27 protein-coding genes are annotated in these 42,200 nt (G+C 50.7%); 16 read left to right on the top strand and 11 right to left on the bottom strand.

Features of this window, described 5'->3' with window-relative positions; all coding sequences use genetic code 11:
• Nucleotides 1-618: 618 nt before the first annotated feature.
• The gene (locus H6G21_RS23130) at nucleotides 619-1,368 is read left to right on the top strand and encodes a hypothetical protein (protein WP_190576521.1); all 750 of its coding nucleotides are present in this window, start codon (nucleotides 619-621) and stop codon (nucleotides 1,366-1,368) included.
• A gap of 873 nt (nucleotides 1,369-2,241) precedes the next feature.
• Here H6G21_RS23130 and H6G21_RS23125 read toward each other — a convergent pair.
• Nucleotides 2,242-4,710: a response regulator gene (locus H6G21_RS23125; protein WP_190576519.1), complete on the bottom strand. Its 2,469-nt coding sequence runs from the start codon at nucleotides 4,708-4,710 to the stop codon at nucleotides 2,242-2,244.
• 651 nt (nucleotides 4,711-5,361) lie between these two features.
• On the opposite strand from H6G21_RS23125, the gene H6G21_RS23120 reads away from it, so the two are divergent.
• Nucleotides 5,362-6,624 (top strand): histidine kinase dimerization/phosphoacceptor domain -containing protein, encoded by a 1,263-nt coding sequence (locus H6G21_RS23120; RefSeq protein WP_190576516.1) that lies wholly within the window; start codon nucleotides 5,362-5,364, stop codon nucleotides 6,622-6,624.
• Nucleotides 6,625-6,779: 155 nt separating this feature from the next.
• Nucleotides 6,780-7,997, top strand: coding sequence for an ATP-binding protein (locus H6G21_RS23115; RefSeq protein ID WP_190576514.1), 1,218 nt, complete (start codon nucleotides 6,780-6,782; stop codon nucleotides 7,995-7,997).
• A gap of 39 nt (nucleotides 7,998-8,036) precedes the next feature.
• On the opposite strand, the gene H6G21_RS23110 is transcribed toward H6G21_RS23115, so the two are convergent.
• Entirely contained in the window at nucleotides 8,037-9,644 is a 1,608-nt protein-coding gene (locus H6G21_RS23110; RefSeq protein ID WP_190576512.1) for an Hsp70 family protein, read from the bottom strand.
• A 163-nt stretch (nucleotides 9,645-9,807) separates the two neighbouring features.
• Between H6G21_RS23110 and H6G21_RS23105 the strand changes: the two genes are divergently transcribed.
• Complete coding sequence (locus H6G21_RS23105; protein ID WP_190576510.1) at nucleotides 9,808-10,578, top strand: fatty acid desaturase; 771 nt, start codon at nucleotides 9,808-9,810, stop codon at nucleotides 10,576-10,578.
• Nucleotides 10,579-10,720: 142 nt separating this feature from the next.
• Here the strand turns inward: H6G21_RS23105 and H6G21_RS23100 are convergent, their stop codons facing one another.
• The 4 genes from H6G21_RS23100 to smc form a co-directional block, all read right to left on the bottom strand.
• On the bottom strand, nucleotides 10,721-12,949 hold the full coding sequence (locus H6G21_RS23100) for a tyrosine-protein kinase domain-containing protein (protein WP_190576507.1): 2,229 nt from the start codon (nucleotides 12,947-12,949) through the stop codon (nucleotides 10,721-10,723).
• An 82-nt stretch (nucleotides 12,950-13,031) separates the two neighbouring features.
• Nucleotides 13,032-14,570, bottom strand: coding sequence for an SLBB domain-containing protein (locus tag H6G21_RS23095; RefSeq protein ID WP_190576505.1), 1,539 nt, complete (start codon nucleotides 14,568-14,570; stop codon nucleotides 13,032-13,034).
• A 790-nt stretch (nucleotides 14,571-15,360) separates the two neighbouring features.
• Complete coding sequence (gene lhgO, locus H6G21_RS23090; protein WP_190576503.1) at nucleotides 15,361-16,569, bottom strand: L-2-hydroxyglutarate oxidase; 1,209 nt, start codon at nucleotides 16,567-16,569, stop codon at nucleotides 15,361-15,363.
• 91 nt (nucleotides 16,570-16,660) lie between these two features.
• Nucleotides 16,661-20,293, bottom strand: coding sequence for a chromosome segregation protein SMC (gene smc, locus H6G21_RS23085; RefSeq protein WP_190576501.1), 3,633 nt, complete (start codon nucleotides 20,291-20,293; stop codon nucleotides 16,661-16,663).
• Nucleotides 20,294-20,667: 374 nt separating this feature from the next.
• On the opposite strand from smc, the gene cofG reads away from it, so the two are divergent.
• Complete coding sequence (gene cofG / locus H6G21_RS23080; protein WP_190576499.1) at nucleotides 20,668-21,699, top strand: 7,8-didemethyl-8-hydroxy-5-deazariboflavin synthase subunit CofG; 1,032 nt, start codon at nucleotides 20,668-20,670, stop codon at nucleotides 21,697-21,699.
• Here cofG and H6G21_RS23075 read toward each other — a convergent pair.
• The gene (locus tag H6G21_RS23075; protein WP_190576527.1) at nucleotides 21,649-22,644 is read right to left on the bottom strand and encodes a PleD family two-component system response regulator; all 996 of its coding nucleotides are present in this window, start codon (nucleotides 22,642-22,644) and stop codon (nucleotides 21,649-21,651) included. The genes cofG and H6G21_RS23075 overlap by 51 nt on opposite strands.
• A gap of 362 nt (nucleotides 22,645-23,006) precedes the next feature.
• Here H6G21_RS23075 and yidD point away from each other — a divergent pair, with 362 nt between their 5' ends.
• Complete coding sequence (gene yidD, locus H6G21_RS23070) at nucleotides 23,007-23,228, top strand: membrane protein insertion efficiency factor YidD (protein ID WP_190576497.1); 222 nt, start codon at nucleotides 23,007-23,009, stop codon at nucleotides 23,226-23,228.
• A 326-nt stretch (nucleotides 23,229-23,554) separates the two neighbouring features.
• Here yidD and H6G21_RS23065 read toward each other — a convergent pair whose 3' ends face one another.
• The gene (locus H6G21_RS23065; protein WP_190576495.1) at nucleotides 23,555-26,728 is read right to left on the bottom strand and encodes a VCBS repeat-containing protein; all 3,174 of its coding nucleotides are present in this window, start codon (nucleotides 26,726-26,728) and stop codon (nucleotides 23,555-23,557) included.
• A 701-nt stretch (nucleotides 26,729-27,429) separates the two neighbouring features.
• Here H6G21_RS23065 and H6G21_RS23060 point away from each other — a divergent pair.
• The 5 genes from H6G21_RS23060 (at nucleotide 27,430) to H6G21_RS23040 (ending at nucleotide 32,736) form a co-directional block, all read left to right on the top strand.
• Nucleotides 27,430-28,170, top strand: coding sequence for a M15 family metallopeptidase (locus tag H6G21_RS23060; protein WP_347278060.1), 741 nt, complete (start codon nucleotides 27,430-27,432; stop codon nucleotides 28,168-28,170).
• Nucleotides 28,171-28,474: 304 nt separating this feature from the next.
• Nucleotides 28,475-30,082, top strand: coding sequence for a family 10 glycosylhydrolase (locus H6G21_RS23055; RefSeq protein ID WP_190576493.1), 1,608 nt, complete (start codon nucleotides 28,475-28,477; stop codon nucleotides 30,080-30,082).
• Between the two features lie 206 nt (nucleotides 30,083-30,288).
• Entirely contained in the window at nucleotides 30,289-31,335 is a 1,047-nt protein-coding gene (obgE, locus tag H6G21_RS23050; protein ID WP_190576523.1) for a GTPase ObgE, read from the top strand.
• Nucleotides 31,336-31,496: 161 nt separating this feature from the next.
• Complete coding sequence (gene bcp, locus H6G21_RS23045; protein ID WP_190576491.1) at nucleotides 31,497-31,961, top strand: thioredoxin-dependent thiol peroxidase; 465 nt, start codon at nucleotides 31,497-31,499, stop codon at nucleotides 31,959-31,961.
• A gap of 319 nt (nucleotides 31,962-32,280) precedes the next feature.
• On the top strand, nucleotides 32,281-32,736 hold the full coding sequence (locus tag H6G21_RS23040) for an NUDIX hydrolase (RefSeq protein ID WP_190576489.1): 456 nt from the start codon (nucleotides 32,281-32,283) through the stop codon (nucleotides 32,734-32,736).
• A gap of 33 nt (nucleotides 32,737-32,769) precedes the next feature.
• On the opposite strand, the gene H6G21_RS23035 is transcribed toward H6G21_RS23040, so the two are convergent.
• Nucleotides 32,770-33,354: a ComEA family DNA-binding protein gene (locus H6G21_RS23035; protein ID WP_190576487.1), complete on the bottom strand. Its 585-nt coding sequence runs from the start codon at nucleotides 33,352-33,354 to the stop codon at nucleotides 32,770-32,772.
• Between the two features lie 39 nt (nucleotides 33,355-33,393).
• A complete protein-coding gene (locus tag H6G21_RS23030; protein WP_190576484.1) occupies nucleotides 33,394-33,819 on the bottom strand; it encodes an SHOCT domain-containing protein in 426 nt (141 codons plus the stop codon).
• 1,089 nt (nucleotides 33,820-34,908) lie between these two features.
• Here H6G21_RS23030 and H6G21_RS23025 point away from each other — a divergent pair.
• The 5 genes from H6G21_RS23025 (at nucleotide 34,909) to H6G21_RS23005 (ending at nucleotide 40,316) form a co-directional block, all read left to right on the top strand.
• The gene (locus H6G21_RS23025; protein ID WP_190576482.1) at nucleotides 34,909-35,826 is read left to right on the top strand and encodes a tetratricopeptide repeat protein; all 918 of its coding nucleotides are present in this window, start codon (nucleotides 34,909-34,911) and stop codon (nucleotides 35,824-35,826) included.
• A gap of 271 nt (nucleotides 35,827-36,097) precedes the next feature.
• Nucleotides 36,098-36,415, top strand: coding sequence for a DUF1825 family protein (locus H6G21_RS23020; RefSeq protein ID WP_190576480.1), 318 nt, complete (start codon nucleotides 36,098-36,100; stop codon nucleotides 36,413-36,415).
• Nucleotides 36,416-36,576: 161 nt separating this feature from the next.
• The gene (locus tag H6G21_RS23015) at nucleotides 36,577-38,064 is read left to right on the top strand and encodes a carotenoid oxygenase family protein (protein WP_190576478.1); all 1,488 of its coding nucleotides are present in this window, start codon (nucleotides 36,577-36,579) and stop codon (nucleotides 38,062-38,064) included.
• 198 nt (nucleotides 38,065-38,262) lie between these two features.
• Nucleotides 38,263-39,156 (top strand): polyamine aminopropyltransferase, encoded by an 894-nt coding sequence (gene speE / locus H6G21_RS23010; protein ID WP_190576476.1) that lies wholly within the window; start codon nucleotides 38,263-38,265, stop codon nucleotides 39,154-39,156.
• Between the two features lie 65 nt (nucleotides 39,157-39,221).
• Nucleotides 39,222-40,316, top strand: a complete 1,095-nt coding sequence (locus tag H6G21_RS23005) for an agmatinase family protein (RefSeq protein ID WP_190576475.1) — start codon at nucleotides 39,222-39,224, stop codon at nucleotides 40,314-40,316.
• Nucleotides 40,317-40,388: 72 nt separating this feature from the next.
• Here the strand turns inward: H6G21_RS23005 and alr are convergent, their stop codons facing one another.
• Nucleotides 40,389-41,585 (bottom strand): alanine racemase, encoded by a 1,197-nt coding sequence (alr, locus tag H6G21_RS23000; RefSeq protein WP_190576473.1) that lies wholly within the window; start codon nucleotides 41,583-41,585, stop codon nucleotides 40,389-40,391.
• Nucleotides 41,586-42,200: the final 615 nt, after the last annotated feature.

Here is a 42,200-nt window from a genome sequence, read left to right as displayed (position 1 = left end):
ACCCAATACTAGCTGAATTGCCATACTGAGAATTGCTGTGGTTTTTCATACCCAATTGATTGATCAATACTATAGATTTGATCCCCCAAGCCCCCGGGTTAACGTGAGTTCGACAAGCCAAATTGTTCCTCACAAATCTCCTGTGCTTGGACGGAGAACTCACTTTCGGGGGTGTCGGGGGAGTAGAGTCCCCTGATATTGCAGGGGGCAAGGCGGTTTCTCTGACGCAATGCCAGAGCAAACTGCCTTGAGGAGAGAAGTTCCCCGATCTTCGCTGCGGAGCAGCCCCGACGATCGCGCCTTACCACGAATTTATCGAACTCACGTCGGGTTACGAACCGCTACGCTAGAAAAAAGGTTGATTTGGATCAACCATAATATTGCTGATTGATTCTGGGCGAGACTGGCAAACGCGCAATCAGCTTGTGATCTAGACTTGTGATCCAGACCTGTGATCTAGGCTTGTGATCTGGCTCACATCATAGTTGCAGGTTGTGTCACAACTGAAATTTCTCAGGTTTTACACGATCTATTTCTAAAATCTTAGTTAACTTCGATCCACAGCTTTCGATTCACGGCTCACGTTTCCATTGCTACCTCATGCCAAGGAGTTGCTCTATGCGGGCCTTTAACACTTCCCCCATCATCACCGAATTACAAAAGAAAGAAATTCAGCAACTATCGCCCATTTCTCGCTATCGTCTGCGTAAATTGCTCAGTCAGTACCTGAGCGCGGCTCCCTTAATTCATCACTCCAGCGCAACAACAGCGACTTCGTTGGACACCAAGCCCCAGCTATCTGCACTGCCGGAGCGGCGATCGGCGAGACATCAACACTTAGAGACCCTCATTTCTCTATATCACGAACTATCGGAAACGGCGAGCAAATCTGAGCAAACGGACACCTCTGATCAACTCTATGCTGTTCAACAGCAACTCTTTCAGGCTCTGAACTTGCGGTGGCCTCTATCTGCCCAGCTTCCCATGGTGGCAGAAAACACACAATTTTCCCGATATGCCTTCTATTATGATGGTGCAGTTCGGGAAGGTTTATTGTATGACGGAACCTTGTATGGTCGAGTCTACCAAATTTCGAGTCACCAACGAGGTCATGCTTGTATTGTTGCTTGGGTGCTACAAGAACAGAAAGTTCCCGTGATTGTAACCCCTAGTCGAGATGGCTATGAATTCTGGGTCAGTTTACAGTCTTCTAGTTATGCTGTCTTAATCAAGCAGGATCAAGTGTTACTGAACTGGGTGAAAGCGTTATATCCCATACTGCGACGGTTTAGAGCTCAGTTCCCCATAGAGGATCCCTATGGATTCCCCTCCCATTCGGAAGTCTACCAAATGCCCGCGATCGCTTAATCCATGAGCGTGATCCGGGCATTTTTTCTATCCAGATTGATTGCAAAAAATACCCGATTTTTCCACTTTTCCTACCTACTATGGGGGAGTGTGCGAAAGATCTAATAAGGACAAATCCTTCCTCAGAGTTTCACTTAGCAAATTCCGTTCATAGTTGCAATACTTGATCGGAATTCCTAAGTTAATTCTGAGGTTTTTTGTATGCAACTTGTTTTTTGTATGCGACTCATTGTATGTGACTTATCATATGCGACTCATTGCATGTAACTTATCGTATGCGACTCAATTGTGAACCTGTGTGAGTATGTAACTCAATTGTGAACCTGTGGGAGACTGGGCAGTAGTTCACCCCTTCCCAGAGCTGGGCAGGGAAACTCCTGATCTGGCGGAACCTTTGAGGGTCGGGTCATCGAGGGGATATCCAAATTAAGGCCACCAGAGGATAGCAAATCTCGTTCATCTGGCTAAAGAATTCTTGTAGAGGATCTACCCTTTTTCTTCACAATTCCTATTTACTATAAATATTGTGCGAAAGATCAAAAGGACAAAACACCTGCCTCAGATATCTCACTTAGTGAATTTCGTAGAGTTGTAATTATTTCAACTTTTCGGAAGCGCTCAGAAGATACCTGAGGAGTTTTTTTGTTTTCAGAGCATCCATTCCCTAGACAATCAATTCCATCCACGAGACCGAAGCCAGCGTTATCTGCATACTCACCCCTTGGGCTCTCCCACTTACGTGGTCTCTCCCACCCCCTTGGGCTCTCCTACCCTCTGGGAACCTCCCAACCACCTGGGAAAGATTCTGGGAAGAATGCTAGGGGAGAGAACAGCCAGAGAGTAAAACAGCCAGAGAATAAAACAGCAAAATTGCTAAGACCGGGAATAATGCGGATCATGGCTGGCCTGTAACCGGGTAAAGGCTTGAAGAATAGCTGCAGATTCGTAGGGATAGAGGACATATTCCGCAGCGCCCAACTGAACAGCACGCTCAGCTTCTTGGGTGTCCTTCGCTAGCCAAATAACTCGCAATGTAGAAGTATTGTGGGGCTGCTTCATGAGCCATTTGAGAAATTTCAGGCCACTGTCTGGCGCGATATCCTCAGATAAAAATAAAATTTGGAGTCTACCCGTTTGAGCATTGGCGACTAAATCAGCCTGGGCTTGTTGGCTGCTGGACTGAAGGGTCACTTGATGGCCACGGGTCTGCAAGCTTTGGCTCAACCGTTGAGAACTGGTCGGATCCCCCTGTAAGACGGTAATCAAGGGCGCACGATCGGATAACTGACTTGTCGCAACCACTTGATTGCCCCCCCGATCGCGGGCGGTGTTTAAAGCAGCTTCAGCCGCCTGATAGAGCGCTTGTAAGGTCTGTCCATGGGTGGGATATTGGGTGACTCCTGCACTAAAGGTAATAGCCAAGTCTCCACCCTGGGGTAATGGGAGAGGCTGACTGCGCAAATGCTCTAAAACCAGGGCAATCTCTTCATTGCCTTCTTGTTCCGTTGCGCCATAGCCTCCAACAACGATGGTCGCGCCCCCCCACCGAGCCACAATATCCCCCGATCGGGTGTGCTGTAAGAGACATTGCCCGACTTGTTTTAAGACTTGATCGCCAACTTGATAGCCGTATCGTTCATTAATCATTTGCAAGTTATCGATCGACAAAATGCCAAAATAATTAACAATCTGAGACCGCTTAGCCAGTTGGATCAAGCGATTGAATTCTTGAATGGCCGCCGATCGCTGAGCCAGTCCAGTTAAGCGATCGATTTCTGGATGCAATCGCAACACTTGAGTTCTTTCCAAGCGATTCAAAATTCTGGTTACCATCTCTGAGCCAATAATTGGCAAACTCGCAAAATCATCCGCCCCTGAGGTAAACGCTTTTTGAATTTCCTCTGGGGTAGATGCCCCCAGCATCATAATCGGCAACCAGCCCCAGCGCCGATCCTGACGCAGGAGTTGACAGACTTCAAAGCTCGCCCCAGAAAAGGCTTGGCTGTCCAGGATTAACAAATTGGGGGGAGTGGTCTCTAGGCTTTGCCACAGCGCTTGGAGGTCGTAGAGGACATGCACCTGTAGCCCCCAAGGAGACAGCAAGGAGGTAATCAGTTGTCCCGTCGTTACACTATCGCTGACGACTAACAGGGTTGATGGATTGGCCGTGCTTGGGCATTCCAGCAGAGACTGCAACGTCTCTAAAATGATTTGGGCTGGGCTCGATCGATCGAGGAAACCTGCATACTGGTAGCCCATTACCGTTCGGCGATCGTTGAAGGAGTCTCCATCCGTCAGAATGAGCACGGGACTGTCCGGCATATTCTCGGACAAGCTCTGAAACATCGTCAGAAAGGTTTCACAACCGGATTCAAAGGAGAGTGATGCAATGACTAAATCTGGCCAATGGTTCGTCAATGCCTCTTGAACCCTGGCTAGGGAGGTAGCCACTTGCACCCGAAAATACTGAAAATTGGCGCTAGAGAAAACCGTATCGGCCCAAGTCGTTCGGTTATCGACGATTAAAATTGAGTAGCGCTTAAAGGAATTTTGCGTCCCTGCCTCAGGGACATCAGGGTTAGGCAACGGACTCTTTGGATCGCCTAACGACAGGGGGGAAGCCATGCCCTCTGGAGCTGGCTCTGACTTCGCTACAGGTTTCAGATAGGCGCTATTTAACCGATACCCTAATCCATACACCGTTTCAATTAGATCTTTGGCCCCCACGGCCTTAAGTTTTTGCCGCAGTCCCTTGATGTGGGATTTCACCGTATCTTCGCCGGGTAAATCATCGGATAGCGACCACAGTTGATCCAGAATGGCTTGACGACTATAAACCCGCTGCTGATTGCGCATGAAGAGTTCCAGCAACGAATATTCTTTGGGCGTCAAGGGGAGAGGTTGCCCCGCATAAAATACTTCGCAAAGATTGGGATTCAGGGTTAAATCGCCCCAACTCAAAATGGGAGAGGCCTCTCGATGGCCACCCCGCCGCAACAGGGCACGGATTCTCGCGCCCAACTCTTCAACCCGAATGGGCTTAGTCAGATAATCATCGGCCCCAGCGTCTAATCCTTCAATTTTGTCTTGGCTCGTGCCTCGGGCCGTCAGCATCAAAATAGGAATCTGATTCCCACAGTCCCGAATACGACGGCACAAGCTGACACCATCTAGTCTCGGAAGCATCACATCCAAAATGACTAAATCATAATCAGCACCCTGTAGATACTCCCAGCCCTCTAGGCCATCAAAGGCAACATCAACTGTATAACGCTGTATGGATAGAGCGTCGGCTAGTTGCTGAGCAAGGTACTGGTTATCTTCTACCAGCAAGATTTTCATTACAAACCTATCGAGACTTCAACCATTTAAGTCTTCAACAATTTACGCTTAAGATACGCTGAAGGAGTTTATTCAATTGCACCGAGATTATAGGGGATTCTTAACTATGGCAGCTAACGGGGTTCTAGCTCTCAGTAGTTAAGCCATCCTCTCCACAATAGGCTTTATCGGCTGTAAATGTGCTTTAGATGAGTCTCGGTGCAGCGAAAGATCAAGGTTATTCCATAGATTGTCTAATATCGCAATAATCTCACAGCTTTTCTGTGAGATTGATCACACGACCCGGCTCATCCCGCAGCCAATCCCGGATGGGCTCTTAATCTGATGGGCTCTTAATCTATGGGATATATCTATGGACTATGACCGACGGGGACAACACCATGATTCATCATTATTCTTTGCGATCGGAATTAGTTATTTTAAATTTAGTTATGTAGATGCCATGATCCATGGGATATCGTACAATAGATTGTGTGACGAAAAGCATCATCTGTCTTTCAGGGCTACACTTGGGTAGGAAGCATTGGTGGGAAGCATTCGATGTTGATGGGATCATTGCCTTAGTTGCTCGTTACTTTGCTGTCAATTTCTAGATGGAAATTCCCACAGAGATTTTTTTAGAGATTGTTTATCGATCGCGCGATACAAGAGATGGTTACACCCCATTCAATCGAACCCCTGTCCAACTCTGATCTGCAAACAACTGAGTCATCTCAGGGGGATCCACCACAACTCAATCCCCCGGCAAGCGGTTTCGCCCCCGTCCCTGCAATCACTGTTCTAGAAGCAGAAATTCTAGAAGCAGAAATTAAAGCCTTAAAAGCGCGGGAAGCAGCCCTTCAGGAAATCAATGGTGACCTAGAGCGTCAGATTATCCACCAAGCTCAGGTGATGAATGCGATGCAGCAAGACCTGAAACAGCAGAAGTATCTGTTTCAGTTACTGGTGGAACAATCCCCCGACGTGATTATTCGGTTCGATCGCCAACTCTCCTGCACCTATGTCAACCCTGTCGTATTCAACGAGTATGGTGTGACCCCCGATGCAATGATTGGGAAACAGCTCTTGGAATTCACCATTCCGCCATTGGAACGTGATCTTTGGTGTCAGCAGTTACAACGTGTCTTTGTCAAAAAAAATCAAGCGTGTTTTGAGTTTAGCAATCAACACCCTTCCGCCTTACAGTCTTACCAAGTCCGTTTGCTGCCAGAACTCGATGAGATGGGCAAAGTAGGATCAGTTCTGGCGATAATCCACAATGTGACTGCCTTTAAAAGTAAGGAGAATCAACTCTTTCAAGCGCTGCACGAAAAAGAGATTTTTCTCCAGGAAGTTCACCATCGCATTAAAAATAATCTGCAAATGGTGTCGAGCTTGCTCAATCTTCAATCAAGCTCGATCGAAGACTCCAGCACGATCGGGCCCTTTGCCGATGCCCAAGCGCGTATTCAAGCCATGGCATTGATCCACGAACAGCTTTACCAGTCCTCCCAGGTGCGTCATATCAATTTTCGAGAGTATGCAGAGCAACTTGCCACTAACCTATTCCGATCCTATTGCCAGGATGATCACCGTCTTACACTAGATTTAAATCTTGAATCGGTTCATCTGACGGTAGACCAAGCAATTCCCTGTGGCTTGATCATGAATGAACTGATGACCAATGCCTTCAAATATGCCTTTCCCAATCAGGTGTCAGGCACCATCCGTTGCACGTTCCAGCAAAGTCCTGAGCAAATTTGTAGATTGATGATTGGTGATGATGGCATTGGTTTACCCACCAGTGTCGATATTCATCGGACGGACTCCTTGGGGTTTCAATTAGTGACGGCACTGACTGCCAAATTACGAGGTACGCTGGAGGTGGAGCGCAGGGGGGGAAGCCAATTTGTGATTCAATTTAGGAAAGCGTAGTGGATCAGTCATCCTTGAAAGGGTTAATCTCGGATAAGGGGCCAATCTCGGAAGGTTGAGGCTCAGGTTAAGGAAAATAGAGTCCTAGGACTCGTCTTTTGGTCAATCGTACTTTCCCAGTTGGTTTTCCTTCGTTTATCTTGCGGATGCTCAACATGCAACCCAATACTCAAATCCTGGTCGTCGAAGATGAGCCCATTATTGCCATGGACTTACAACGTCGATTGGTCGCTTTAAACTACGGAGTCGTGGGCATTACCGATTCAGCGGAAGCCGCGATCGCCCTTGTAGAGCAGACTCGGCCAGATTTGATTTTGATGGATATCTGTTTGAATGGCGTGATGGCGGGGATTGATATTGCGGATCAACTTCGATCGACCTATAACATTCCAGTGGTGTTTCTCACCGCCCATGCCGATCAAGTCACGTTAGAACAAGCTAAAACCGTTTCACCCTTTGGCTATGTGATTAAACCTTTCTCCAATAAGGACTTGATTACCACGATCGAAATTGCGATCAGCAAATATCAAGCGGAAATCGCCATTCAAAAAGCCCTAGAGCGCGAGCGAGAACTGAATCAACTCAAGTCCCAGTTTATTGGCCTCGTTTCCCACGAATTCCGAACGCCGCTGAGTATTATTTCCATCACGTTGGATATGCTGGAAAATTACCCCGCCAAGCTCACTCCCATCAAGCGACAAACCTATCTCAATCAAGCGCGATCGGCCCTAGAACATCTACGGGAAATGCTAGAGGATGTTCTCATCATGAACGAATCCACGACGCGAGCCATTGCCTGTTATCCAGTTGCCGTCAATCTTCAAGAGTTTTGTCAAAAGATTATTGATGAAACCAAGGCTGTGGACATTCAGAACCATGAAATTCAGTTGGTGGTAATCAACAGTGCTGTGATCAACAATGCGGTAATCAACAGTACCGTGATCAACAGTGCCGTGATCAACAGTCAAGCTCCAACCGCAGAGCCGGTCATTCCAGCGTTTCTAGATCCAAAGCTCACCAAACATATTCTGACGAATTTGTTATTAAATGCACTGAAATACTCCCCCCAAAACAGTCCCATTGAGGTGGAACTCATCCAGAGTGAGGATGAGGTGCGATTAGTCGTAAAAGATGCAGGAATTGGGATTCCTCCGGAGGATCAAGCCAATCTCTTCAAGCTGTTCTACCGAGCTTCCAATGTTGGCATGATTCAAGGCACGGGATTGGGCTTGGCGATCGTCAAGCAATGTGTTGACGCTCACAATGGACATATTTCCTTTGAAAGTCAGCTAGGTCAAGGCACAACGTTTACCGTCCGCCTGCCCAATTGCCGACCCGCCACCCTGGAAACAACGATTCCTTGGGCCAGTTAGTTTACAAGTTTAAACGTCGGCGACCTGGATGGCCGGAGGCTAGCTCAATTGCACGACCGGCTGATCCTCTACAAGGGTGCGTTGGGTCAACAAATCTTCGACGGTAATGCGCAAAAAGCGTTTGGCATCTACCTGAAATTGCACCTTGATGCGATCGCTCCCTGGCACTCCCGGTGGATCGAGCTCTGCAATGTTCCGTGCTCCCTCCTTGTCATTCAGCGGCTGCACCGTCGTCGTTTGACTAGAAAGATTGCGGGTGACTAAGCGATCCCCATCAAAATACACTTCCGTTTGTCCCGTTTCGTTACCCAGTTCACCAATAATCAGTTCAATACTCGGTTGATTTTCCCGCGAGGCTCCCAAAACGATTTCGACCGCTTTTTCCATGGGATAGGGTTGACCTGTCCGAATAATGGGATGCCAGTTGTGGGCATTGATCCGGCGATCCCAAAAACGCACTCCATAGCCGTGGTACAGGAAATCCTTGAGTTCCACCCCCCGATCGAGTTGCAGAGCCCCTTGGGCGATCGCTTCGAAGGGTTTATCCGATCGAATCTTGCTGGGATCAAAATACTGGTGCAGCCAGGTTTGCACAGCGGGAATTTGGGAGGTGCCGCCAACGAGTAACACGGCCCCAATGTCCTGAAGCGCCAAGCCCTGCCGTTGCGCCTGCTGGAGCACTTGGTTCATCGCCTCGTCCAAGCGGGCAAAAAACTGGTGTTCTTGGAGAATATCGTTGAAGCGATCGCGGGTAAGGGCCAGTTCATAGCTTTCAAAGGTTTCGTCGTTAAAAAACACTTCTTGGGCTTGATGTTGCAGCGATAGGGCAATCTTTAACCGTTCCGCTAACCGGGTGGTGACCGGACTAACCTGCAAGCCTTGGGTTTGAACAAAATGATCCACCAGCCAATGGTCAATATCTGCCCCACCCAAGTTCTGGCCGGCCTTGGCCAGAACCCGCGCCGTTTTCACCTTTTGGCCAGACTCCTCCGCAAAGGATTTTTGGCCCCACTTCAAAATAAAGCCCAAGGATTGCCCCCCAGATTGCTGGATGACTCGGGTATCCAGTTGCACCAGGGACAAATCTAAAGTGCCGCCGCCAAAATCCACAACCAATAGACATTCTTGGTTGGCCAAACCGTAGCCCAAGGCGGCGGCTGTCGGCTCATCCAACATCCGCACTTGGTTAATTTGCAAGTCCTCACACACTTGGCCTAACCAGAGCCGATAGGCTTCAAAGCTATCAACGGGGACCGTAAAGACGATTGAATCCAGAACATCGGGGTTGAGTTGACTCGCCTGCCGAATCACTTGCCCCAAAAACCAACGCCCCACCTGGGGAAATTCCACAGTGCGACCATCTAACTCTGGAATAAACCCTTGCACCGCTGAGCCAATGCCGCGCTTGAAGTTGCGAAAAAACCGGGTATCGCTGGCTAAATCCAAGGCGCGATCGCGCACCGGCTGCCCCACCACCACTTGGCCACGGGCGGCGTTCTCCACATAGAGCAGACTGGGGATTAGCGGCGGATTTTGGGCCAGCTTGAGCGATAACTCGGGTACCGATAAGGTTTCAGCCTGTTGACTGACTGCATTCCAACGGGCAATCACCGTGTTGCTCGTCCCAAAGTCGATCGCGTAGGTCATAGGTTAATTTAATGCCCAACAATGCCACTTCAAGATCCTAGCAAATCTCTCTATTTGGACTGAAATCGTGGCCCTCAAACCCGCAATCCCCATGGATTTAGTAAAGAAGCGTTAAGATATATCAAGTTTTATATTTAGCTTCTTACAGGATAGGCAACTAACCATGGTGGATTGGGTGGTGAATTGGGTGTGGCGGCTTCAACCAGTAACTTCTAAGCCCGATCGTAATCAATCTCGTGGGGTCCTTGTGGCCTCCGGTGTTTTAGGGATTTGGGCTATCAGCACGACTGTATTGTTGAGTCTTGACTGGGAGCAAATCCCCTGGAGCTTGCGGGGACTGGGCTTTCTCTGGCAAATGTTTCTCTACACCGGCTTGTTTGTGACGGCCCACGATGCCATGCATGGGTCGATCGCGCCCCACAATCGACAGCTTAACAATTGCATTGGGCAAGTGGCCTTATTTTGCTATGCCATGTTTCCTTTTAAAAAAATGGCTGAGATGCACCATCTGCACCATGCTATCCCCGCTCGATCGGGTGATCCCGATTATCACAATGGGCGCTGGTCTAACTTTTTTGGCTGGTACGCCCAATTTATGGTCAATTATTGGAGTTGGATGCGTTTAGTTCTCCTCATTGGCAGCTTCCACGCCCTGCACCAAGTTTTGCAGATCGCCGAAGCCAATTTGACCTGGTTTTGGGTTGTTCCCTCCGTCGCCAGTTCCTTTCAACTGTTTTTCTTTGGAACCTTCTTACCCCACCGTGAACCGAAGGAAGGCTACCAGAATGACTGCCATGCCCGCAGTACGCCGCTATCAGAGTTCTGGTCGTTTATCACCTGCTACCACTTTGGCTACCACGAAGAGCACCACGAAATGCCCCACCTGGCTTGGTGGCAACTACCCACTGCTCGTCGTCTACGCCTGGGTTCTTAGCTCGATCGAGGCCGCGATCGGCCCCTTTCTTCCGGTACCCTCGGCTATGTGGTGACCTTAGCCCTTGAACGATCGCGACAAGATCTGGGGGCGCGAAGGATTTCGGGTCACCCAACCTTTAGAACGGATCCATGAGAGACCTCTATCGGGAACCAACCGGGGTGGAAATCGGCGTATTGGGCGGAGAGTTGTTTGAATCTAGATAGTAGGACGTATATAAATTGCTTGGCACTTTGCGAGAATCGTTCGCCACCACTCCAAACACCTTCGTTGGCAGGAAGTTGAGCGTTTCCATTACATGCTCGTAGGCATCGCGGTTGGTCTTGCCCACCCGAGCCACCAACAACAATCCATCGGTTTTAGCTGCAACTAAGTGGGCATCCGAAAGACCCGCTAGCGGAGGCGTATCATAAATGACTAAATCGTAGCGCTCCTGGAGCTGTTCCATGACCTCCTGCATATAGGGAGAGGAGAGCAGGGTGATGGGATCCGTAGTGGATTGTCCTGCGGTCAGCACATGAATTTGGTCATTTAAAGGGGATACTTGGATAAACGCTTGGGGATCGCCGTGGCTGGCTACGAGATCGCTCAGGCCCTGGGCATTGGATAAGCCAAATCGGCTATGCAGTTGGGGATAGCGTAACTCCGTATCTACCAGCAACACCCGTTGCCCCATGGAAGCAGCCGCTTGAGCCAGATAGGTTGCTGTTGTGGATTTACCATCCTGGGGGGTGGGAGAACTAATTGAAATCGATCGCACAGGCCGATCGGCATTTAAGAGGCGCAGATTGGTCTGGAGAAGTCGGAACGATTCTAAAAAGGGTAGGGTTACTAAGGCATTCGGGTGATTCGCTGCCAGTAAAATCCGATTAGGTTGGAAAAGGCTAGCAGCGGTAGGAGACTCCCCAACCGCAGCCAGTTCTTGATTAAAGGGAATAATGCCTAACAGCGGCAATTTACTGGCTTTTTTAATTTCCTGTGGGGTGTGGAAAACATTACTCATGCGATCGACGATCACAGCACTAATGATGCCTAGGACCAATCCCAGTACACCGCCCAGGAGCAAATTCGTCTGTAAGCTCGCCAATTCGGGAGAGATGATGGGTGTGACAATTTCCCAGGGCGTTTGCCGTTGGCCGGCATCAATATCGAGAGCTGATCGCTTCGCCAGGAATTGATCCAGGTTATCTGTCGCTACTTTCAGTTCCCGCTGAATATCAGTATACTCCCGTGCAATATTGGATAGGTTCTTAATCCGTTGTGCTAGTTCATCCTCTGTTTTGCGCAGGGCACGGTCGCGCTCGGCGTAGTCCCGCACTTGGCTAGCGACTTCTTCCCGTACACGTTCCGCTTCCCGTTCCAACAGTGGCATGAGCTTTGTCCGGTTATCTCGAAGAATTTGCATGTCTTCAGATCCGGCTTCATAAATGCTCCCCTGTTCTGCAATCCTGGTATCTAGGGCTAGCAATTGGCCTAATAGTTGTCTATAGGTCTCACTTTGTCTCAGGGCGAGGGTTGCGGTGCGATCGCTCGGAGATCGTTCAATCTCATTTTGTAATTCCTGGTATAGCCCCATGGATTGCTTCAACTGCACTTCATTTTCTAGCCGTTGCCGCCGAAAATTGGCCATTTGATCTGAAAGTTCTCGGCTTTGGGACTCAGGGTCAAAGAAGGTGTTCTGCTGCCGGAAGGACTGCAATTTTCCTTGCCAATAGCTCACCTGATCTTTTAACGGTTTCAACTGCTCGTCAATAAAGGTAATCCCCTTTTTAGTGTCCGCCAATCGGTCTTGGAGAGCGTAGTCAATGTAGCGTTTGCCGAGGGCATCTAGAATATCCTTGACCCGTTCACTACTGGAGTCGATGTAATGCACTTCAAAGATATCTGTTTCTCCCACGGGTTTGACTTGCAATCCCTTAACGATCGACCCGTAACTAACGTCTGGATATTTCCCCTTCAACTGATCCACAACAGGATCAACGAGGGTTGGACTGGTTAATAGACGCAGTTTGGTATCGTCATAGCCCCGAGCCGATCCAGAGGGTGATCGTTGCTCCTCTCGAAGGGCCTGGGGCAAGGAGGATACTACTTGATTTTCAGCCGTCACAGGACGGGTCAGAATTTGCAGGGTAGCTCGATAGGTAGGATCTAGTTTCCCTTTCGCCGCCGCCGCCGTTGCAACCACTGTGGTGACACCCAGGATAACCACCGCCCGCCTTTTGAGAAGAGACAGCAATTGGCCGATATCGAGAACATCATTGTCTTCGTTAGGGCGAGATTGATTGCCTCCAATGCTAGGTAGCCATGAAGGACGTTGACTATTTCCAGGATTAGACGAGGGGGGAATTGATGGGGGAAATCCGCTTTCCATTCTGACCTCAAGGGGATTAGACAAACAGTTGCAGTGAGGATCGCGTAATTTTCAGGATGGAGCCCTGAGTTTGATGATCGTCTTAAGGCCCACCAAAGATGGCTCGAAACACACTCACGATTCCACCAAGTGGCCCAAAGACTTGACCCGCTTCTCCAAAAACGGAAAGCCCTGAGCGCTTCACAATAATGACATCTTCATTGCGAAGTGGTGGATTGTTGGCTTCATCATAGCCTGCGGCTAAATCGACCTTAACCTCCCGTTTCACAGCGGTACCATCCGGATTGAGCCGGACAAAATCAACTTTATTGCGCACGGCTCGGCTATTAAAGCCTCCTGCGGTCAAAATAGCTTTATTCAAGGGTGTATTAGGAGGCACTTCGATGACACCCGGTGTCCCCACCTCACCCATGACGGCAACACGAATGCGATCGGGCGAAAAACTAGCAGCAGATGCAGATGCAATTTCGGCATTCGTTAAATTAGTTGCCTGGGGTATAACAATAGTATCGCGATCTTGCAAAATCAAATCTTGGGTTTGATCACCGGCTTGCAGTAATGCCCACAGATCAATCTTAAATACCTGCTGAGTCCCCTGTTGAGTGATTCGTCGGACTTCAATATTCCGCAGATTGGCCATAGGCTTGATCCCGCCAGCGGTTTGAATGGCACGGGTAAGCGTTGGGAAAATACGTGCTTGGTTAAAAGAATCTCTTGCTTCCCCCGGAATACCTGCAGTAGGAACCCGAACGCTACTTTCGACTGTATGGGTACCGGGCCGATAGACCTCGCCGACTACTGTAATGTTAAGCGGTTGAATTTTTTCTGCGGAAAAGCTGGTTGTGGCTAGTTGGTACGACTCGTTCAAGTCCAAGTTGGCTGCCGTGGGAACAAAAATGGAGTCCCCATCTCGTAGCACAGCATCTTGGCTGGTATCGCCATTGCGGACAAAGTCCCACAAATTAACGGTGTAAACTTGAGCCGATCCACCCCGCTGAGCTCGACGAATTTCGACGCGGTTTAAGTCTGCAGATTGAGTAATGCCCCCGGCAAGCTTGAGGGCTCGAGTGAGGGTGGGGAGGTTTGCGGAGCCAACGGTGTTGCCCGTATCACTAACGGGGTTGAGTGTGACATCGTAGGCCCCCCGACGGCTGACTTCTCCTGCAACAGTGACTTTGACGGGGCGTGGGGTGACTAGTGTAATGGTTACTACGGGATAGCGTAACACCTTGCGATATTTTTCAGTGGCGCGGGCAGTAGCTTCTGTGAGGGAAAGGTTGCGCACGGGCAAGGAGCCAAATTGCAACAAGCTAATAGTGCCATCTACCAATACCTGGGTTTCCAGGGAATATTGCGGCGCTTTCTGGACGTCAATTCTGACGCGATCGCCCGGGCCGAGGATATAGTCCTCATCGATCGGAGGCCGGTTGATGACTGGAGCCACTGCATTCGGGGGAAATTGGGTCGATCTTCGGGGGATTGCAGTTTGGGCGAAGGCACTGGGGGGCAGCAGGCCAACCAGAGTTGCTAGCAGACTAGTCCCGAGCACACAGGTCTTCAATCGGCCAACGCGGAACAGCTTCATGCTGAGGTTAGAACTAGGATGGAATCGGACAACCATAGGGAAGCAACCTGTGGAACGCCAAAAAATCAAAATAGCCGAAACTGATAGCGATTTAACTTAACTGCAAGATAGGGGCTTAATGCAAAAATTACCGCAGACAAAGTTGAAATACGCGGGAAAAACCATTAGTAGCAATAGGCCGTTAGTAGAAATAGACCATGCAGAAGTCAAATGGTTCCTTTTAACACCAACCCATTTCTAACACCTCCGTGAAATTATTGAACCTCGTGACCCTGGAGGATTTGCAAACTCTTCATGTAATTCCGACTTTGTGCGAGGTGAACTTTGCGTTTAATTCAGCTTGCTTGGATCCATAGAAAACTGCCTGGGGCCACGATCGTTACCCCCTAGGTAGAAGCCTACAATCATAACTGCAACCCAAAATCTCGATGTTGGCTCATGACTTGATGTTGGCTCATGAAGCGAGCCAAGTTAAAGGTTGGTCGGAATAGTTCGATTGTGCTTAGCAATGCCTCGGAGGGCACGTCCATCTTTGTAATTCTTAAACTTTGACCTACAAACAGCCTGAATCAGTTTGATCGATGTATCCGCACCAGAGAGCCTTGTTGGTAGATCACCATAAGCCGATGGATTTGATGGATCGCCAGTCCTTGAGTCACCGTTCAACTAATCAGATCAACTAATCACCCCCCTTTTTTGGCCCATCATCCGGGTTTGTAGGTGAACTGTAATTGAACCGTCATATTGTCTTCACTTTGGCCTCAGGTGAAATTTCGATGAGTAGTATCCTGAAAAAGGGAAATCATCCGAGCTGTCCCCATGTGGTCTAGCGAGGAATTTGGGTGCAAGCTGGAGCTGAAATTTGCGCCACGATCGCCTGTCCGATTTCCAAGGAAGACGTGGCCGCAGGGGAAGGGGCATTACAAACATGCAACGCCGCCCCATCCGGGATTAACAGAAAATCCTCCACCAGTTTGCCATCGGGTTGGAGGGCTTGGGCCCGCACCCCCGCATGGGTGGGAATTAAATCCGCCGATTGCACCTCTGGAATCAGCCGTTGTAAACTGCTGACAAAGAGCGATTTGAACAGCGATCTCAGCACTTCCTGGGCTCCCTGATCGGCATGTTTGGCCGCCAGTTTCCAAAATCCACCATAGGTCAGGGTATCCCAAGCATCCCGCCAGTCAAAATCAGTTTTGTGATAGCCCTCGCGCTTGAGGCTGAGCACTGCGTTGGGGCCTGCGTGCACGGTACCGTCAATCATGCGGGTAAAATGTACGCCCAAAAAGGGAAAACTGGGATTGGGCACGGGGTAAATCAAGCCTTTGACAAGATGGCGTTTTTCCGGCACCAATTCATAATATTCCCCTCGGAAGGGCACAATTTTGGCTGGGACAGTGGCTCCGGTTTGCTGGGCAATGCGATCGCTCTGTAACCCGGCACAGTTGATTAAAAATCGCGCTTCAAACGTATCTGCCGAGGTTTCCAGGACGATGCCGAAGGGGTTGGACGTAATGCGATCGACATGGGTATTACAGCGTAAATCGGCCCCTTGCTGCTGGGCTAATTCCGCATATTTCCGGCAAACGGCTTTGTAATCGGCAATGCCCGTAGAAGCAACGTGAATCCCCGCTAAACAAGCCACATGGGGTTCATAGTCCTTCACTTCTTCGGCGGTAATTTTTCGCACGGGTAAGCCGTTTTGCAAGCCCCGTTGATAGAGATTTTCCAACAGCGGCAACTCTGCCGGTTCCGTTGCCACAATCACCTTGCCACAGACTTCGTGGGGCAGGCCGTGCGCTTGGCAAAACTGCACCATCGATCGACTCCCATCCCGGCAGAATTTCGCTTTAAAGCTACCGGGTTTGTAGTAAATCCCTGAATGGATTACACCACTGTTATTTCCCGTTTGGTGGTGCGCCCATTCCGCTTCTTTTTCCAGCAGTAGAATCTTGGCCTGGGGATAGCGTTGCCCTAAGGCCATCGCTGTGGAAAGACCCACAATACCACCACCCACGATCGCATAGTCGTACATCCGGTTCCCCTTGAAGGTTTGTGGATTCAAGCAAGGCTAGTTGGGTCGGTTCACTGCGAACTGATTCACCGGACTGATTAAACTCGCGTCCTTAACCCGAAGCTGTTTGGGCTTGGCCTTCCAGTTGAATGCCCAACACCTGGGTATAGGCTCCCCGCGCTTGGGTCACGCCGATCGTCCGCTGGGCCGACTCAATCATCGGTCGCCGCAGACTGACCACGATAAACTGAGCAGACTGCGCCTGATGCTTAATCATCCGCGCCAATTTTTCCACATTGGCCCCGTCGAGGAACATATCCACCTCGTCAAAGGCATAGAACGGCGAAGGTCGATACCGTTGCAGCGCAAAGATAAAACTCAACGCCGTCAGCGACTTTTCTCCCCCGGACATGGAGGCCAACCGCTGTACCGGCTTGCCCTTGGGGTGGGCAATTAAGTTTAAGCCGCCGTTAAAGGGATCCTGCTGATCTTCCAACTGTAACCGTCCGTCCCCGTCCGACAGGGTTGCAAAGATCTGCTGGAAGTTCTCATTCACGGCATCAAAGGCTTCCCGGAAGGCCCGGACTCGTAGGGTCGTAAAATTCTCAATGCGCAGCAACAATTCCGTGCGCTCTTCGCCGAGGGTGGCCAGCTTGTCGCTGAGCTCCTGAAGGCGTTCCTGGGTGCGTTCATATTCCTCTAACGCCAACATATTGACAGGTTCCATGGCCTGGAGGCGTTTTTGCAGCGATCGAATCTCGTGCTGCAACTGGGCCACATCCCGCGTCGCATCCTCTGGGATTTCCGGGAGTGGATCGGGCAGTTCCAGTTTCTGTTGCTCGATTTGTTCCTGGAGGGCGGATAATTCCTGTCGTCGGGTGGCTTGGGACTCCTGAACCTTTTGGCGTTGCCAATCGGCTTGCTGGCGTTGGGTTTGCAGTTCCCGTAATTGTTTATCCAGGGCATCCCGCTTGTGGCGTTCCTCACCCAGGGTTTTATCCAGTTCCACCAAGGCCGCTTGCAGTTCCGTAATTTTGGCTTGAATGTCCGCCCGCTGGGTTTGTAAGCCCGTGGTTTGTTGCAAGACCTGGGTTTGCTGTTCGCGCAGTTCCTGTAATCGCGTTTCGCCCTGTTCAATCCGTTCCTGCGATCGCTGTTTTTGATTCACAATATCAGCTAACCGTTGCTCGACGGTACGCAGCGCCTTTTCCCGCTGATCCAGTTCCGTTTCCAGTTGGCGCAAATGGGCTTGGATTTGTTGCCATTCGCTGTGGGTTTGGGACTGTTCCAAGGTTTCCAGCGTTTGCCGCAGCGTTGCCAACTGTGCTTCCTGATCAGGAAGCGACCGATCCAGTTCCTGCAATCGCGATCGGGCTGCTGCCTGTTCCTGGGACTGATTCTGAATCTGCTGCGCTAGAGATTCCTGTTGACTGGTTAAACGATCGAGTTCTTTAGTCAACTGTTCCGACTGGAGTTGTACTTCCCGGTGCTGTTGCCGCGCTTCAATGAGTTGCTTGGTTGTGTTCTGGTGGGCGATCGTCGCTTTGGCGATCGCATCTTCGCAGCGGAACAAAATAGTATCAATTTCGCCCAGCCGCTCCCGCAGCGCCAGGACTTCGGCGGACTCGCCCACCTGCCCTGTCCCAAAGTGCAGGGCTGACTTACCGATGCTACCTCCAGTCATGGCCCCACTGGCTTCCAGCAGTTCCCCATCCAGCGTCACCATGCGGAATTTGCCCAGGTGTCGCCGTGCCGCATTGATCGTTTCAAAGACGACCGTACCGCCAAAGACGTAGGCAAAGACATCCCAATAGCGATCGTCGCAGTCGATTAAATCGATGGCATAGCCCACACAGCCGTTGAGGGTGCGCAGGGTGGACGCATCGGGAATTTGGGGGGCTCGAATTTTGTTCAGTGGTAAAAACGTAGCCCGACCCGCTCGTTGTTGTTTGAGGATTTCGATCGCCGCTGCCGCGATCTCATCATCATCCACGACCAAATGGCCAAGCCGAGCCCCTGCCGCAATTTCCAGTGCTGTCTGATAGGTGGATTCCACCCGACCTAACTGCGCCACCAATCCATGCACCCCAGACATGCCTAAGCCCAGAATCACCTGGGTGGCGAAGGTGCCCTGGGCCTCTTGCACCGCTTGCTTTTGAGCTTCTAATTTATCGAGCTTACGTTGCTTTTCCCGTTGCTCATTTTGCAATCGCGTTTGCGTATCTTTTTGGATTTGCAATTCCTGGTCGATCGCGGCGATCGACTGAGCCAAGGATTGTACTTGTTCCGTTGCAGCCTTCAGTGCCGTTGCTAAGGTTTCTTGCTCAGCTTGCCGTTCCGTTAACTGTTGCAGAAACGAGTTGCGGCTGCGGGTTTGTTCCTCCATTTGCTTTTCTAACTGGCTCGCCCGCTCCCGTAACCGAGCTTGCTCCGTGCGTTGGGGATCCAACGTTTGCAAAATCGTATCAATCTGATGGCGCAGGTTCGTTTGTTCCTGCACCCAAGCCTCCGCACTGGCCGCTGACTGGCTGGCCGCCTGCCGTGACTGCTCCAACTTGGCCTGGGCTTGGTTGCGGGCTTGGGTGAGGCTGGCCAACTCTTGGGTTTCAGTGCTCAATTGCTCCTGGGCCAGACGGTTCAACAGGTCCCGCTGCTCGGCTAGTTCCTGCTGGGTCTTGCCGATCGTCGTTTGCAAGTCCCGATCGCTGGTCTGCAAATCCTGCTCCTGGCGGGTCAACTGCCGCAGTTCCGCTTCGCGGGTCGCCAACTGGGATTGCAAAGCAATTTGTTCCGCTTCTCCGAGGGCGCGAACTTTGGCGTTGAGGGCATCCAATTCTGCGCCCGTGGTCTTAATCGTCGCTTCGGCGGTGGCAATTTGCTGGGTCAGGGTGGCAATTTCCGCTTCCCCAGAGACAATTTGAGCCTGTAACTTTTCCGCCTGGGTTTGGGATTGCTGGAACCGGAATACCGCCTCCCATTGCTCCTTGGCCTGTAATTCTGCCCGTAGTTTTTTGTACTTTTCCGCCTTGGCCCGATCCTGGGACAGCCGATCGCGCTGGTCAATCAGTTCTTTCTCAACAATGCGGTATTTATCTTCCCGATCCTTGACCGCATCCAGCTTTTCCTTGGCTTGGGTGATCTTGCGATCGAAGGAAGCCACCCCCGCCAGCTCATCAATAATTTCCCGCCGCTCCCGAGGGTTCATGGAAATGATCCGCGTCACGTCCCCTTGCAGCACAACGTTATAGCCTTCCGGATAAACCCGCAGGCGATTGAGCTGATCATGCAGTTCTGTCAACGTGCAGGGCTCATTATTGATGTAGTAGTTGGAGGTGTAGGTGCCCTGTTGGGTAACACGCAGTTTACGAGTCACGCTCCATTCAATCACCTGACCCGCGTCCGTGCGCTGCACCATAAATCGGGCATCCTCCTGACCCGATTCGATCGCCTCCTGCCGAATCGCCTCTAACAGTTCCCGATCGTCCGACAGATCGAACGTCACTGTCACGCTGGCTTCGACGGTGCGACCTCGGCTAGATTGGGACTGGTTCACCAAGTCCGGCAAGCGCTCCGCCCGCATCCCCTTGGATCCCGCCAAGCCCAAGCAGAACAAAATTGCATCCAAGAGATTGGACTTTCCAGACCCGTTTGGCCCGGAAATAACCGTAAATCCCGGCAGAACAGGCACCTGAGTTGTGCCCCCAAAAGATTTGAAATTGGTGAGTTCCAGGCGTTTAACAAACACAGGTTTCGGGGACTAACAGGGCTAACAAAATCATTTCAACGAAAATGGGACTCAACAGGAAAGGCAAGGGGTCGAGATTTACTGGAAATTGAACTAGGATGTTCAACTTTAGGCCAGATTCCACTCAGATTCAATATCTACCTGCGATCGCGATCAAATTCTCTGAGAGTCCCCCTTGATAAGGGAGTTTTAGGGGCTCGTCATGGGTGGCAATCACAAGTTGATTGGGTATTAAGCTGAGCGTGGAAAATTGCTGTCTAGTGTAGTGTGTTTTAAAGGAAGTGAACCACTATATTTAGTTTAGTACAAAAGACCTAGCTTGAAAAGCTTGACTTCGTGAGGGCCATACCCCAAGGGTTGGCTTGGCAAATTGCATGATTTCTAACCAAATCCCTCAACCAATTCCTGCTAGACCCATCCTCTCTAGCACTATCCCCTCTAGAACGATCACCTATAGTCCAGCCTATACCCTGGTTCCGACCTATGAGTGCTTTAATCGCTGTACCTACTGTAACTTTCGGGTCGATGTGGGCACCCAGGGCTGGTTGTCGATCGCCCAGGCCGAGGCCCAATTGCGATCACTGCCCCCAAGCACCTGCGAAGTGTTAATTCTCAGCGGCGAGGTGCATCCCAATAGTCCCCAGCGATCGGCTTGGTTGCAGCATATCCACCAGCTTTGCCAACGGGCCCTTGACCTGGGATTTTTACCCCATACCAATGTGGGGCCGTTGTCTCACCAAGAAATGCAGCAACTGAAGGCGGTCAATGTCTCCATGGGGCTGATGCTGGAGCAGATGACCCCCAATTTATTACAAACTGTCCATCGCCATGCCCCCAGCAAGGATCCAGAATTGCGCTACCAGCAACTGATCCAAGCGGGTGAACTCAAAATTCCCTTCACCACTGGAATTTTATTAGGGCTGGGGGAGCAAGTGGACGATCGCATTGCCAGTCTGGAGACGATCGCTCAAATCCACGCCCAATACGGCCATATCCAAGAATGCATTCTGCAACCCTACAGCCCCGGCACGAGCGAAACCCGGATGGGGCAGGGTTTTCCGCTAGAGGCACTGCCTGAACTGGTTCACACCGCCCGATCGATTCTGCCAGAGGACATTACCCTGCAAATTCCACCAAACTTAGTGCATCAGCCGGAGATTCTCTTGGCCTGTCTAGAAGCCGGAGCGCGGGATTTGGGAGGACTCAGCCCGATCGATGAAGTCAATCCCGACTATCCCCATCCCACAGCTGCTCAGTTACGAGCGTGCCTGGATCCGCAAGGTTGGCAATTGGTGCCCCGGCTACCCATTTATCCCCAGTACGATCGCTGGCTGGTGCCCCCCCTTGACGCCCCCCTAAACCGATGGCGTTCCTTGATTCAATCGCTCCCGATCGGCAATTTCTAGCGTCTTAAAGCGATTGCGACCGGCGGCCTTCGCTTGATAGAGCGCTTGATCGGCGGCTGTGATTAACATCGCTGGGTCAATTAATTGGCTAGGAATGGTGGAACTGACCCCCATGCTGACTGTCACCACATTGCTGACTTGGGATCCCGCATGGGGAATGGCTAGGGCATCAATGCTCTCATGGATCGATTTCGCCACTTGGATGGCCCCCTCCATGTCGGTATTGGGCAGAATCACCGCAAATTCTTCCCCGCCGTACCGAGCCACTAAATCCACCGATCGCCGCGCTGAAAACTCTAGCTCCCTGGCGACTTTACGCAGGCAATCATCCCCCGATTGGTGACCATAGGTATCGTTATAAACTTTAAAGAAATCAATGTCGCAAAGAATCAAGGCCAGCGGCAAATGTTCTCGCAGAAGGCGATGCCATTCTTGGTGCAGGTACTGATCAAAACGACGACGGTTGGCAATTTGGGTTAACCCGTCGGAGGCGGCTAACCGAATCAGTTCATCGTTCGTTGCTTGGAGATGATGATAGAGCCGGACTTGCTGAATTAATCGCTTGACCCGCTGCCGTAACACCGCCCAATGGATAGGCTTGCTGACAAAATCAAATGCCCCTGACGCAAAAGCTTGTTCTACAGATGCTTCATCTTCCAACCCTGTAATCATCAGGATGGGAGTATAGGGATTGCCGTTTTCTAGGTTTTGAATGTGAGTGCAGCAGGTAAAACCATCCATGATCGGCATGACTGCATCCAGAAGTACAACATCTGGCCGCAGCTGAGTATAAGCAGCGAGACAGCTTTCGCCATCCATCACTTCGACGACTTGGTAGCCCTCTTGTTCCATGGCTTGACGTAGACAAACCCGCATTACCTTGTCATCATCTGCCACTAGAATCAATGGCGGATTATGGGGTGAGAAGGTCATGACATCTGGCATCAAATAGTTTCCATTGGTTGGGGGAGGCTGAAGTTCCCCACAGCTCAAGGTTGGCATTCGATTTGCGCAACTTTATTACGGCAATTGAATAAACTTAGCTTGCCCTACCAGTCATTATTCCCAACTTTTCTAGAACTTCTGATACCTTCAGCAATTCTCTAAGAATTCTGTATCTGATTCCTAGAAATTACTGATCCAAAAGCCGTTCATAGCTTACTGTAGGATCCTGACTTCTCGTGATTCACGGATACCCCTCAAGGGGCATTCGGCAAGGACATTCGGCATCTTAAAATTTTTTAAGGATGGTTATCTATAAATGTCTCCGCTCAATTAATATTTCTACGTTATCGGGAGACGTACACGTGAAAGTTTTGTTACTGGCTCTCATTCGCGGCTATCGTGTCTTCATTTCGCCCTTGTATCTGCCGTGCTGTCGCTACACGCCCACTTGCTCACAGTACGCGATCGAGGCGATCGAGACCCATGGCCCCCTCCAAGGCAGTTGGTTGGCCACCCGTCGCATTTGCCGCTGCCATCCCTGGGGCGGTAGTGGCTACGACCCTGTTCCTCCCAACACGAAATAATGATCCCCCCTTTTCAAGAAGATTAGGGTTACACATTTTGGACTGGATCCGCAACCACATTAACTTGAACTGAGGAAAATACCAGCGAGGCCCATTTGGGTTGAATCAGTAATTCTGAGGATGGAAACAACAGGAGATCTGGGCAGATGGCGCTATCCACTCAGATCTCCTGTTGGGTAATTGTGTCAGGGGGGCTATAACCGAGGGCACGATCGAGGGGATTGATCGATTCCCAGATCGCCCCCTAGGTGAGACCGATCGCTCCGTTGGACTGACCGAACTACAACGGCCTTAATCCTGAAATGACCAGTCCAGGGTTTCAACGCCTAAGCTCGATTCCCCACAGCGACGGCAAAGCTAAAGGACTGACTGTTCAAGCCACCCAATGCAAATGTGTTGTTGTACAGATCCGTTGCCGCACTCAAACCTGGGAGGTTGACTCGATCTCTCCAGACAGGCCCAAAGCCAACACTGTCTGAAGTGCTCCCTAACGCCCCCCAATCAGTCTCAACAGTAACTTTGGCGCTCAACGCTTGCATTTCGATAGCCCCTTGGTAAGTCAGTGAGGTCTTGTTCCGGACACTAGCATTCAAGTTGACGATAGCATTCATGTTAATAAAGCCATCACCATTCACATCAGATCCCACGTTAAAGGTAAGATCTTGCCCCACCTGGAATGCCTGACGTGTCCCATCTTCCAAAAAGAGTGTCCCAACTAAGTTATTGGCAAATAGATCGATGTTACTCCGAATTGCCAAATCATTGGCGAATTCTACATCAAAGAGATTCCACTCCGCCATGGCACTAACATTAGCAAAAGAGCCACTGACACTCCCCTCAATGTATTCCAGAAACTTGGCTACTGCTTTGGCATAGGGATTACTACTCTTATCCAAGATCTCGCCTAATAAGCGATCGAGGTCGATATTGGCTTTAAGAATGGTGTTGTTAGAACTGCCAAAAAGTGAAGTGGCGTTCGCGACCACACCTTGTGTGCCATCTTTTGGCCCTGCGATCGTGATGCTCGCTAAGCCCGGTTGGGTATAACTACCAGAGAAGTACTTGGTCTTAGTCTCATGCTTATCATCCATATTCGCTGACCAAGACTTAGTGCTGTCAACTCTTAGGGAGAAAGATTCATTAATATCGATGGGTTGGTAGGGTGTCGGCACCATCTCTCTGCCCAAGACCTTGAGCGAAGCACCCAGATACAGTTCACAGAGAAAATCAAAATAGGCTTGCAACTGTGGGGCAGTCGTCGAAAAACTCGCGGTTTCCTTGAGGTTATAACCCGATTTCAGAGTAATGGTTTGACCCGCCCGAATATCATCTGGTAAATCAAACCACGTTTGAATTGGTAATGAGGCATTCAGAGAACCCAAATCCAGATTGTAGCCATAGCTGACACCAAACTTACCGTCAGTTCCTGCTTTGACACTGCCCAAATCGAATCCGGCCACTTCGCCAAAACTGTATTCTTTGCTATAGTCCCATCCGATCGGATTAATCCCACCACTATAAGCATACCGGGCTGTCTGATTGCCAAAAATGCCCTGCCCAGTAGTTTGAAAATCTAGTTCAAATAATAAGTCAGCATTCCTCGGAATCTGTGGTGTTTTATTAACGCCCACCAGAACTGCATCGTAGCCAAATCCAACAATATCTGCGAGGCCATCGCCATTCACGTCAGCAATCTGTCGAGGATACTGATCAAAACTAGACCATCCTCCCGCTCTGTAGGAGAATTCTTTGAACGAGTCGTATTGGTGCGGTACCATAAACGTCCCATCCAATTGCCCTAGGGCGACGTAGACTCCATCCCAGCCAAACCCAACAATATCGGCCCGTCCATCGCCATTGATATCCCCCAGTTGCCGGGGATAGCGACCGAAACTAGGCCACTGTCTGCTGCCATTTCCAAACCACGAGGTTGCTAATTGAGCATTCGCAAAGGTTCCATCGACTTTGCCCAAAGCAACATAGGTACCACCATCCCCAAAGCCAACAATATCCGCACGACCATCGCCATTCACATCCGCCATCTGGCGGGGACACCGATCGAAACCACGCCAGCCATTATTCCAACTGAATTCAAAGGAGGCTGCTTTCGCGTTGGCAAATCGACCATTGCTTTGTCCAAGGGAAACATACGTTCCAGCCTCACCAAAGCCAATTAAATCTACGTATCCGTCACCATTCACATCAGCAACTTGGCGAGGGAACGCCTCAAAACTCCGCCATCCACTGGTATAGCTAAACTCATTGGATGCTTTATAGGATGGGTTAAATTTCCCCTGGGTATTCGCTAAGGAGACATACACCCCATCCCAACCAAAGCCAACGATATCCGCACGTCCGTCTCTGTTGACATCGGCCATGAAGCGAGGATAGCGATCGAAACTAGGCCATTCTCTGTCGCCGTTGCCAAACTCATAGGTTGCCCGGTAAGCACTGGAGAAACTTCCATCCCCTCTAGACAAGGCCACATAGACCCCACCAGACCCAAACCCAACGATATCCGCTAAGCCATCCCCATTGATATCCGCCATTTGACGCGGTTCACGGTTAAAGCTTTTCCAGCCGTTACGATAGGAAAACTCATAGGTGCCCAAGGCTAGGGAAAACTTAGGCAATTTTGCGATCGGACGGTAGAACTGCGCCACCATATCGCGATATTGCTCGATCGTGCCATCACCTTTGCCAATCATTAAATCCAGCGTACCGTTACCATCAATGTCAACGATCGTGGGACTCGCGTTCAACCGATTCCCCAAGTTAATCTTGCGAAACGGATTGAACTTTTCCTGCATTTGGTAAAACTTGCCTTTGTAGCTTTCGTAGTAGCGGATTTTGCCATCCTCGCCCCCTACGACAATATCCAGATCCCCATCCTGATCGAAATCAACAAAGGTGGGGCGGGCATTAGCTCCAAAATTAATGCCTGCCAAATCAAAACCGCCCCCCGATCTCCATTGCTTAACGTACGTCAGGACAGGCATTGTAAAGCGTCCTGCAAGTGTCCAAACCGCTCTGGTGCTCCACACCGGCGTATCTTGCAAAGAAAACTGCTGTACCGCCCCACTCGTACTGGTGGCAATTAAGGTGCCATTCACAAAGGTCAATTGTGAGCCAACCCCGACAGAGAGGTTATTGAAGGGATTACTACTCCCCGTTAGGTTGGTAAATTTGCCCCGTCCATCATTGCGGTAGAATAACAGCCCCCCATTTTGAGCGACCCCAACTGCATCCTGATCGCCATCACCATCTACATCTGAAAAGGTAATATTTGCAGCACTGTTAAACAGTGAAAATGTGTTTTCTGCGTACTGTGTACCACTGGCGTAATAATTCCATTTGACTCCAGGAGTACCATCATTCGAACCAATCAAAACATCTAAAATTCCATCTCCATCTAGATCAACAAAGGTGGGTTGAACTTTTCCTTTCAGCTTCATCTGAGAGAGATTAGGAACTTTAGAACTCAGTGTAAAATTTGTCATGATGGGTTGAATTAGCTATTGCAAGAAGATGTAATTGAACTCAAATTCATGTCAGAACGGGGGCGGGGAGCTTTGTGTGAGCAACGAATACAAATCAAAGAGAAGGCAATTCGGAAAAATCGCAAAGATTTCACTTGCAAAATACACGATCGTTCCTAGGGCTCGATCGTACTGAGTTTTAATGACAAAATGTCACCCTGAATATATGGATACTGAATATGTATTTACTCGGATATATCAATCAATTAATTCATAAAAATGATTATTTTTAGGGTCTAAAATCCCAATTTATACTTAGATTTTTTGATCTAGAAATCGTGTTGGTCTAGAAAGTAAAAAATTACTAAAATTAGCTTAGTTGAATTCACTGAAATAGCGTGATTCGATCGTATTATTAACAAAGACAAGATGAAGCAAAGGATTACAACTCATTTTGTAGATTACTAAAATTTTGTAGATCATTAATTTGGTCAATCCCTGATTTTGTTAATCACGAATCGGACAATCCATTTTTGGGAAATCTGCTGCTCAGGAGAGGCGGCACACTGAAGTGTTACAAATCTGGAGATTGCTCGGCGGAGCGCGATCGGGCGGTTGGGCTAGTCTTTTGGGGCTACAGAGGTGTTTGGACTGTGAAGGATCAAACAAAAAGCGGCAAATTTGGCGAATCCCTGTAACCTATAGCCTTGGGAACTTCAACCTTGGAAACTTTGCCTTCTGTCGCGATGAAACCCTACCAACGTATTTCGATTGCAGAATGCCATGAGCCCCTGGTGACGTTGGATCACCAGACTTTTTGTTTGGTGGATCCCCATCCCTACGCAAAACTGGGGGCTCCCTATGGCGATCGCTCACCGTTTTCCGTGCGGCAAGGGGTGCGAGATCGACTGATTCAAGCCCAGCAGTGTTTACAGCAACTCAAGCCTGGTTGGCGACTGCAAATCTTTGACGCCTACCGTCCGATTGCCGTGCAGCAGTTTATGGTGGACTACACCTTGCAGGAGGTGCTGGCAAAACAGGGCTGGGCGATCGCCTCCCTAACCGATGCCCAACGTACCGAAGCCCTCCAGCAGGTCTATCAGTTTTGGGCCATGCCCAATCCCAACCCCCTCACCCCCCCGCCCCACAGCACCGGAGCCGCGATCGATCTCACGTTGGTGGACGAAACTGGACAGGTCATCGACATGGGCTCTGCGATCGATGAAATCTCGCCGCGATCGTACCCAGATCACTATGTGGGGTTACCCGATGCTTCAGCAGAGCGTTATGATACCCATCGGCAACTGCTGAACTACGTCATGCGCCAAGCCGGATTTCAACGGCACTACCATGAGTGGTGGCATTTCTCCTGGGGCGATCAACTGTGGGCATGGCTCAGTCAGCGGGAGGATCCGAGTCGCCATGTCGTTGCGTGTTATGGCCGGGTCCCTGATGCAGCGTGAGGTGCTGAGCTCAACATACTGCTCAGCTCAGCTCAGTGTTCAACAGTGTTTGACACTCGTGTTTGACAGTGTTCAACTCCGTGGGAGAGGCGCATCAGTTATCTAGCGCTGGGGCTAAATTTCCCGGAATGTATCGATCGGCCAGAGAATCCAGTGGCAGCAAAATGCCCGTTGGGGAACCCTAGGGCAGGGCAAGGAAGTCAGACTTTTTGGTGATGGAAGGATTGCTGAAAGCATGGTGTGGAATAACAGAACTGTTCGAAACCTGAATCGGAACCTGAAAATCAGTCCCCCAGCAAACAGGTTGCAGCTTGGCTTACAAGTAGGACGCGGGTTGGCGCTGACTAGTCTATTGAGCCAAGGTCTATGGATGAGTCCAACCATGGCCCAAGGACAAACAGCTACCCCGATCGCAGTGGAAGCTAGACAGACTCCGATCGCGAATGCTTCAATCGCAAAGCCTCCGATCGCCCGTACAGCCCCACCTAAGGCTCAGCCCTTTCTGCCCTACTGCCAACAAACCACCCAGGAAATTGAGCAAAAGGATGCACTGCGGGCCCAGGCAATGAAGGGCGATCGCGATAGCCAACGGCGTTATGACGAAGTAACCCAGCAACATGCCGAGCATCTGCGCCAGTGCCGCCAACAGAACTGGTTGCGCAATCAAGGTATTTGGCTGCGGTTATATCCTTGCGATACCCGATCGGGCGCGATTGAAGCGGTGTTAGATCGCATTGTCGATCGGGGGTATAACCAGGTTTACGTCGAGACCTTTTTTAATGGCCAAGTTCTGCTGCCCAAGGCAAGTAACCGGACTGCTTGGCAATCCATGATCCAAACACCGGGGCAGGATCAGGTGGATCTATTAGCGGAGGTGATTCGTAAGGGGCGGCAACGGGGCCTCAAGGTGTACGCCTGGATGTTCAGCTTGAATGTGGGCTATCCCTATGTGACTAAGCTGGAAAAACGGGGCACGATCGCGGTGAATGGTCGGGGACAAACCACGATCGAGACCAATTTGGCCACCAAGGAACTGAATAACACCTTTAACCCCGACGAAGCCTTTGCTGATCCTTACCATCCCACCCTGCGGCAGGATTACCTAGCTATGGTGCAGGAAGTGGCCAAGCGCAAGCCCGATGGCATGTTGTTCGACTACATTCGCTATCCCAAAGGACGGGGCAAGGATTCCGTCGCCAACGACGTGCGCGATCTTTGGATCTATGGCGAGGCATCGCGCACGGCCATTTTGCAAAGGGCACTTAATAATAAAGGCCGCGATTTAATCGATCGCTACCTTCAGCAAGGCGGCATTACGGCCAGCGATCTGCAAGAGGTCGATCGCCGCTATCCCCAGGAAACGGATCCCCCGCTCTGGCACGGTCGATCGGCCAATCCCCAAGAAAACACACTCCCCCTCAGTCAACGCCAAACCCTATTGCAGAACGAATTGTGGCGATTATCCGTAGGCCATGCCATGCAGGGGGTGGTTGATTACCTCGTCCTCGCAAGTAATGCGGCACAACAGGCTGGAATTCCCACCGGAGCCGTCTTTTTCCCGGATGCTAACCAAACCGTTAGTCGGGGCTATGATTCCCGCTTGCAACCGTGGGATCGCTTTCCCGAAAATATTGAGCGTCATGCCATGTCCTACGCCACCTGTGGGGAATCCAACTGCATTACAGCCCAGGTACAACGGACCCTAGACATGTCGATAAACCGCAGCATCGTCAAACCTGTGTTGGCAGGCATTTGGCAGCAATCCATCAGTAACCGTCCCCCGCTGGAAGTCCAAATGCAAGAGATCCGCCGGATTTTTCCCCAGGCAGATACCGTGAGTCACTTTGCCTTCTCCTGGCAGGAACCGGAGTCCGATCGCGATCGAAAATTCTGCCGATCGCGGCAGTTTTAGCGGATTTCCAGCGATTTAGCAGTCATCCCTGCGGTTCAGCAGCCATCCCTGATTTGTCGGGCTATCTCGGTGCGGAGGTGCAACGCAAGTCTTATAATGGGGATTTGCAAAATTTACAAGCGCTTTCCCCTGCTGGCAGGCTTAACGTTTTTTCAGGCTTTTTTGCAGGCGTCAGTTTTGCGATCGCTCATTTCTCAGGCAGCCCTATGCAGTTCATCGATCAGGCACAAATTCAAGTAATCGCGGGTAACGGTGGCGATGGCATGGTGTCCTTCCGCCGGGAAAAATACGTGCCAGCGGGAGGGCCATCGGGCGGCAATGGCGGCAATGGCGGCGATGTGGTGCTCAAGGCCGTGGAAAATTTGCAAACGCTGTTGGACTTCCAGTACCAGCGACTGATTAAGGGCGAAGATGGCAAGCGGGGGGGAACCAATAAGTGCACGGGCGCGTCCGGCGACGATCGCATCATTGAAGTGCCCTGCGGCACGATGGTCTTTGACGCGGAGACGGGAGAGTTAATCGGTGATTTGACGACCTCCGGACAAACGCTCCTGGTCGCAGCGGGGGGCAAGGGCGGCCTCGGAAATGCTTGCTTTTTAACCAACCATAACCGTGCCCCTGATAAGGCCCAACCCGGACGGGAAGGTGAACAACGGCTCCTGCGCTTGGAGTTAAAGCTGTTAGCAGAAGTGGGCATTATTGGTCTGCCCAACGCGGGCAAATCGACGCTGATTTCGGCGCTTTCAGCAGCGCGGCCTAAAATTGCTGACTACCCCTTCACGACGCTGATTCCCAACCTAGGCGTCGTCCGCAAACCGACGGGGGATGGGACAGTGTTTGCCGATATTCCCGGACTGGTGGAAGGAGCCCATGCGGGGATTGGTTTAGGGCACGACTTTTTGCGCCATGTGGAACGGACGCGGGTGTTGTTGCATTTGATTGATGCCACTGCTGAGGATCCGATCGCGGCTTATCACACCATCCAGGATGAACTGCTGGCCTACGGTCGAGGTTTGGCCAATCGGCCCCAAATTGTTGCTTTGAATAAGCTGGATGCCTTTGACCCAGAGGATCCGATGCTAGCTGATCTGGCGGCTCAATTCACTGAACTCACCCAAGGGAAAGTGTTTCAGATTTCGGCGGTCAGTCGGTTAGGGCTAGATGACCTACTGTCTGAGGTGTGGACGGTGCTCGATCGGGCTAAGGCTGAACAACTGGATGAGTTTGGCATTCCACTGTCGATCGCGCCCTAGGTCATAGCGCCACCGAGCACCTACAACGGAGTTTGCACGCCAACGCGCGGGTTTTTTCTAATTTCGATAGTAGAAAATTCAGCGGCAGGTTTGACCTCTTTAAATGAACCCCCCGATCGCAGTATGGTAGGGGATTGCAAATTGATGTTTGAGTGAACCCCATGGCCTTGACGATCGGAGATCCGGCTCCCAACTTCGTGTTACCGGACGAAACTGGCAATGAGATTGCCCTAGATGCCTTGCGGGGCAAATGGGTGGTTCTGTACTTCTATCCCAAGGACAACACCCCCGGTTGTATCAAAGAAGCCTGTGCCTTTCGGGACGAGCACGCAGCCTTTGAGGGCAAAAATGCGGTGATTCTGGGCGTCAGCCTCAACGATGCTAAAGATCACAACAAATTCATCACCAAGTACAACCTTCCATTTCACTTACTGGTTGATACCGATGCCCAAGTTTCGACCGCCTATGAAAGTTATGGCCTGAAAAAGTTTATGGGCAAGGAATATATGGGTATTACCCGCAATACGTTTGTCATTGATCCGGAGGGCAAGTTGTTCAAGATCTACAAAAAAGTTAAGCCAGAAACCCACCCAGCCGATGTTTTGAATGATTTGCCCGAGGACTAGAAGGCTTGTTCTGGTGAGTCGTTGGGATCCCAAAGTTGAACAGGATCCACCAATAGCCGTTTTCCAGGGTTCCTGGGTCTAAAAACAATCCAGAACTGAAGCCAGAACTTAAAATTGAAGCCAGAACTTAAAATTGTAGAGAAATTGCCGGGATGAGTCCGAATGCTAGCCCTTTGGCTGCACCCTTTGGACTCCCCATCCTGTCAACTTCAGTATTGTGGGGTCATGACTGTCTGGAATTCCTAATTTTTCAACACTTTTTTCAACACTGTCATTGTTGACTTCCTCGGTCTGCTCTATATCAGGAAACCTAATTGCTATGCGTCGATTGTGGCACTTTATCAAAAATGTGATGGGAGTGATCTTCCGTCACCCCGTGACTGGAACCAGCATTATTGCAACGCTTGCGGACGGGCGCATTGTCATGGTCAAACGACGCGATAACGGTCAATGGGGGCTGCCGGGGGGCATGGTGGACTGGGGCGAAGATTTGCCCACAGCGGTGCATCGAGAATTGGCGGAAGAAACGGGACTGGAAGTTGCCAAAATCAAACGGCTGGTGGGGGTTTATTCCCATCCCGATCGCGATCCACGGGTTCACTCCATCTGTGTCGTGGTGGAAGTGGAAGCCGTGGGCCAGATGCAAGCCTTAGACGAAATGGAAGTCATGGACGTACAAGCCTTTTACCGTGACGAAATTCCACCGGGCAAACTCTCCCACGACCACAGTCGCCAACTCCAGGATTACTTCAATGGCCTGACGACCTTAGCCTGACGACCTTAGCCTCAAACGTTAGACAACCTTGGCCTAAAACTTGAGATAGTGCATGAGTTTGGCTGTCGTCTGACCTGGTAAATTGAGGCGCTGTTGCATGTCCACTAAACTGCGGTAGCGTCCGTGGGAGGTACGATGGCGCACGATCGCCCGAGCCAGAACAGGCCCAACTCCCGGCAATCGTTGCAGGGTTTCGATCGTGGCACTATTGGGATCCAGTCGCTCAATGCGATCGAGGGAATCCATTTCGTAGTAGCAAAATCGCAAAATGGGCGCAACGGGTTGCAAGCGGGTCACGGGCAGCCCCAAGGCGGCGGCTAGATCGTCTAACGAATAAAATTGCACCCCGGATTCAACCAACTGGGTTAAGCTGCGGGCTTGGTGAATGGATACCCCCGGTAAACGCAGCCAATCATCGACCCCCGCCATATTGACATCGATTTGGATGCCCAAGGAAGCGGCTAGTTTAATTTCTTCTAAGGTATGAAATCGGTAATAGGGGTCATTGGCAATTTTTGCTTTCAGGCTCTGCCAAGGCAACGCAGGTCGATTTCCGCCCAACCCGTTACGTCCTCCCAAGATACCATTCCACAGATTGAGCCAGTCCAGCAATGCCATGCCATCCTCAGTAAACCCTAGTACTTCCCTATTCTAGAGTTAGCCGATTCGATCGATCAGCTTTCGTCGTTTCTGCTCAAATTCGTATTCAGAAATGAGTCCATCCTGGCGCAGTTGATCCAACTCCCGTACCGCATCGGTCACATCCAGCGTTCGACTGGCCTGGGGCGATCGTAGCGGCGCTTGCAAAGAAATTTCTGTAGCGGCAAGGCCCTGGTTAAAATTCCAATCGAATTCCTCGGGCTCCTGCACCAGGTACCAAACGCCTTCCAGAACCCCTGCAATCCAAGGAATGGGGGTAAACCCCAGCAGCAGGTAAATCACAAACCAACCGTATTGACCCAGATAGAGCTTGTGCAACCCCACCATGTGGACTGAATGGGCCATCCCAGGGAGCGCTAGGGGGGCAGCACCCGTAAATGCCAAAACAGCAGCAATTTTACGATTTTTCAGCGTTTGAATCATGGATGGGGATCTCCCTAGTATACCCGTACTATCAGCATACCTGCCGCCTATATCTATCGCCCATTCTATTGCGAACAGGATTATGAACAACATTTATGAACAACAGTATGGACGACGCCCTATGGACAACTTCCTACGGTTTCCAGCGATCGTGCGATCGGGACGGCGCAGTAAGTTTTCAAACTAACAGTCCTTAGGCCAATCAATAGAGTTTAACAAATGCAACCCTGGGTCCTGGAGAATCAATCAACAATGCATACATATCAATGAGTCATCAATGAGCCATCAATGAGTCAGTAGCTTGAATATCAAGGATTGAATAGTGTGAATACTTAACCAATCGGCCAATCGGCGTAGAGGACGCAGACGCAATAACTTTACCTAAGTCCTTTACCTCAGTAACTCTGCTTAAACTGTAGTAACTCTGCTTAGACTGTGCTAGGCGAGTGGGCGCAGTAGGCAACTTGGATAGCACTCTACCAACGGGTTTTCCCTCAGAAGTCGCAACCTCCTCAAATCACTAAACCGCTTGCTTCAGCATTGTTTCTAGCATGCCCCGCTAGAGTTGATCACGCTCTACTCTCTACAGCGATTCAGATCACTTGCAATTTTTTAAAATGCTGTATAATTCTCAGCTTTTATTAGAATGCTTCAGAGGAATTTTTCAAAGAGTTCCCGGTACTACTGTAAACGCTGTGAAGAAGTAACTAAGATAAGTAGAATCCATGAGAAAGTGATGAAGATACGTGGATTTTGCTTAACGGATATAACTTAGTTAGACTTAGTTACCTGCCGTAATCCTACGTAGCCCCCTCCCTAGATTCCTCTCAACAGAGAAACTTGTTCTTTTGATTGAGCTTAATCTAATTGAGTTCTGTAGATTGCATGTTACTAATCACTTTTACTGGAGAGAGTGTTTTTGCTGGAGAGATTGTTGCTCTTGTTACTGGGTCTCTCTAGTGCCCCCCCTAAACTTTCCTAAGGTGCCGATGTTGACATGCATATTTTTCGCAATCTAGGTAATACGTATTTCCTTGGATCGTTCTGATTCCCCTTTAGCCACCCTGCCTCATTCCGACAAGGATAGACATGACCCTTAGCGAGTTCACCTCTGACTGGCTCAAATGGTTATCTGATCCCTATGCAGTTTTAGGGATCTCAGTAACTGCGGATCCTCAACGGATTCTGAAGCGTTACCGGAGTATTGCGAAAATTCTCCATCCCGATCGGTATGTCAACGCCGATCCGACAACTCGAGAATTGGCGACCCAGCTGTTGGCCAAATTGGTCAACCCAGCTTACACCAAACTGAAGGAAGAACAGGGGCGTAAGGAAGCTGGGGCGCTGTTGCGTCTACAGGCGGGGCAGTTACTGAAGAATGGGAGTGTCTGCACTGAGGTGGCACGGGAACTGAGTCGGCAACCAGTACACGCCGCAGAAATTTTTTATGAGCAGAAGATTACAGCGCTTGCAGAGCAACAGTTTCTGCCCTTGACCGAGTTTGCCCAAATTACGCAGCAGTTGAGTGAACTCAATTTAGTCTACTTGCAGCTCAAGCAAGGCGATGGCGCTATTCGTGAAAAACGATCGGGGTTGATAGCCCAGCCAGCCCACTCAATCACCACGCCCCCGCCCGCCAGTGGATTAGGGAGTGCCCCCAAGCCCGAGCATCCCCAGCAGGACTATGCCCAGCGACACTACGATCGGGCGACACAATACGCCCAAAATGGCTCTTGGAAAGAGGCCATGCTAGAACTCAAGGATGCCATTCGGATTAATCCCCAACGCAGTGATTACCATGCCCTCTTGGGGTACATCCACTTTAAGCAAAATAATCTGGGGATGGCGCGGGTCTACTTCAAACAAGCCCTCAAATTAGATCCCAACAATTCCCTAGCCAATCGTTTTATCAGCAAGATTCAAGCCAATACCCCAACGCCCCCCCCAGCGCCCCCAGCGGCCAAAGCAACTGAGCGGCGAGGATTGTTTGGGTTGTTTCGTCGCTAATTCCAACGGGTGATCTTTGCGATCGCAGGTTGTTCAGCTTAACAAGTCTGCCAGTCCATTGAGTTTTCTACAGGGAATTCAATGGACTTGATGCATAGAAATCAATGCATGGGAATCAATGCATGGGAATCAATGCCGTTGGCTCGGTTCGTAGGGATAGCTCGGTAGGGATGGGCTGAGTAGTGAAACCCCTACCTAGTCTGCCTCTAGCCGCTACACTAGAATGATTTTGTTAGGTCAAGCCCTTCACAAACGATCGCATTTAACACCCATGTCTTTTTTTGAATCAGAAATTGTCCAGCAAGAAGCCAAGGATGTCTTTCAGACCTATCAATCGCTGATTGAATTGGGTAGTCATTACGGCAAGTTCGATCGCGATGGCAAAATCAAATACATCGAACAAATGGAAGAAGTGATGGATCGCTTCAAAATTATGATGAAGCGGCTGGAGCTCTCCGATGATTTCTCCGCTCGCATGACGATCGAACAACTCAAAACCCAACTGGGCCAGTTTGGCATGACGCCGCAACAGATGTTTGACAATATGCGGATTACCCTAGACCGGATGAAAGCCCAAATTGGCCCCTAGGACATCGTTCACGGTGTCGATGGGCAAAAATGCTCCGCCAGAACACACTTTTTCAAAGTATGCCATCTCAAAACACACTCCCGCAGGGCACATTGAGCATGTGTCCTTGTTTTTATGAGACGGGGTAAGATAGAGATGTTTACCTTTCTTAATATAACTTCATGACTTCTTCGCCCGTTGTCTCCTCTACTGCTAGCTCCTATGACCGGAATGAATGGGCCAAAGGATATCGATCGCTCAAGCGTGAGTATGACTACTGGATTGATGAGATTGAAGGGACTATTCCAGAAGGGTTGACGGGAACCCTGTTCCGCAACGGGCCGGGAATGCTGGATGTAGCAGGCACTCCGGTGCAGCATCCCTTTGATGGGGATGGTATGATCTGCGCCTTCACCTTCCAGTCAGGCCGCGTCCATTTTCGCAATCGCTACGTGCAAACGGAAGGCTACGTGGCGGAACAAAAGGCGGAAAAAATTCTCTATCGTGGTGTCTTTGGCACCCAGCGATCGGGGGGATTCTGGGCCAACGCCTTTGACACCAAACTGAAGAATATTGCCAACACCCAGGTGATCTATTGGGGGGGCAAACTGCTAGCCCTCTGGGAAGCGGCAGAACCCCACCGCTTGGATCCCGCAAACTTGGACACCCTGGGATTGGAATTTTTTGACGGGAAGCTGAAGTCCGGTGATGCGTTCGCAGCCCATCCCTGGGTCGATCCCGCCAGCCAGTTTGATCAAGGCGAACCTTGCTTGGTGAATTTTTCCATCCAGGCGGGCCTGTCCTTCAAGCTGAATTTGTACGAATTGAACCTAGCGGGCGCGATCGTCCGGCAGCAAAGCCACCAAATCCCTGGTTTTGCCTTTATCCACGACTTTGCCATCACGCCCAACTACTGCATCTTTTTCCAAAATCCGATGCAGTTTAATCCCTTGCCCTTTGTCTTTGGGCTGCGGGGGGCGGGGGAATGTTTGCAATTTCAACCCGATCGCCCCACCAAAATGATTGTGATTCCCCGCGATGGTCGATCGGCTCCGCAGGTCTTGGAAGCCCGATCGGGCTTTGTCTTCCACCATGCCAACGCCTTTGAAGAGAACGGCCAAATTGTCGTGGACTCCATTTGCTACGACTCCTTACCGTCGGTGGAACCGGGATCGGATTTCCGCAATACAAACTTTGAAGCCCTCTCGCCGGGGCAACTGTGGCGCTTCCGTTTAGATCTAGCAACAGGAACCGTCGATCGGCAATTACTCAATGCTCGGTGCTGTGAATTCCCCGTCGTCCATCCAGCACAGGTGGGTCGCAACTATCGCTATACCTACATGGGGGCTGCCGATCGTCCGGTAGGCAATATGCCGTTGCAGGCGATCGCGAAGGTAGATGTGACAACCGGGGCAGAAATTGTCCATAGTTTTGCGCCCCACGGTTACATCAGCGAACCCATTTTTGTGCCCCGTAATGCAGCTTACCCCTTGCAGGGTGCGGAGGATGACGGCTGGGTGCTGACGATGGTGTACGACGGCCAGCGGGATCGATCGAGCCTGGTGATTCTCGATGGACAAACCCTGGCTCCCGTCACCCGGCTCTGGCTGAAGCACCATGTTCCCTACGGGCTCCACGGTACCTTTACACCCGAGGTTTTCATCGACTAGACCCTGGTTCAGTGCTGGGTTCAATGGGGGCAGAATTTACCTGGCCCCCAAAATTGTTTTCAGAACATCTTGAGCCGATCGCGGGGACATCGTATGCTAGTGCGTTGGTGTTGAGTTGTTTCAATCAGCGATTTCACTTGCACTAAATTTCACTTGCACTAAGTTGTTTCACTATTTAGAGAGGCGCAACGTCTAACGATGACCCATCCTGAGCCTGCATCTCCGCAAACCCATCCCCACGAGTGGCTGACTGATAGTAATGGGCAAATTGCGCTATCCGTTCGTTTCCGGGGCGATCGGTTGTTCCAAGAGCAATCGCCCTACCAAACCGTCGAGGTGTTTGACACCTATAGTTGCGGAAAAATGCTGACCATTGACAATATGGTCATGTGCACAGAGTGGGACGAAGCGGCCTACCACGAAATGATTACCCACGTTCCCATGCAAACCCATCCCACGGTTAAGGATGTGTTGGTGATTGGGGCGGGAGATGGCGGCACCATTCGGGAACTCATGCGCTATTCCACGATCGAAACCGTGACGATGGTAGAAATTGATGAAGCGGTGATTCGGGCATCCAAAGAGTGGTTACCGACGATATCCTCAGCATTTGGCGATCCACGGCTGACCCTTCTGGTTGACGATGGCATTAAGTTTGTCCATGACGCTACCGATGCCTCCTACGATCTCATTATCATTGACTCTTCCGATCCCGTTGGCCCGTCGGAGGGTTTGTTTACCCAATCGTTCTATGAAGATGTGCATCGGATTTTGCGGCCCGGTGGCGTCATTACGGTACAGAGCGAGTCCCCTTCATTTAATGCCAAAGCCTTTACGGAGTTGAATGCTTGCCTGAAGCAGGTCTTTGGCCGCGATCGGGTGCATTGCTATTTAGTCTTCATTCCCACCTATCCCACGGGATTGTGGAGTTTAACCTACTGTGCCAAGGGCGATCTGCATCCGTTGCAGAATTTCGATCGCGCCCAGGCCGAGCAATTTGCAGAAACCCATGGCCTGCGGTATTACAATGCCGACGTTCACCAGGCAGCTTTTTGCTTGCCCACCTATATTCGCAAAATGACTGAAGGTTAATGGTACATAGGGGGTTGCGATCCCCTAGAAGACTGCAATAGCGAGGCAATAGCGAGGCGCGATCGATGGCAAGTTCCAGCTTGAACAGCACGAGTTTAAACAGCACGGGCAATCCCCCTTTGGAAACCTATAATCCCAGTGGCATTGGCCTACTGAATGGCAACCTCTACGGCCTGCCCTTTGATGCGGAGTCGGCTCAGTTGTTGGTGTTTGGGGTGCCGTGGGAAGTCACGGTTTCCTATGGGGCTGGAACGGCCAACGGCCCGCAGCAAATTTTGGATGCATCGCCCCAACTGGATTTGTATGATTTTGACAATCCCGAGGGTTGGCAACAGGGGATCTTCATGATGGAGATTCCCCAAGATATTCTGGAGAAAAACGGTTATTACCGGGAAAAGGCCGGACAAATTATCGATCGCTTAGAACAGGGGAGAGCCTTAACGGAAACTCCCGATCTCGCTCCGGTTCTAACGGAAATTAATCAAGCCTGTGAATCAGTTAACCAATGGTTATATCAACACTGTCGTGATGCATTGTCTAACGGCAAGCGAGTTGCGGTCATTGGTGGCGATCACAGTTCTCCCTTAGGTTACTATCGCGCCTTAGCGGAGGTCTATCCTGAATTCGGCATTTTGCACATTGATGCCCATGCGGATTTACGGGATGCCTATGAAGGCTTTGAGTTTTCCCATGCATCGATCATGTTTAACGCAATCAAGTTACCGCAAATCACCAAACTTGTCCAAGTTGGGCTGCGGGACATTTGCCATGATGAAGTGCAATTGATTGACAATTCCGATCGACGCATTGTTGCCTATTACGATCCGGTTATTCACCAAAAACTGTACGCGGGTATTTCCTGGATTGAACTCTGCCGTGAAATGATTAGTCATCTTCCGCAATCTGTTCACATTAGCTTTGATGTTGATGGACTCGATCCAAAACTCTGTCCCAACACAGGCACACCTGTTCCCGGTGGATTGGAACTAGAACAAGCCTTTTGTCTCTTCCGGGAACTGGTCAAGAGTGGCCGCAAAATCATCGGTTTCGACCTGTGCGAAGTGGGGGATGCAGAGTGGGATGGGAACGTGGGCGCACGGATTGTCTATAAGCTGGCTAATCTCATGGATCTTTCCCATCGTTCCCTCCCCGCAGGTTGAGGCAAGTTGAAGCAAGTTGAAGCAAGTTGAAGCAAGTTGAAGCAAGTTGAGGCAGATTGAACAGCAGCAGGGTTAAGAGCGGGACTCATCCCGTACCCGATCGCAGCGGAGTTGATCCACGGTAACCCGAGGCAGTCGGTGCTTAAAGCCACAGAGAATCTCCCAGGAAATCGTGCCTAATTGGTTAGCCCAATCATCGGCACTAATGCGATCGTCGCCATCCTGCCCCAGCACCGTCACCACTTCCCCCGCTTGCAAATCGGGAAGGGTGCTGACATCCAGCATGATCTGATCCATGGTGATGGCCCCAATCTGTCGCACCCGTTGCCCCCGTACCAGGACTTCCATCTGGTTGGAGAGATTACGCGGCACCCCATCGGCATAGCCAATCCCAATCACCGCCACCTGCATGTCCCGATCGCTGACAAAGCGATGGCCATAGCTCACGCCGGTTCCCGGTGGAATGGTTTTCACCTGGGTCACGCGGGCCTTGACTTGCATGGCGGGGCGCAGATCAACCCCTGAACTCAAGTGCGGTGAAGGATACAGTCCATAGGTGATCAGTCCCGTTCGTACCATATCGTAATGCAATGCCCGATCGGCCAATGTGGCAGCGGAGTTGGCGAAGTGCAGCTTGGGTCGATCGGGGGCGTCTTGAATGCCACAGGCACGAATGACCTCGTCAAAGCGGCGCTGCTGTTCCCGCATGATGGTTTGATCGGGATCATCGGCGGTGGCGAAATGGGAATAGAGACTGGCAATGGATAAATTCGGCAAGCGGCGCACCAGATGGATAAATTCCACCGCTTCCTGCCAAGGCGTCCCTAGGCGGCACATTCCGGTATCAATTTTGAGGTGAACGGGAAGCTGGGATCGATCGCCGATCGCTTCAGCAAACACGAGTGCTTGTTTAGGGGTGCACAGAGTCGGTTGTAGATTCCAACGGGCGATCGTTCGCACTTGTTCCGGTAAGTTGGTGGCTCCCAGCACTAAAATCGGGGCTTCAATGTCCGCTTCCCGCAGTTCAATGCCTTCGGGGATCGTCGCAACACCTAACCACGTCGCCCCAGCTTGCAGGGCGGCTCGCGCCACGGTGACGGCTCCATGACCATAGGCATCGGCTTTGACCACAGCCATCAGATCGGTGCCGGGTTTGAGGATCCGGCGAACCTGCTGCATATTGTGGGCGATCGCGGCAAGGTCGATTTCCACCCAAGCCCGTTCCCGCTGCATCCGTGCGATACTCGAACCCGTTTCCCAACTCATCATACGTGTTTCACTCCTCCACCCAAGACTGACTAACTGCAATACGCCACGGCGACTGCAATGCTCCACTGAACCTTTGGTATCACCGAAGGGCGTGCACCCGATTGCATCAGATCGATTCAGTGCAACCGATTCGGGACAAACCTCAGCTCCTAGATCACTTCAATCCCATGGCAAGCTATTTCGTAGCATTCCACACCCTTCCGTTACCAGCTTCCCCCTAGGCGATCGGCCAAGCAGAAGCTGGATTTTGGTCATTTATCTAAAATGATGCTGAATAATTTAGCTGAACCACACCCAGATAGGCGTAAAACTTTTGCCATTTGGTTGCTATTTTTGGGTTACTAGTTGCTTCACTGGAAGAAAAGCTTAAATCTTGAATCGGCAAACTAACTGCAGCGGGGATCACACTCCACTCGGCCTACACCAACTCGGCCTGTACCAACTCGCCCTGTACCAACTCGGCCTGTACCAACTCGCCCATCAGCGAGTTTACTCGACTCCGTTCGAAGGGTTTGGAGTTGATCTGTGGATATTGCAGCCAAATTAACGCTGATTCAACGACAATGCACAACCCATCCAGCAATTCTCAGTATGGCAATTCAGCTAGTATTGGGC

The organism is Alkalinema sp. FACHB-956 (genome assembly GCF_014697025.1).
Lineage (GTDB): Bacteria > Cyanobacteriota > Cyanobacteriia > Leptolyngbyales > Leptolyngbyaceae > Alkalinema.
The sequence above is the reverse complement of the archived record's forward strand: the minus strand, read 5'-3'. Positions and strand labels throughout refer to the sequence as shown.

Bases quoted from the DNA above. Each gene is read 5' to 3' on its own strand.
- H6G21_RS23120 (WP_190576516.1), top strand. From the start codon at position 5,362: ATGGTTACACCCCATTCAATCGAACCCCTGTCCAACTCTGATCTGCAA.
- H6G21_RS23075 (WP_190576527.1), bottom strand. From the start codon at position 22,644: ATGCCAGATGTCATGACCTTCTCACCCCATAATCCGCCATTGATTCTA.
- H6G21_RS23065 (WP_190576495.1), bottom strand. From the start codon at position 26,728: ATGACAAATTTTACACTGAGTTCTAAAGTTCCTAATCTCTCTCAGATG.
- H6G21_RS23105 (WP_190576510.1), top strand. From the start codon at position 9,808: ATGGTGGATTGGGTGGTGAATTGGGTGTGGCGGCTTCAACCAGTAACT.
- alr (WP_190576473.1), bottom strand. From the start codon at position 41,585: ATGATGAGTTGGGAAACGGGTTCGAGTATCGCACGGATGCAGCGGGAA.
- H6G21_RS23110 (WP_190576512.1), bottom strand. From the start codon at position 9,644: ATGACCTACGCGATCGACTTTGGGACGAGCAACACGGTGATTGCCCGT.
- H6G21_RS23125 (WP_190576519.1), bottom strand. From the start codon at position 4,710: ATGAAAATCTTGCTGGTAGAAGATAACCAGTACCTTGCTCAGCAACTA.
- H6G21_RS23025 (WP_190576482.1), top strand. From the start codon at position 34,909: ATGACCCTTAGCGAGTTCACCTCTGACTGGCTCAAATGGTTATCTGAT.
- H6G21_RS23035 (WP_190576487.1), bottom strand. From the start codon at position 33,354: ATGGCATTGCTGGACTGGCTCAATCTGTGGAATGGTATCTTGGGAGGA.
- H6G21_RS23040 (WP_190576489.1), top strand. From the start codon at position 32,281: ATGCGTCGATTGTGGCACTTTATCAAAAATGTGATGGGAGTGATCTTC.
- H6G21_RS23130 (WP_190576521.1), top strand. From the start codon at position 619: ATGCGGGCCTTTAACACTTCCCCCATCATCACCGAATTACAAAAGAAA.
- lhgO (WP_190576503.1), bottom strand. From the start codon at position 16,569: ATGTACGACTATGCGATCGTGGGTGGTGGTATTGTGGGTCTTTCCACA.
- H6G21_RS23020 (WP_190576480.1), top strand. From the start codon at position 36,098: ATGTCTTTTTTTGAATCAGAAATTGTCCAGCAAGAAGCCAAGGATGTC.
- H6G21_RS23115 (WP_190576514.1), top strand. From the start codon at position 6,780: ATGCAACCCAATACTCAAATCCTGGTCGTCGAAGATGAGCCCATTATT.
- H6G21_RS23015 (WP_190576478.1), top strand. From the start codon at position 36,577: ATGACTTCTTCGCCCGTTGTCTCCTCTACTGCTAGCTCCTATGACCGG.
- bcp (WP_190576491.1), top strand. From the start codon at position 31,497: ATGGCCTTGACGATCGGAGATCCGGCTCCCAACTTCGTGTTACCGGAC.
- H6G21_RS23100 (WP_190576507.1), bottom strand. From the start codon at position 12,949: ATGGAAAGCGGATTTCCCCCATCAATTCCCCCCTCGTCTAATCCTGGA.
- cofG (WP_190576499.1), top strand. From the start codon at position 20,668: ATGATTTCTAACCAAATCCCTCAACCAATTCCTGCTAGACCCATCCTC.
- H6G21_RS23030 (WP_190576484.1), bottom strand. From the start codon at position 33,819: ATGATTCAAACGCTGAAAAATCGTAAAATTGCTGCTGTTTTGGCATTT.
- obgE (WP_190576523.1), top strand. From the start codon at position 30,289: ATGCAGTTCATCGATCAGGCACAAATTCAAGTAATCGCGGGTAACGGT.
- speE (WP_190576476.1), top strand. From the start codon at position 38,263: ATGACCCATCCTGAGCCTGCATCTCCGCAAACCCATCCCCACGAGTGG.
- H6G21_RS23095 (WP_190576505.1), bottom strand. From the start codon at position 14,570: ATGGTTGTCCGATTCCATCCTAGTTCTAACCTCAGCATGAAGCTGTTC.
- H6G21_RS23005 (WP_190576475.1), top strand. From the start codon at position 39,222: ATGGCAAGTTCCAGCTTGAACAGCACGAGTTTAAACAGCACGGGCAAT.